At 38.4% G+C, this 57,671-nt stretch carries 52 protein-coding genes (1 of these 52 running past the window's edge); 25 read left to right on the top strand and 27 right to left on the bottom strand.

The features are described from left to right. Positions 1-54: the 3' end of an aminotransferase-like domain-containing protein gene (locus G6Q48_RS15455; protein WP_231068302.1), read on the top strand. It extends 1,356 nt beyond the left edge of the window; only the last 54 of its 1,410 coding nucleotides appear in the window; its start codon lies beyond the left edge, outside the window; its stop codon occupies positions 52-54. 54 nt (positions 55-108) lie between these two features. Here G6Q48_RS15455 and G6Q48_RS15450 read toward each other — a convergent pair whose 3' ends face one another. Then, positions 109-1,353: an MFS transporter gene (locus tag G6Q48_RS15450; RefSeq protein ID WP_166267425.1), complete on the bottom strand. Its 1,245-nt coding sequence runs from the start codon at positions 1,351-1,353 to the stop codon at positions 109-111. Between the two features lie 530 nt (positions 1,354-1,883). Here G6Q48_RS15450 and G6Q48_RS15445 point away from each other — a divergent pair. After that, the gene (locus tag G6Q48_RS15445; protein WP_166267423.1) at positions 1,884-3,035 is read left to right on the top strand and encodes an MFS transporter; all 1,152 of its coding nucleotides are present in this window, start codon (positions 1,884-1,886) and stop codon (positions 3,033-3,035) included. Between the two features lie 52 nt (positions 3,036-3,087). Here the strand turns inward: G6Q48_RS15445 and ydeE are convergent, their stop codons facing one another. Continuing rightward, positions 3,088-4,275 carry an efflux MFS transporter YdeE gene (gene ydeE / locus G6Q48_RS15440; RefSeq protein ID WP_166267421.1) on the bottom strand — a complete coding sequence of 396 codons (1,188 nt, stop codon included), beginning with the start codon at positions 4,273-4,275 and terminating at the stop codon, positions 3,088-3,090. A gap of 303 nt (positions 4,276-4,578) precedes the next feature. After that, complete coding sequence (locus G6Q48_RS15435) at positions 4,579-5,736, bottom strand: iron-containing alcohol dehydrogenase (RefSeq protein WP_102138540.1); 1,158 nt, start codon at positions 5,734-5,736, stop codon at positions 4,579-4,581. A gap of 242 nt (positions 5,737-5,978) precedes the next feature. On the opposite strand from G6Q48_RS15435, the gene G6Q48_RS22835 reads away from it, so the two are divergent. From G6Q48_RS22835 to G6Q48_RS15415, 4 genes are all read left to right on the top strand, one after another. Continuing rightward, positions 5,979-7,322, top strand: coding sequence for a C80 family cysteine peptidase (locus G6Q48_RS22835; RefSeq protein ID WP_166267419.1), 1,344 nt, complete (start codon positions 5,979-5,981; stop codon positions 7,320-7,322). 21 nt (positions 7,323-7,343) lie between these two features. Next, complete coding sequence (locus G6Q48_RS15425) at positions 7,344-12,443, top strand: calcium-binding protein (protein ID WP_166267417.1); 5,100 nt, start codon at positions 7,344-7,346, stop codon at positions 12,441-12,443. Positions 12,444-12,455: 12 nt separating this feature from the next. After that, entirely contained in the window at positions 12,456-13,292 is an 837-nt protein-coding gene (locus G6Q48_RS22830) for a hypothetical protein (protein ID WP_166267415.1), read from the top strand. A 195-nt stretch (positions 13,293-13,487) separates the two neighbouring features. Then, a complete protein-coding gene (locus tag G6Q48_RS15415; protein WP_102138542.1) occupies positions 13,488-14,372 on the top strand; it encodes a DUF362 domain-containing protein in 885 nt (294 codons plus the stop codon). A gap of 43 nt (positions 14,373-14,415) precedes the next feature. Here the strand turns inward: G6Q48_RS15415 and G6Q48_RS15410 are convergent, their stop codons facing one another. Further along, positions 14,416-15,294, bottom strand: coding sequence for an alpha/beta fold hydrolase (locus G6Q48_RS15410; protein ID WP_166267413.1), 879 nt, complete (start codon positions 15,292-15,294; stop codon positions 14,416-14,418). 242 nt (positions 15,295-15,536) lie between these two features. On the opposite strand from G6Q48_RS15410, the gene G6Q48_RS15405 reads away from it, so the two are divergent. After that, on the top strand, positions 15,537-16,073 hold the full coding sequence (locus G6Q48_RS15405; RefSeq protein ID WP_102138544.1) for a metallophosphoesterase family protein: 537 nt from the start codon (positions 15,537-15,539) through the stop codon (positions 16,071-16,073). Here the strand turns inward: G6Q48_RS15405 and G6Q48_RS15400 are convergent. The 3 genes from G6Q48_RS15400 to G6Q48_RS15390 all read right to left on the bottom strand — a co-directional run bounded on the left by G6Q48_RS15400 (position 16,070) and on the right by G6Q48_RS15390 (position 18,195). Then, complete coding sequence (locus G6Q48_RS15400) at positions 16,070-16,699, bottom strand: helix-turn-helix transcriptional regulator (RefSeq protein ID WP_102138545.1); 630 nt, start codon at positions 16,697-16,699, stop codon at positions 16,070-16,072. The two genes, G6Q48_RS15405 and G6Q48_RS15400, sit on opposite strands and share 4 nt — an antisense overlap. Before the next feature lie 98 nt (positions 16,700-16,797). Further along, positions 16,798-17,763: a threo-3-hydroxy-L-aspartate ammonia-lyase gene (locus tag G6Q48_RS15395; RefSeq protein ID WP_166267412.1), complete on the bottom strand. Its 966-nt coding sequence runs from the start codon at positions 17,761-17,763 to the stop codon at positions 16,798-16,800. A gap of 27 nt (positions 17,764-17,790) precedes the next feature. Continuing rightward, on the bottom strand, positions 17,791-18,195 hold the full coding sequence (locus G6Q48_RS15390) for a RidA family protein (RefSeq protein WP_102138721.1): 405 nt from the start codon (positions 18,193-18,195) through the stop codon (positions 17,791-17,793). A gap of 356 nt (positions 18,196-18,551) precedes the next feature. On the opposite strand from G6Q48_RS15390, the gene G6Q48_RS15385 reads away from it, so the two are divergent. The 5 genes from G6Q48_RS15385 to G6Q48_RS15365 all read left to right on the top strand — a co-directional run bounded on the left by G6Q48_RS15385 (position 18,552) and on the right by G6Q48_RS15365 (position 29,266). After that, positions 18,552-22,286 carry a DUF4132 domain-containing protein gene (locus G6Q48_RS15385; protein WP_166267410.1) on the top strand — a complete coding sequence of 1,245 codons (3,735 nt, stop codon included), beginning with the start codon at positions 18,552-18,554 and terminating at the stop codon, positions 22,284-22,286. 24 nt (positions 22,287-22,310) lie between these two features. Further along, positions 22,311-23,420 carry an ATP-binding protein gene (locus G6Q48_RS15380; protein WP_102138548.1) on the top strand — a complete coding sequence of 370 codons (1,110 nt, stop codon included), beginning with the start codon at positions 22,311-22,313 and terminating at the stop codon, positions 23,418-23,420. A gap of 106 nt (positions 23,421-23,526) precedes the next feature. Next, positions 23,527-26,073: a DUF5682 family protein gene (locus tag G6Q48_RS15375; RefSeq protein ID WP_166267408.1), complete on the top strand. Its 2,547-nt coding sequence runs from the start codon at positions 23,527-23,529 to the stop codon at positions 26,071-26,073. Next, complete coding sequence (locus G6Q48_RS15370; RefSeq protein WP_102138550.1) at positions 26,073-27,227, top strand: VWA domain-containing protein; 1,155 nt, start codon at positions 26,073-26,075, stop codon at positions 27,225-27,227. Before G6Q48_RS15375 ends, G6Q48_RS15370 begins: the two co-directional genes overlap by 1 nt. Then, the gene (locus G6Q48_RS15365) at positions 27,224-29,266 is read left to right on the top strand and encodes an SWIM zinc finger family protein (RefSeq protein WP_166267406.1); all 2,043 of its coding nucleotides are present in this window, start codon (positions 27,224-27,226) and stop codon (positions 29,264-29,266) included. Before G6Q48_RS15370 ends, G6Q48_RS15365 begins: the two co-directional genes overlap by 4 nt. Before the next feature lie 46 nt (positions 29,267-29,312). Here the strand turns inward: G6Q48_RS15365 and G6Q48_RS15360 are convergent, their stop codons facing one another. Then, positions 29,313-29,807: a MarR family winged helix-turn-helix transcriptional regulator gene (locus G6Q48_RS15360; RefSeq protein WP_166267404.1), complete on the bottom strand. Its 495-nt coding sequence runs from the start codon at positions 29,805-29,807 to the stop codon at positions 29,313-29,315. Positions 29,808-29,891: 84 nt separating this feature from the next. Between G6Q48_RS15360 and G6Q48_RS15355 the strand changes: the two genes are divergently transcribed. The 4 genes from G6Q48_RS15355 (at position 29,892) to G6Q48_RS15340 (ending at position 33,593) form a co-directional block, all read left to right on the top strand. Then, positions 29,892-30,764: an EamA family transporter gene (locus G6Q48_RS15355; RefSeq protein WP_166267402.1), complete on the top strand. Its 873-nt coding sequence runs from the start codon at positions 29,892-29,894 to the stop codon at positions 30,762-30,764. Positions 30,765-30,879: 115 nt separating this feature from the next. Further along, the gene (gene alkB / locus G6Q48_RS15350; protein ID WP_166267400.1) at positions 30,880-31,515 is read left to right on the top strand and encodes a DNA oxidative demethylase AlkB; all 636 of its coding nucleotides are present in this window, start codon (positions 30,880-30,882) and stop codon (positions 31,513-31,515) included. Between the two features lie 194 nt (positions 31,516-31,709). After that, the gene (locus tag G6Q48_RS15345) at positions 31,710-32,735 is read left to right on the top strand and encodes a threonine aldolase family protein (RefSeq protein ID WP_166267398.1); all 1,026 of its coding nucleotides are present in this window, start codon (positions 31,710-31,712) and stop codon (positions 32,733-32,735) included. A gap of 102 nt (positions 32,736-32,837) precedes the next feature. Then, positions 32,838-33,593 (top strand): DUF4184 family protein, encoded by a 756-nt coding sequence (locus G6Q48_RS15340; protein WP_102138556.1) that lies wholly within the window; start codon positions 32,838-32,840, stop codon positions 33,591-33,593. Here the strand turns inward: G6Q48_RS15340 and G6Q48_RS15335 are convergent. After that, entirely contained in the window at positions 33,590-34,177 is a 588-nt protein-coding gene (locus G6Q48_RS15335) for a TetR/AcrR family transcriptional regulator (protein ID WP_102138557.1), read from the bottom strand. The two genes, G6Q48_RS15340 and G6Q48_RS15335, sit on opposite strands and share 4 nt — an antisense overlap. Before the next feature lie 111 nt (positions 34,178-34,288). On the opposite strand from G6Q48_RS15335, the gene G6Q48_RS15330 reads away from it, so the two are divergent. The 4 genes from G6Q48_RS15330 to G6Q48_RS15315 all read left to right on the top strand — a co-directional run bounded on the left by G6Q48_RS15330 (position 34,289) and on the right by G6Q48_RS15315 (position 37,365). Then, positions 34,289-35,506: an MFS transporter gene (locus G6Q48_RS15330; protein ID WP_166267396.1), complete on the top strand. Its 1,218-nt coding sequence runs from the start codon at positions 34,289-34,291 to the stop codon at positions 35,504-35,506. Between the two features lie 64 nt (positions 35,507-35,570). Continuing rightward, positions 35,571-36,062, top strand: a complete 492-nt coding sequence (locus G6Q48_RS15325; RefSeq protein WP_166267394.1) for a GNAT family N-acetyltransferase — start codon at positions 35,571-35,573, stop codon at positions 36,060-36,062. A gap of 78 nt (positions 36,063-36,140) precedes the next feature. Next, positions 36,141-36,605 (top strand): YaiI/YqxD family protein, encoded by a 465-nt coding sequence (locus tag G6Q48_RS15320; RefSeq protein ID WP_102138560.1) that lies wholly within the window; start codon positions 36,141-36,143, stop codon positions 36,603-36,605. Positions 36,606-36,711: 106 nt separating this feature from the next. Beyond that, positions 36,712-37,365, top strand: coding sequence for a LysE family transporter (locus G6Q48_RS15315; protein ID WP_102138561.1), 654 nt, complete (start codon positions 36,712-36,714; stop codon positions 37,363-37,365). An 83-nt stretch (positions 37,366-37,448) separates the two neighbouring features. Here G6Q48_RS15315 and mnmH read toward each other — a convergent pair whose 3' ends face one another. After that, the gene (gene mnmH / locus G6Q48_RS15310) at positions 37,449-38,537 is read right to left on the bottom strand and encodes a tRNA 2-selenouridine(34) synthase MnmH (RefSeq protein WP_166267392.1); all 1,089 of its coding nucleotides are present in this window, start codon (positions 38,535-38,537) and stop codon (positions 37,449-37,451) included. Between the two features lie 156 nt (positions 38,538-38,693). Between mnmH and G6Q48_RS15305 the strand changes: the two genes are divergently transcribed. Both G6Q48_RS15305 and G6Q48_RS15300 read left to right on the top strand, forming a co-directional pair. Then, complete coding sequence (locus G6Q48_RS15305) at positions 38,694-38,957, top strand: DUF3811 domain-containing protein (protein WP_102138563.1); 264 nt, start codon at positions 38,694-38,696, stop codon at positions 38,955-38,957. A gap of 82 nt (positions 38,958-39,039) precedes the next feature. Beyond that, entirely contained in the window at positions 39,040-39,573 is a 534-nt protein-coding gene (locus G6Q48_RS15300; protein WP_102138564.1) for a beta/gamma crystallin-related protein, read from the top strand. Between the two features lie 24 nt (positions 39,574-39,597). Here the strand turns inward: G6Q48_RS15300 and G6Q48_RS15295 are convergent, their stop codons facing one another. The 10 genes from G6Q48_RS15295 to G6Q48_RS15250 all read right to left on the bottom strand — a co-directional run bounded on the left by G6Q48_RS15295 (position 39,598) and on the right by G6Q48_RS15250 (position 47,638). Further along, entirely contained in the window at positions 39,598-40,062 is a 465-nt protein-coding gene (locus tag G6Q48_RS15295) for a GntR family transcriptional regulator (protein WP_242685825.1), read from the bottom strand. A gap of 243 nt (positions 40,063-40,305) precedes the next feature. Beyond that, complete coding sequence (locus G6Q48_RS15285; protein ID WP_102138722.1) at positions 40,306-41,160, bottom strand: MrpH family fimbial adhesin; 855 nt, start codon at positions 41,158-41,160, stop codon at positions 40,306-40,308. A gap of 19 nt (positions 41,161-41,179) precedes the next feature. Next, complete coding sequence (locus G6Q48_RS15280) at positions 41,180-41,695, bottom strand: fimbrial protein (protein ID WP_166267390.1); 516 nt, start codon at positions 41,693-41,695, stop codon at positions 41,180-41,182. Further along, the gene (locus tag G6Q48_RS15275) at positions 41,692-42,195 is read right to left on the bottom strand and encodes a fimbrial protein (RefSeq protein ID WP_102138570.1); all 504 of its coding nucleotides are present in this window, start codon (positions 42,193-42,195) and stop codon (positions 41,692-41,694) included. Before G6Q48_RS15275 ends, G6Q48_RS15280 begins: the two co-directional genes overlap by 4 nt. Before the next feature lie 10 nt (positions 42,196-42,205). Further along, a complete protein-coding gene (locus G6Q48_RS15270) occupies positions 42,206-42,688 on the bottom strand; it encodes a fimbrial protein (protein WP_166267388.1) in 483 nt (160 codons plus the stop codon). Positions 42,689-42,715: 27 nt separating this feature from the next. Continuing rightward, positions 42,716-43,450: a fimbria/pilus periplasmic chaperone gene (locus G6Q48_RS15265; RefSeq protein WP_311136308.1), complete on the bottom strand. Its 735-nt coding sequence runs from the start codon at positions 43,448-43,450 to the stop codon at positions 42,716-42,718. A gap of 26 nt (positions 43,451-43,476) precedes the next feature. Further along, positions 43,477-45,537: a fimbria/pilus outer membrane usher protein gene (locus G6Q48_RS15260; RefSeq protein ID WP_242685824.1), complete on the bottom strand. Its 2,061-nt coding sequence runs from the start codon at positions 45,535-45,537 to the stop codon at positions 43,477-43,479. Between the two features lie 17 nt (positions 45,538-45,554). Then, a complete protein-coding gene (locus G6Q48_RS22270; RefSeq protein ID WP_242685823.1) occupies positions 45,555-46,007 on the bottom strand; it encodes a FimD/PapC N-terminal domain-containing protein in 453 nt (150 codons plus the stop codon). A gap of 73 nt (positions 46,008-46,080) precedes the next feature. Beyond that, complete coding sequence (locus G6Q48_RS15255; protein WP_102138572.1) at positions 46,081-46,647, bottom strand: fimbrial protein; 567 nt, start codon at positions 46,645-46,647, stop codon at positions 46,081-46,083. 712 nt (positions 46,648-47,359) lie between these two features. After that, positions 47,360-47,638: a VF530 family DNA-binding protein gene (locus G6Q48_RS15250; protein ID WP_102138573.1), complete on the bottom strand. Its 279-nt coding sequence runs from the start codon at positions 47,636-47,638 to the stop codon at positions 47,360-47,362. A 285-nt stretch (positions 47,639-47,923) separates the two neighbouring features. Here G6Q48_RS15250 and G6Q48_RS15245 point away from each other — a divergent pair, with 285 nt between their 5' ends. Then, positions 47,924-49,324 carry an ISNCY family transposase gene (locus G6Q48_RS15245; protein WP_166267386.1) on the top strand — a complete coding sequence of 467 codons (1,401 nt, stop codon included), beginning with the start codon at positions 47,924-47,926 and terminating at the stop codon, positions 49,322-49,324. Positions 49,325-49,398: 74 nt separating this feature from the next. On the opposite strand, the gene G6Q48_RS15240 is transcribed toward G6Q48_RS15245, so the two are convergent. Genes G6Q48_RS15240 through G6Q48_RS22260 form a run of 7 tightly spaced genes read right to left on the bottom strand, consistent with a single transcriptional unit; the run spans position 49,399 to position 54,078 of the window. After that, on the bottom strand, positions 49,399-50,013 hold the full coding sequence (locus tag G6Q48_RS15240; protein ID WP_166267384.1) for a hypothetical protein: 615 nt from the start codon (positions 50,011-50,013) through the stop codon (positions 49,399-49,401). 21 nt (positions 50,014-50,034) lie between these two features. Further along, complete coding sequence (locus tag G6Q48_RS15235) at positions 50,035-50,577, bottom strand: 3'-5' exonuclease (RefSeq protein WP_166267382.1); 543 nt, start codon at positions 50,575-50,577, stop codon at positions 50,035-50,037. Next, entirely contained in the window at positions 50,574-51,740 is a 1,167-nt protein-coding gene (locus tag G6Q48_RS15230; RefSeq protein ID WP_166267380.1) for a hypothetical protein, read from the bottom strand. The genes G6Q48_RS15235 and G6Q48_RS15230 overlap by 4 nt, the downstream gene beginning before the upstream one ends. A gap of 1 nt (position 51,741) precedes the next feature. Next, a complete protein-coding gene (locus tag G6Q48_RS15225) occupies positions 51,742-52,644 on the bottom strand; it encodes an AAA family ATPase (protein ID WP_207393044.1) in 903 nt (300 codons plus the stop codon). Further along, on the bottom strand, positions 52,641-53,132 hold the full coding sequence (locus tag G6Q48_RS15220) for an HORMA-1 domain-containing protein (protein WP_166267378.1): 492 nt from the start codon (positions 53,130-53,132) through the stop codon (positions 52,641-52,643). Before G6Q48_RS15220 ends, G6Q48_RS15225 begins: the two co-directional genes overlap by 4 nt. After that, positions 53,129-53,464, bottom strand: a complete 336-nt coding sequence (locus tag G6Q48_RS22825; protein ID WP_242685822.1) for a hypothetical protein — start codon at positions 53,462-53,464, stop codon at positions 53,129-53,131. The genes G6Q48_RS15220 and G6Q48_RS22825 overlap by 4 nt, the downstream gene beginning before the upstream one ends. A gap of 32 nt (positions 53,465-53,496) precedes the next feature. Further along, positions 53,497-54,078, bottom strand: coding sequence for a CBASS oligonucleotide cyclase (locus G6Q48_RS22260; protein WP_242685821.1), 582 nt, complete (start codon positions 54,076-54,078; stop codon positions 53,497-53,499). A 611-nt stretch (positions 54,079-54,689) separates the two neighbouring features. On the opposite strand from G6Q48_RS22260, the gene G6Q48_RS15210 reads away from it, so the two are divergent. Further along, positions 54,690-55,811 (top strand): ribosomal protein uL16 3-hydroxylase, encoded by a 1,122-nt coding sequence (locus G6Q48_RS15210; protein WP_102138585.1) that lies wholly within the window; start codon positions 54,690-54,692, stop codon positions 55,809-55,811. A 248-nt stretch (positions 55,812-56,059) separates the two neighbouring features. Then, positions 56,060-57,652 (top strand): DUF4139 domain-containing protein, encoded by a 1,593-nt coding sequence (locus G6Q48_RS15205; RefSeq protein WP_166267376.1) that lies wholly within the window; start codon positions 56,060-56,062, stop codon positions 57,650-57,652. Positions 57,653-57,671 lie beyond the last annotated feature (19 nt).

Below are 57,671 nucleotides of genomic sequence, written 5' to 3'. Positions count from 1 at the left end.
CGCAATGCAATTAAAATATTAGGGGAAGCATTAAAAGTCACAAGTTTAAAATAATATAAAGCCCCTTATTCTGTAAATATGTCTAATGAATAAGGGGGCTATCAGTTGTTAAATAGTCGTTTTTGGTTGGCTATTTTTAGAATAAAACAAGTAAACCAAATAAATAAGAGTGAAGCTAGCCGTGTACCCCGTAAAAATCATCCAGAAAGTTTTCCAATCCACCACGCCATTGACCGTATTTAATTCGATAACCCAACCACATAATACAGCACCTAAAAAAGTACCAAAACCGTTAACTAATGTGGTGAATACACCTTGAGCTGTCGATCTAAATTCGGGAGCAATTTCTTTTTCCAAAAATAGTGCGCCAGCGATATTAAAGAAATCAAATGCGCAGCCGTATACAACCATGGACAAAAATAAAGCGATGGTACCAATTACAGTGAAATCACCATAGGCAAATAAACCTAATCGTAAAATCCACGCAATCATACTCATGAATAAGATGGTTTCAATTTTGAACTTTTTGAGTAGCAGAGGTAAAAGCAAAATGAAGATGATTTCAGAAAATTGCGATATTGATAAAAAGATAGTGGGATATTCAGAAAAAATAGAGCCTCTAGCTTCGGGCATTAATGCCATATCTTGTAAGAAGGGGACGCCAAAGGTATTGGTAATTTGTAAGACAGATCCCAATAGCATGGCAAAAAATAAGAATACTGCTACTCTTCCTTTTTTAAATAGTAAAATAATATTTTGGCAACTAAAGCTGGATTTTTCTCCTTTTTTCTCAATTTTACAGCTCTGCGTTGAAATAAAGAATACAGAAAAAATACTGAGCACAACCGATGCAATTGCGCCGACATATAATTGATAAAAACTCATTTCCAATTTTAATAAGCTAATTGTCCACATAGCGACAATAAAGCCTACAGTACCGTAAACTCGTATTTTGGGGAAATAGACATCAGAATCGAGTTTCTTGGCACTCAACATTTCAAAAACAATGCTATTACAAACAGAAATAGTTGGCATATAAAACATTAGATGAACTAATGTCATAATAAATAGCAGGGTTATTGAATGACTATGAGCCATAGCGATTAAAAATACAGCAGAAATAATATGTGATGCAACGTAAACAAGCTTTCGGTTATTAATTTTATCTGCAATAAATCCGATGATAATTGGCGAACATAAAGCTGAAATGCCTAATGTACTAAAAATCAGACCAATTTCACCGCCTTTGAAGTGCAATGTATTGAAGAGATAAGACGCGAAAGTAACTAGCCATGATCCCCAGATAAAAAATTGTAGAAATGAAACAAATTTCAACCGAGTCGTGATATTCATGTTTATACACCTTCCGTTAGCTTAAACATGCTTTAATTTAATTATTAAATAAACTGTTCTTTTCAATTCATTTAATAACCAAGTATGGAAGCATCTATCTTGTTATTGTTTGTGCATTATAAAATAGCTAGTGAGAGTTTTTTTTGATATGGAGGCGGATAATCATCGATTAATAGCTGGAGTTAGCCTATTTATATAGGAGATATTACGTATTCAAACACATAGAAATAATAAAATTAGCTATTAATTCTCGTTTCTGTATTCAAAATATCTGAACAATAGATAATATTTATTTAACTTTTTCATAAGTTAGTTGAATTTAATTAACGTTTAAGGTTTAATGGCTGTCTCTTCACGTTTGTCTTCCAGTTTACTGTCTCAACTAATTATCTCAATATTTCCAGTCGTTAAACATCACTTGCTCCCTAGCAACTCATTACCAAAAAACTCCCTCATTTTCTTAAAAAAACGCTATAACCTCAATCATAGCAATGATTGGGAAATTTAATGTATGTCAAAACGAGAATATTATGATCTCCACTCATTACTTACTGCTTTTATCTGCAGTAGCGGTATACCTTGTTGGCACCGCAGAATTCATGTTGTCGGCTATTATATCGCCGTTAGCAATTGTGTTTCATGTTCAGCCCGAACAGATTACTTGGCTGATATCGGCTTATGCTTTGGCCTATACCTTGGCTGCTCCTATTATTGGTTTCTTATCAGATAGAATTGACAGGCGTAAAATTGTGCTCACGGCTCTCTTGTTATTATCGCTCGACAGTTTAGCTATCATTTTTGCGCCTAATTTATTGATTGCTCTAGTTTTAAGGGGGCTCGGTGGATTGGCTTCTGCCGCACTTGTTCCCGTTATCTTTGCCCTTGTTGCTGATGTAATTAGTGAAAGTCAACAGGCTATAGCAATGGGGAGTATTATGATGGGAATGACAGTCGGTATTATTACAGGGCCTATCATTGCAGGGGTATTAGTTCAATATTTTGCTTGGTATGCTCCATTTGTATATACCGCAATAGGATGCTTATTGGTATTTATCATAGCGTTATTTACGCTACCGCACTCTCAAAAAACGATCGGAAGAAAATTATCTTTTAAAGCGATTAAGCACGTAGGTATTGTCAGATTCATATTAGCTAAAAGCATATGGAATGGCGTGTCGGTTTGTATGTTTTTGCTTGCAGGTGAAATATTAAGGCAACGATCCTACTTAGAAAGTGTGGAGGTCGGTAGCTTAATGGGATTATTTGGAATTGGGCTATTATGTGGTAATGGCTTAGTTACAAAAATTGAAAAAATTAAAGCATCAAATAATACAAAACTCGTGGTTATTATTTTAATAATTATGGTTACGATTACTTTATTTCTCAGTGGGTGGCTTTCGTTAATTAGTCATGGATTATGCTTGGCTGTTTTAGGGGGGATGTTGGGCCTAGCATCACCGATAAGTACAGCAATGTTAGCAAGAAAAAGTGCAGAGAATAAAGGTTTTATCTTGTCTATATCCGAAAGTGTTAACAACTTAATTTTATTATCTGCATTACCAATCTTTTCTTTACTCTTTGCAAAAAATTATCTTAACGTTTCTATAATCATGATTATTGTATTATTGAGCTCGGCTATTGTTTTAGTTATTCCTTCGAGAGAAAGGGCAAAGAAACTATAGATAGGGTATTTTCTCCACTGAAAATAGTTTTCGATGGAGAAAATGCGAGGGGTCAGACAACTAATAATTGTTTTTTTCTTAGACGCATTCCATTTAACATGGATAGCCAGGCTAAAAATGTAATAAACATAAGAATAATGAAAATAAAATAGGGTGGAAGTTCAGTTAGTACAACTCCTGTTAACATCGGATTAAATGCACCACCAAGTAGCCCTAGAGATTGAGCCGAAAAATAACTGGCCTTCATTCCGTCAGGGGCAATACTATCAATTAACATATATTCTCCAGGGGCATAGATTAACTCACCTAGAGTGAAAATAAAGGCGCCAAGAGCCCAAAGGTATAAATTTTCATGAGAATACATAAAGGTTGCTAATCCTAAAATGAAAAATAGGCTACCTAATGTCATTAATTTTCTTAAATTATCTGGAGTGATCCGTTTGCCGACCGTATATTGCAAAGTTACAACGACAATTGCATTCACAGGTAAAATAACGCCAATAACCACTTGGGCAAAGTCGCTGTTAGCAACGGTAATGGCATACTGCGATATCCAAGTCGTAAAAGTACCGAAAACTAATGAGCCTAAGAAGGTGGATAAAATAAACCATGCTAGGACTTGATCTCTTAGCATAGCGACAGGGTTCCATTTACGGATCTGGCCTTCTTCTAAAGGTATTGGTTTTATGCTTTGCACAAACCTCTGTATAAAGAATATAGGGAAAGCGGCAGAAATTGCAGCTAAATAGAATGGTAAGTTAATGCTATACATTAATAACCAAGTACCAATAGGTGGCCCAACGGTCCAACCTATATTAATGAATGTATAATTTAAGGAAAATATTTTTGCTTTTAATGCAACGGTAAGAGTATCTGCAAAATAGGCTTTTAGTACCGTTGAGAACACGGAATAAGAGCAATTTATTAGCGAAAAGAAAATAATGACGAGAATTGCATTATTAACGATAGGTATTGCAACAAACCCACAAATAAAGGCGATAACTGCAGATAACATGCAGCGTTTTTTGTCAACGCGGTCAGCTAGCATACCAAAGCCCATGCTAAATAAAACACCGACCACCATAGCCATTGACATTGCGACACCGACAATATCAATAGCCATTTTATATTCGCGGGTTAAGTAAATAGCCATAAAGGGCAATGTTGCACCACGCCCAATAGTTAAGAGCAGTGACGATGCAAGTAATGCACTGTTTGATATATTAAATTTAGATAACATGGCTCACAACCTAACTTATTAATTGTTGTTATATATTTGTTTCAAACTATCTGTAAGCTATAAAATACCTAAATTTACAGTGGTGAGATATGGTGATTAATGCTCAAAATTGAAAACGATATTTTGCTGATGCTAATGTACCATTTTCAATTAAATATCTGGAAATATGAAATACAATCTAGCCAATGAAACGTTATGTGCTGTTGTAATTATCAATAAATTTAAATGAGTTATAAGAAAAAGGCGTCTTGATGATAAAATACGAAAAAGGTGCAACTTTGCACCTTTTCGAGAGAGGTAAAATTATAAAGCAGCCGTATATACGCGACGGCTAACCACTAGGTCAATATCTTGGTGCTCGCCTAATTTCACCATATCGTGTGCAGCCAAGCTGTTGATTAATGGTTCAATAACATCTTGAGTCAGCTGGTAGTCACTAAAACGTGTGCCTACTTGCATTTTTTCAAAGAATGCTCGAGTTAACTCGATAGATTTTAATGCTTTCTCTTGCTCTGAACCAGATGTAATTCCCCAGACTCGTTCAGCGTATTGTGCTAACTTAGCTTGTTTTTGTGGTAATCTTTCGGCCAACATAGATGGCAGAACAATAGCGAGTGTTTGTGCATGATCCAAACCATACAGCACAGTGATTTCGTGGCCTAACATATGTGTAGACCAGTCTTGTGGAACACCAACACCGATTAAACCATTTAAAGCCAACGTAGCCGTCCACATTAAATTGGCACGAATATCATAATCTTTTGGTGTCTCAAGAGCTTTAGGGCCAATTTCTATTAATGTTTTTAATAAACCTTCTGCAAATGCATCTTGAACGTAGGCATTCACTGGATAAGTTAAATATTGTTCAATAACATGAACGAAAGCGTCAACAACGCCATTACTGATTTGGCGAGTCGGTAAAGTATAGGTTTTTACTGGGTCAAGAATAGAGAATTGAGGAAATACATGGTCGCTCATAAAAGCAAGTTTAGAATGCAGTTCTTCACGAGTGATCACAGAACCTTTGTTCATTTCAGAACCTGTAGCAGGTAATGTTAATACTGTACCAAAAGGCAGCGCAGTTTTTATGGTCGCACCTCTGTTTGTGACCACTTCCCATTTATCGCCTGGATAATTTACCGCAGCAGCGACAAATTTAACGCCATCAATGACGGAACCGCCACCCACAGCTAGTAAAAAATCAAAGCCTTCTTTTTCAATTTTATCGACAGCTTTGATCAAGGTTTCATAGCGAGGATTAGCCTCAATCCCACCAAAATGGTCGAATGTTCGAGACCCTAAAGCTTGCTCAACTTCGCTTAAGGTTCCTGTTTTTCTTGCACTTTCACCGCCAAATAAAATAAGAACCTTAGCATTTTTAGGGACAACTCGGTCAAGTTCGCTGATTTTACCTTCACCAAAAATGATACGAGTGGGGTTATAAAATTCGAAATTGTTCATATATGGCCCTCGTAGAAAGTAGAAGTGAATCTAAATAATTACATGCATATAATTACAAGTAAACATAATACAACCTAAATGATTGCACATAATATCGATTTAATGGTTTATATTTCAATAGAGAAATTATCTTGATCATTGTTAATTGTAGTTAATCTTAATTGTTTTTTTTATATTTTACTGATGTGGCAATCTTGTTAAGTTGAAGGTGGGATTTAATTTGACATGGACAGAAAATTCAGATGATAAATATAAATGATAAGAAAATTAATTATAAAATAATTAATAAAGATTTGATATTTTTAACGGAACATATAGATGGTAGGCCATTAGTAGGGGAACAATCTTCTGAACTTAACAATATATCTAATTGGTTTAATCCTATAGATGAATTTACAAGGCTTAAAATTGCTCATCATTCAATGAGTAAGCCAACAAATGACTCTACACATGATTATCACGTTTTGATTCAAATAGGAGGTGATGACACTGCGGCTAAATCAACGGGTCGATTATTAGCGAAATTTCCTAATAATTCACTTGTAATACAGTTTGATATTGCAAATGAACAATGGAAGGTACTACATGGTGACTTAGAAACTAAAATTAAAGGGAAAATACGTTGGGCGGTTATTGGCCATGGGCAGTATAAAGGACGTAACCAGCAAAGTTATTTTGAAGGGTACCAAGCATACCAACTTATTGCAGGGCTGAAGTATCTTAAAAGTCATGTGTTAAAAGCATACCCACCGAGTAAGATTGTTTTAGCCGGCTGCCAATTAGGCCGTGGGGGTGTAAATGAAAATTTTGTTTTTAGGGCAAGTGTTGAACTAGCTAAACAGGGAATATATCTTCCAGTCGTGGGTTATAATAGACCTATCGGTGTCACTAGTGGCAGTAAAAAAATAACGTGGCCATATGATTTAACTGGGGAAACGCAATCTACTAAGAATTGGCGGTTAGAAATTAATTTTAACCAAACTGACCAACAAGCCTATATTAATGGCAAGCATGCTAGTTTATATTTTATCGATGAGTTAAGAAGTGGTGAGCTAGACGTTTGGCAGTTAATAAAAGATTACCACTCTACTGCAATGGATATTTTTAGGGATCCAAACAATGAGTATAAAATCGACATTGATTTGATTAAGAAAGTGGCTTTTAACCATGATGCATACGATATTTTTAAAAATAAATTAAACACGAAAGGCATTCTATTTAATAGTGATTTTAGACGTGAAATACTTCGTGAATATGAGAATGTTGGAATATTAGAAGCACCATTATGGTTAATGATCAATAAAGACAATGTGAATGTTAACTCGCAAAAAAATAACGATAATATCAAAATCATTATTCGAACAGGAAGGGGGATTGTAGGGAAAAAATATACGGAAGATCTACTGAAGGATTTCCCGAATAGCACACTGTTGTTTCAGTTAAATCCGAATACAATGGAGTTTTTCTTAGAGCATGGTGACATAGAGCAGTTACTCAAGGCACCCAAACAACAGTGGATGTTAATAGATAATCTTCATCCTGAACCTGGTTATGTACAAAACTATGCTAACTCGTTAAATGTATGAAGATTAAGATATGGTTTTAAAATGCCAGAAAGTATTTCACTGTATTTAACCGATAAAAAATCATTATTAACTAAAGATGAGAAAATAAGTTTTTTTGATGATTTAAATAGTAAACTAAAAACAAATGGAATATATTCAAAAGTCTTTTTAGAGAATAATTTTGAAACAAGACATAAAATAAGAGCATTACTTGAGGATATTAGCATAGGTAATTTGCTAATAGAAAACATTGATATAAGTAAAAACCTTTATTTAAAAGGACACTTTACATTCCAAGATGGGAGTATTGATAAAGATAAATTAAAAGTTGCAGCATATGACCCGATCATCAGCAAAAGAATTAACAAAATATGTGATGCTGAGAATGAAAACTATTTTTCCCAGATGTGGGATTCAATTTTTTCTGATGATGGCACTACTGGGATTAAGCAACAGGTTATTGAAGTAAAGGAAATTTTGGCATTTTTAAGTCACCAGCCTGAAAAAATAAATTACCTAAGTAAACAGTCTATAAGCCGTTTGTCTGAGTTATTCCCAAGTGGACAAGGTTATAATCATGCAAAAGTTTTGAAATTAGTTCAAGACCCAATAAAGTTAAAAGAATATAATCAACATATTGAAGACTTTTTAATTATCTATATAGATATTGAAATGCCATTTGCAGATAAAAAATCATTGAGAAAAGAGTTTGAATTAATTATTGATTTAAATGAAAAAATAAAATCCAATTATGCAGCACTCTCTCAGTTATCATTTAAAGACGGGTTCGACATTACACTCAACAAATTACCAGTTGAGATACATTATTTTGAAGGACTCTATTTTTTACATCTTTTAAAATATAGTAATTTAACTAATGAACAACGTTTACAATTTAATGATAAATTAGAGGTTTTAACGAAACTAACACGTAAAAAAGAATTGGGTAATATTACCAGTAATGAGCTGAAATTACTCAATCGGTTTGATGAAATATATCAATTTAATTCTGATTTATTAGGCGCTGTTTCTAATGAAATAAACGAGCAATCTCACATAGTCTTATTTGAAAATATAGGGAACAATCAAATCATCACGTTTCAAAGTGATGAAGAAATATATACAATTACAAGCTACTCGTACAATGATAAGTACTTTCTGACTTTATCCGATACGACAGGTGTCGAGCTGATTATTAGTCATTCAGAATTTAGCCAAGCAAAGCAACACTTATTTAATATTTTCAATGAATATATTAACCAAGAAATAATCAAAGAGGATGGTACAGCGTCCACAAGAGGAAGTATTGCAGGATTTAAACATGAAGTAGGCGAAGCCCTGTTTGGCGAAGTGAAATCTATAAATACAAAGAGTGAAGCATACCAAAGTATGCAGAAAAATATAATGAGTGAGCTAGATGTCGTTTTCAGGTTATCAGAAATATCAGTGACTGATAACTCGGAAATTATTTTTGGCGAGCAGGTCACCTCATTGAAAACGCTTAGAGATATTGGGGCTACGATAGATAACGAGCCATTAGATTTTAAACATACTAAGCTCGCAAACTGGGAGGATAATGTTAAATTTAATCCTGATAAATTAGTATTTCAGTTAGCCTTTTTAACTGGCAATGAAAAGGATATTAATTTAATTAAAATGCTAAATAAGAGCTTACAAGATGATCAAATAGCAAGACGAATTGATGGTAATTCAATGCTCCAACCAAGGGCCGTACTACAAGAACAATTCCAGATTATTCAGAAATTACAATTTGATGATTGGGCGAATATGGAGACAGCCATGGAAGATTTACGGCGTGTCGGTGCTAAATTACCAGTCTATGCCAGAATGGCTAATCATTTCGGACAAGGAATTGGTTCTACAGGAATATTTTTGACGATCAATTCTGTCTATCAGTTGATAGATGAATTAGATAATCCTAATTTATCAGAGAAAGAAAAGCGAGAAATACAGAGAAATCTTGATCTAGCCTGTGCAAATGCATTTTTTAATTATGGAGATATGGTCTTACAACCTATTTTACTTAAGCTAGCTTATAAACAAGCTGGCTCATTTAATGTGTCATCGAAAATTACGGCTCGTATTACAATTATATTTAACTTAATTGGAATGGGTCTAGATGTATATCAAGCTTGTGAAGCATTTGAACAGCTAGATAAAGTTACAAATGATAAAGATCGGCAAGATTTAATTGTGAATGGTTCATTGTCAATTGCCAACATCGCTGTGGGTGGTGTAACTATGATTGGTATAATCATTGGTTCATCTGCAATACCCGTTGTTGGTTTAATTGTTGCAGGTTCCTTATTAATTGGAGGGATGGTATATACAGGTATTCGCGCAGTAGAAAAAATTGAAGAGGAACTCGGTGAGTCTCTAGACTGGGATGAAAAAGCTAGAGAAGGTATTCGTGCCGCACTTGGTTTTCCCCTTTCAGACAATATATTAAATCGATTTAGTTATAAACAGCATTTAACTTACTTTAAAAATATAAATTGGCAACAAGATTTAGATACTTTTAAGTCATCATTTTTATATCAGGGGTTTGATGAACACTTGCAACTGGTTGGTAAACCGATCCTTGAGGAACATATAAAGTATTATATTTATTATAGAGATAATTCAAAAGCAATTGATAGTATAGAGTTTTCTGATTCGGATAATAGTGTATTTCTTCGTCATATTGATAGTGATGAAATCGGGCCTTACTATACTATCGAGCAAATTAATTTTATTCGGGAAAATTATTATTATGATCCTCAAGATAATCGCTGGGTAAAAAGCACTCAACCTCAAAGCATTAATGAACTGAATTTTAATTATCGTTTTAGGCTTGTGAATAAAAAGGCTCCTATCGATTATAAAGACATTGGTGAGGAGGTTGCCAACGATATTATTGTGCTTAACCCTGAATATGATAGTTCATTATTAAAAGAGTTCTTACATAAAAATAACTTGAGTACATCTTATAGATTAAAAAAAAGGCAGTCAGTTGCTACACAATTAAGTTCTTTATCGGCATCAGAATTACGGTTATTTCAAGCCAGAAATAATTACACCAATATTACTCACCCAGATATTAGTAGCAATATTGCAGTGAATAGGCTAGGGAATGAATTTTTAAATCAACCTATTGATACTGCAAGGGAATTTTTGAGTGAGGACCCTAGGGTTATTTATGAAGGTATGCAAAATATTGGTTATCGATATGAAAAAGAAGCAAAGCAAAAAAACATTAGTTTTAACCCAGGAAATGGGACAGATATTATCGTTGGGAAAAAAAATTCAAGGAATTTGTTTAACATCAATACAGGGCATAAATTTCTAGTCGGAGGAGAAATGGATGACATTACAAACTTGTCCTTGTTATTTAAGTATGATGTTCAAGAAAACAAAGATATTTATTTTGATGGTAACGGCGGCAGTAATGGCATAATTATTAAAGATATTCCATCTAAGTGTAAAATTGATATCAATTTGAGCAATGAGACATCAGAAGTAGCGTTAATAAATCATGGCGTTAAGCGGATACATCTACGTAATGTTCATGATGTGATGCTAATTGGGGATAGAACTACGAAAGCAGAACTATTAGGCAATAAAGAACCCAACACATTGGATGCTGGGGCAACAATTGCCTTTATTCAAGGTCTGGAGGGAGATGACCAGTTAATATTTGAATCTGGAATAGTTAATGGTGGCGAAGGGGATGATAGTTATTTTCTACGTCGTGTTGATTGGTACAATGAGCAAGATGAATTAAATAATAACTTATTAGAGCTATCTGCTGTAATTATTGAAAATACCCAAAGCCAAAGCAGAGTAAACTTAGGGTATACATTAAACGAAATCAAGGGGGTGTGTATCTCTGGTAATGACCTCATCTTAGCTATTGAAATGAAATTAGCGGAGTCAGAAACCAAAAAATTAATATTGAATGTTACTTTAAAAAACATGTATAAACGCCATAGTAATGGTAGAGAGATTGTTCATCGCTATCAATTACATACACGGGACGGGTTTGTATTAAATACTAAATTAAATGATTTAGACTCAAGTGCTTCACATATTATCAGTGAAAATATTTTCAACATTACTTATCAAAAGGGCGTTGCTACTACAATGAGTATTGATGAGAGTGAAAAAACGATTTCAGTTGATAATAAAATACACCATCAACCCCTATGGGGAGATTTTAAATTTCATGGGTTAGTAAGTAAGCTAGAATATGAGGGAAGCAGTAGTGGTGACTATCTATTAATGGTAAGTAGAAACAGCCATGTTATGATTACTAAAGGGAAAGATATTTATCAGGTTAGCCCAGATCAAATTTTTAAAGGTAAAATAACGTTTGATTTTTTAAATATTAAACCAGAAATGAAAGATGATTTTGATGTGCTAATTTTGTTACCTTATGAGAATGGGTTTAATATTAAGGCATTAGGGACATCAATATTTTTATATGATAAGTTCAGTAATGAGAAACTTGAAATTAATCTTATTAATTTATCATTTCCAATGAGTAAAGACATTTACATTAAAGATGGTCATGGAAGTCTATTTAAAATAAAAGTGGGGCAAGAGTTTCATGATGTAGAGGCCGTTGAATGTTTTGAGTTACCCATGGAAAGGGATGATTATATGAAAATCCCTAAGGGATATAATTCCCGCTATCCTATTTTAGATACAAACAATGGTGATGACCTTATTGAAGATAATAGCATGACTGGAAATATTATAAATTCAGGAGATGGTAATGATATTGTAATTGCCAATGGAGGGGCGAATGTTTTGTATGGGGGAAACGGTAATGATTATGTATATGGTGGTGAAAAGAGCGATCTGATTCTATCTGATTTAGGTAATGATAAACTTGATGGACAAGGAGGTGGGGATCATTATTTAATCGATGGAAGTAAAGGCTTCGGTAATACAGAGATAGTAGACCAAGTTGGATTTAATCGTATTCATTTATTTAACTTTAGAACAGAGTATAAGGTCATAAATCAACGAGAAGAGACTTACCATCTTTATACATCGGAATCTAATTTGCGGACAGTCAAAGTAAAAATCCCCCAAGATAATAAAAATAACAATAATCAAGTTTATCACCACCAGTGATTACCCTCACATATGCCAATCCATATTCATAATGATGGTATGGCTCATTTAGTTCGCTACCTTGCTGAACAGCGCCAATATAAAACAGAATTAGCGCCCGAGCAGATTTGGCACCCTATGGATGAATTTAAACATTTTTCTAACGAGCTAAGTTTTTCATCAATTATTGATACAGAGGCAAAGAATATACATATTAGTGAGAATGCACCATTTAGGCGTTTGTTTATTCGGACAAGTGGTTCAGAGCAAAAAATTTGGGATAGAAGTGGAGTTGGACGAGTATTTAAAGGGCAAGCAGTCACAGGAGCTATTTCAATACCAGATGGTATTGAGGGGAATAATGTTCTTTATGCGTCAACAAGTGATACCAATTTATATGGTGGTGAAGGCAATGATGTTTTCATCTCCAATGGTTCAAATGGGTTGTTGACAGATGCCAGTGGGAAAAATAGCTTTATTATTAATGGTGAAATTGTCGGTTGGAATTCGCTGTATAGCTTTGGCGGTGAAAACACGATTTACCTCATTAATTTTAATAAGGACGTCACTCGAGAAGAACCTGATCACAGGAGTAATGCAACTCGATATATTTATACTTCAGAGCAGGGACGCAGCGTGAAAATATTTCAGTATCCGAATACGATAGCGCCTACTGTTGTTCATGTGCAATCTTTAGAGGGGTTAGATGCGCATTCAACCCAACAAAAATTGGATCATCTAGTGGAGTCGTTAGCTGCATTGCGTTTACAAGATGAAGAAAACGGTATTGGTATGCAGGATATTGAACATTTACAGGTGGATTGGGCCCCTGTTAACCTTGTGGATAATTACATGAAAAAAGTAAGTTAGAGAGGCGAGGTAAACCACAAAACTTAAAAATATAGGGAGTTTTGTGGTTTTTAAGTCATTATTTAGCCCAAATCATCTTTATCTACAAAGTGTTGTACTAAAATAGTTTTAAAATTGATGCTAGAATTTAACGATTAAATGTAGCAAGTTATTTAAAATATATTATTTTTTGTTGTAACGGGAGAGTATATAGCAATGAGACGTTTTATTAGTTTAGAGCTGCCTCCTGAACCCATAATTAATGGCCAGTGCGTAAGGAAACGCCTGAAAAATAGCATCTGTGATAATTGTGCCACCAGTTGTCCCGTCGGTGCGGTATCGTTTAGCCATATGAATGCAGAAATTAATAATGAACTGTGTTTCCAATGCGGTAATTGTTTATTTGCTTGCCCTGTAGATGCTATTGAAAATATCAACCCTCATGAGCGTAGTTATCAAGGGGAGTTTCTGATAGTAAACCATGACGAGCCTATTGCGAATGCGGATGAACTGATTGTTTGGCACCGGCAATATGGTATTCGTGGGATGCAAATTGCTGAACCGTGGGTTGATAAATGGTTGCCAACGATAGCGGCATTAAACTTAAAACTCAAAGCGTTACAAGAACCTATTTGGCAATTGCGTATTGTTCAGCCGGAACAAGTTGATAGCGGCCGCCGTATGATGCTATTTCGTCAAAAATTAGATTCGAAACCTTTGGATAAGGGGCAGGTAAAAACTGGGCTTAATGCGAGAAAGCAATTTTACCCTGAAGATAGCTGGTTTAAAGTCGAGCTAGACACGGAAAAATGCATTCTTTGTGGTGCTTGTGCCAAAATGTGTGATGAACATGCGATAGAAATTGAAAATAACCAATTTTTGATAGATGAAAAACGCTGTACGGGTTGCATGAGCTGCCAAGTCGTTTGTTTTCCTAAATCTATTCATGTACAAACCTATACAGCTAAAAATAACGTGCCAAAAATTTTCCATTATTATGATGCGCAGTGCCATACTTGCCACTTACCCTTTTCTTCTTGGGAAGAAAATACCCATATTTGCCCAATTTGTGCACAGCATAAGAAACAAGGGTGGCTATAATGGTGACTAAGGCTCATTTTTAGAGCCTTATCATGCTAACCTATTAATTTAAATGATTAATTACCAGTTTTGCGATTAGTGGATTAATCATTGGTGGCGTTTCGTGGCCCATACCTTCAATAACTTCTAATTTTGCGTTAGGAATATTGTCAGCAATATCTTGCCCTGCGGCTAAAGGGAAGAGCGGGTCGATTGAACCATGAATAACCAACGTTGGTACGTTAATTTGCTGAATATAAGGACGCAGATCTCCGGTAACGGCAACCGCAACAATTTGGCGTTTAGTGCCTTCGGGTGAATGATTACGTGCGAGCGATTGCAGTATATATTCACGGTAATAACTTTCATCAAATGGGCCGAATGTTGAGCTGATCCGGCAATAAAATGCGAGTTGTCCTGATAAATATCCTTCTAAATCCTCTTTTGGGTTAGCACTTGGGCTCATCAACATTTGCATTACATCGGGAGCACTTTGTGGCAGCGCTGGGTTCCCTGTTGATGACATGATTGTGCAAAGAGAGAGTGTACGTTCAGGGAATTTCGCTGCTACTATTTGCGCTATCATTCCGCCCATAGAACGTCCAATAAAGTGAGCTTTATCAATAGATAATGTATCCAATAGATGGATAATATCCTCAGCCATCTCGAATAAAGTATAAGGAATAGTGAAAGGCTCACCTTTTTGCATTTTTTCAACCAATTCCCCTAAATTAATAGATGGAAACTCATTGATATGATGAGATAAACCCGCATCACGGTTATCTATACGTAAGAGATAAAAACCGGCATCTGCAATCTCCTGACAAAAATCGGAGGTCCAGCTAATGTTATGGCCACCTAAACCAGGAATAAGGACAATTGCAGGGTTATCTGGTGTTCCAAATGAGTCATAAAAAAGTGGAGCTGAATTAGTTTTGGTCATTTTTCTTCCGGGATCGTTATTAATGAATAGTGCTATTTATATGCCGTAGTTTCGTTGTAATTGCGAGCCATAAAAATTGGCAATGATTACCTTTGATATAATTGAAATATACCATGGCAACGCAATATAAGTCTGTTTTTCAGCCAATTCCGTAAAGCAATTAAAAATCATTGAGATATGATAAGTAGTAAGCAAATCGTTTGCTTGAGTAGAATAATTATTAATATATTTTTAGGTTTTATATGATTTACTTTATTTCAGATACCCATTTTTGTCATTCGAACATTATTAACCTATGTGATCGCCCATTTAAAAGCACCAGTCACATGAATGATACATTAATTCATAACTGGAATGCGTATGTTACTGATCATGATGAGATTTACATACTCGGTGATTTTTTATACAAGGGCAATGGTGCGGATGCCAATAAAATATTACGCCGTTTAGCAGGGAAAAAATATTTGATCCGCGGCAACCATGATAAATTTTTAGACGACCCCGAATTTGACCAATCGTTATTTGAATGGGTTAAAAGCTATCATGAGTTGGAATATCAAAAACAAAAATTAGTGTTATTCCATTACCCAATACTAGAATGGCAAGGTTTCTTCCGTGACGCGATTCACTTATATGGACATGTTCATAATTCAGGTAAAGACCCCGAGCAGTTTAAGCGTTTAGCGGTATTAGGGCCCCGGGCTATTAATGTTGGTGTGGATGTGAATAATTTTTTCCCTATTAGTATTAAACAGATATTAAAAAAGGCAAATAGTTAACTTTCTTTTTTTGCATACAAATAAACTGAAGCTCTTGATACGCCTAAGTGTTGTGCCACTGTTTCCATAGATTTTTTGATATCTAACAGGCCTTCATTGCGCAGCACTTCAATTAAGTTTTTTCTTTCGTCTGCTTTCAATGTCCGAGGTGTCGCTGCTAAGGTTGCTGCATATTGGTCGATACGCATGCGAATGGCTTCCGCACCATTAGGCTCAATATGCTCTTTTATTGGGCTATTTCCCACATCTATAAACTGCGACAGCATACTTTGCATGCCTCTAAACAACGTCATATCCAGATTTAAACACAATGCTGCGATATATTGCCCTGACTCATCTTTAATGCCAATCGACGTACTTTTTACAGGGCGCCCATCAGAAAATTGGTTGGTATAATTGGCGATGATGTTCGGAAAATCTGCAGATTCAATTCTTGCATGACCGAGTTCAGTAGTCGGTTCACCAACTTGGCGACCAGATAAGTTATTATGAATCGAAAGGATTGAGTGTTCTGGGTTTTTAAGGTCGTGTACAACGACTTCACAAAAAGGCGCAAATGTTTCACTAAGGCCTTTTGCAATAATTTCAACTTGAGCCAGTAATGAATTATCTTTTTGATCTGACATGTCATTTCCCTTCATCTATCAAGCGGTAATAGTTAATTTTAACCTATTTTCAGTGTTGCTAATAGATGAAGGGCGGTGAACATTATGAAACCCATTCTCTATAATACTAATTGTGCAAAGTGCTGAATATCGACATTGCCTCCACTGACAATGATCCCCACACGCTTACCTTGAAACAACTCTTTGTGGGCAAGGGCGGCAGCATAGGACAAGCAACCTGTTGGCTCCACGATAATTTTCATTCGTTCAGCATAAAACTTCATGCGGTCAATAAGTTGTTCATCAGTTACAGTGAAAATATCATCAACCTTATTTTTGATAACTGCAAAGGTGTAGTTACCTAGATGTTGGGTTTGCGCACCGTCTGCGATGGTTTTCGGCGTATCAATGTGCACAATTTCCCCTCGGCGAAATGATTGTTGTGCATCATTGCCCGCTAAAGGTTCAACCCCATAAATTTGGCAATTAGGGGATAACTCTCTGGTTGCAATGGCACACCCAGAAAGTAAGCCTCCGCCACCTAAGCATACAAACAGGGCATCTAATTCACCCACTTCTTCAATCAGCTCTTTTGCTGCTGTGCCTTGGCCAGCGATGATATCAGGGTGGTCATAAGGAGGAATAATCGTAAACCCTTGTTCCGTTGCGAGTTGTTGGCAAAGTACTTCTCTGTCTTCTTTGTAGCGATCAAAACGGATAACGGTAGCACCGTAACCTTGCGTAGCGGCAACTTTCACGGCAGGTGCATCATTAGGCATTAGAATGGTGGCTGGAATGTGCAGAAGTTGTGCTGCTAAAGCGATGCCTTGCGCATGGTTACCAGAAGAAAATGCAATAACACCGGCTTTTTTCTGCTCAGGGCTTAATAAACTTAACGCATTAAAGGCCCCACGAAATTTAAAAGCCCCCATGCGTTGGAAGTTTTCGCATTTAAAAAACAGCTCACCACCAAATTCTTTATTTGCGGTTGTTGAAGTAAGAACAGGGGTTTTATGCGCAAAACCCGCAATACGTTGTGCTGCTGCTTTCACATCTTGATAAGTCGGTAGTATTAATTCTGACATGATATAACCCCAATGAATAATAAGTCGTTAAACAGAAACTGCAATCGCTTCAATTTCTAAGGCTGCGCCAAAATGAAGTTCAGAAACGCCTGCAACAGCACGGGCTGGGCGGTGCTCTCCTATCCACTTAGCATATATCTGGTTGAATAACGGCCAGTTTTCCATATTTGCTATATAAACTCGGACTTGAACCAAATGCGTTTTATCGCAATTAACGGAACTTAAGCATGCTTGTAAATTAGCAAGTACAAGGGAGGCTTGTTCTTGGAATGACGCGTTCGTAATGGCATTACCGAGTTTATCAACGGGCAATTGCCCTGAGATAAAAACCAGTCCATTTGCAGTAACGCAGTGTGAATAATGCCCTTTTGGGGCAATGAGTGTTGGTGCATTGACACATTCAATATTCACACTCTCAATAAGTTGACTCATATCGACCTCTCGATAAAAAACCATTAACTGGATTTTTAGTCTAATCCTAGACTATCTGTTTAGTCAATGCTTTTTTAGAGAATAAATTTGGTGTAAATAGCAACAAATTGTTATTGGAGTGTCCATCAACATGGCAAAAAGAAAAATATAAATATAAGCGAGTTAATCAAATGATTTATTGGGGAAAAGGTAATTATTAAGCGTAAATTCATCACTATATTCCTATAGGCAGAATTTAAAGTGGCAAGGCGGACTAGGTGATATATCCTAATTGAAAATGATTAAGAATAATCAAATTGTGACGATATCATTTAAATGATAAGAAGTTGTTATATAAATACTTTTAGGGATATCAGATGGCAAAGTTCACATTTAATCTTCTTTCAATTTTTGGGAAAAAAGAATTACCCGTTGCAGAACAATATTTACAAGAAGCGCTTTTGCCTTTGTCAGTACTAGATGAAGCATTGCCTAAAACGGTTTTAGAGTATGTGTTAGATGGAAAATCGCCAGAAGTATTGGTTCAATTAAGCCAATTGGATAACGAAAAAGCCGTTATTTTACTCGATAAACCCGGTACCGTAGATTGGTGGTGGGGAGGAAATAGCTTTAACTCGAGTCAATATAATAAATTAATTCGCCAAGGGGCAAATGCAAGACATAAGTTATATTCAAAAGTGGGTGATGGGATTACTTCGTCGCAAATCGCTCGTTTTGCAAAAGTTTTAGCTGCAGCATGTCAAGATATTAATATCAAAGTATTAACGCCTGAATTACCGTCATGGGTGAGTTATTTAATGGGTGATGCCTTTGCAAAAACCTATGATAATTCGCGGGATACCAAGTTAGAACATCGAAAACATTGGCATTTTGACTTACTAACGGAAATTATCGAACAAGAGACAGATAAACCGGCTAACACCATTTTATATATCATTTCCGATCGGCACCATTTATCCGATTACCATTATGATAACTTAAGTCGGCTCTTTGCTATCCCTGGTTTCAAAGCGTATTTAACTGCAGAGCAAGCGTTTATTAAGCAGACATTAGTGAATCATTTATCTGCTGCTGGGCAAATTCAATTAATCAATACGTTGAAGAAAGACGTTGACCTTTATACGCTTTTTGCTGACGTATTAGTTTCTTTTGCCACCAGCTCGTTAAAAACAGTGCGTGCAGCTGCGGAACCTACAATGGCAATTTTACCTGCACAATCGGTCACGCAACATTTAACCCAAATTTTAACAGAAGGGACGCCCAAACAGCGTACTCAAGCCGCAGATTTATTTGCTCGAATAGGTGAACATCGAGAGATATTAGAAGCTGCATTAACAACAGAAACGAATAAAACCGTCCTGAAAAGTATTGAAAGTGCGATTTCGAGATTTTCAGTGATGGATACAGCTAGCCAGGTTGAAGAAGCCGAGTTACCTGAATTCGTTGAATTAGAAGATACACCGCTGCCTGAAAGTGCAAAAGATATTTTAGTTAATAATTTCAATGAAATGCTGCAAAAAGCAAAAGAAAATGCAGAAAATGAAATTGAAGAAAATAAACAACAGAAGCACAGCTACAATTGGGCACAACGCCATTACAAAGAATTCCAAAAGCTTAATGCACAAGCTTGTTGCAAAGTGATTGATAAACTAAATTCAGGTAAGGAAATTATTACTGACCATGAATATAGCGTGGTGAAATTTAAAGAACGTATTACTAACTTGCCTGAATTTACGTTATTCCATGCATTACGTCTGATCAGCCATAACCGCACAAATGAAGAGCATCTATCCCATTACCATCTTACTCGAGAAGTTCCACCAAGAATTCTTGGGCAAATTGAATTGCGCCAATTAGAAAAAACGTTAACACAATGCCATTTTAATAATGCAACACGGTTAATTGCAGACCTTTGCTTACGCTCATATGCCAATGGGTTAGCCATTTTTAATCAGCCAGCACAAGTTTGGCCGTTTTTTATTCAACACCCAGATTTTATTGCAGAAGCATTGGGTTTAATTCCTCAACAAGAAAAGCAACGTCATTACCAAGAATATGATGCGGCGAGTGGAATTGATGTACTTGCCATGCTGCCGACCATTCCCGCGCGATTCATTCCGCGTATTATGGAGTTGGCTCTTGGGGAAAATAAAACTCATCGTCTGAGTGCGCAGAAACTACTAGAGACATTACCGAATATTCACCTTAATGCGGCTGAGGGGTTAGATTCAGGTAAGCAAGAAATTCGTGTTACCGCAATTGAATGGTTGGCACGATTAAAAAGCCCTGATTCATTGAAACCACTTTATGCATTGTTAAAGAAAGAAAAACGCGAAGTGGTGCGGGCTGCCTTATTAACCGCTCTGGAACAATTTGGGGAAGATATTTCCGGTTACCTTGCGCCTAAAGTGTTATTAACAGAAGCGCAAAAAGGGCTAAAAGCGAAAGCGCCTGCCAGTATGGCGTGGTTTAACTTAGATACGTTGCCCGCATTAACTTGGCAAAATAATAAACCCGTAGAAGCCGATATTATTCGCTGGTGGGTGATCTTGGCCGTTAAATTAAAAATGCCAGCAGGTAATGGGTTATTGCAACGTTATATTGGCTTACTTTCAGTCGATAGCCAAAAGAAACTCGGCAGTTTTATTTTAAATAGTTTTATCGGGCAGGACATTGCTGGGCCGTCATTAGAAATGGCAATGGCGGAAGCAGAACGCGATGCGCCAAAGCGCTTAGCTAATTATCAAGATTGGGTGAAACGTTGGCCTGAATATTATAGCCAATATGAAAACTACACGTTAGAGCAGACGTTTAATGAGATAAAAAATGAAGTACTGCGCCGTTATTTAGGTTCCGCTATTAGTGATAAAGGGATGTTAGCACTGATTTGTGGTATTGAAGGGCACCTTGCCGTGACTACATTGCGTAATTATATGCGTGACCACTACCAACGGCGTGCACAAATTGAAGCTATGATTGATGCGGTGGCGACAAGCAATGACCCACTCATCATTCAATTATTATTGTCACTTTCTCGCCGTTATCGTACCGCGTCAGTTCAAGAAAAAGCGCGCGGATTGGTTGCTCAGATTGCCGAGCGTAATGGTTGGAGCGCAGATGAACTTGCGGATAGAACAATACCAACAGCGGGAATGGATGAAACCGGTATTTTGGCACTTGAATACGGTGACCGCACGTTTACTGCGAAACTGGATGCACAGCAAAAATTAGTTTTGTTTAATCCAGAAGGTAAAGAAATCAAAGCATTACCTGCTGCACGCAAAACAGACAATGAAGAGTTGGCTAAAGAGTCTAAAAAGTTATTCACTGCGAGTAAAAAAGAGCTCAAGCAAGTGATTGAACTACAAACCGCACGTTTGTATGAAGCGATGTGTGCAGAGCGCCTTTGGACAACCGCAGACTGGCAGGAATATATTCAAGCACACCCGGTGATGCGCGGCCTTATTGAAAAATTAGTCTGGATAGAAACGAAAGACAACAATATTCTGAATGTATTTCGTCCATCGGACGATGGCAGTTTATTAAATTTAGATGATGATGAAGTCACTCTATCTACTGATTCTTATATCAAATTAGCCCATGCGGCATTGGTCAGTGAAGATGAACGGAAAGCGTGGGTAGCACACTTTAAAGATTACAAAGTGAAATTTTTATTCTCGCAAATGGAGCATAAAATCCCTGATTTGGATCTGAAATTAACCGAAATTGAAGACCGCAAAGGGTGGCTAACCGATACCTACACCTTGCGTGGCGTCTTGACAAAAATGGGTTACCAGCGCGGGCAGGCGGAAGATGGTGGGAGCTTTACCCACTATGCAAAACATTTCGCCAGTTTAGGTTTTTATGTCTATATCGAATTTAGTGGCAGTTATGTGCCAGAGGAAAATATCCCAGCTGTTTTGTATTCATTAAGCTTTGAGAAATCACAACAAAGCTCATGGAACCGCAGCTATATCGAGTTAAAAGATATCCCGCCTATTTTGTTAGCTGAAAGCTATGCGGATTATTTAAAAGTTGCGGATGCGTGTGCAGGTTTTGATCCTGAGTGGGAAAAGAAAACACCTTGGTAAGCGGGTTTAACGTAGGATTTTGGAATGACTAAAAATAAAACAACACAAGGGAATGTTCTGCGTGAAAGCGCAGAAGTTCGTTTTGCCGATGAATTGGCACGTTTAACCGAAGCAGATAAACAGAACCCGAAACCACAAGGGTGGTTGCGATCGCCTCGTGCCGTTAGGCAATTTATCTTAGGTGATGGATCACTCAATATTTCTGCAAAATTTTTCGGTGATGATGCTTTAGTTGACCGCGCAATTGTGACGTTATTAGGCAAACAAGGACTAATGCTAGTGGGGGAACCCGGGACAGCGAAATCCATGTTATCGGAATTATTAGCTGCTGCAATTAGTGGTGACTCAGGTTTAACCATTCAAGGAACCGCAGGTACAACTGAAGATCATATTAAATATTCGTGGAACTATGCTTTGCTACTAGCAGAAGGCCCGACGGAAAAGGCTCTGGTGAGTTCACCGTTATACCAAGGCATGCAAGAAGGTAAAATCGTTCGTTTTGAAGAGATAACCCGATGCCCACCTGAAATTCAAGATGTGCTGGTCAGTTTAATGTCAGAAAAGCAAATGATGATCCCGGAAATGAAAGACAATGCACGGATCAGCGCGAAGCAAGGTTTTAATTTGATTGGTACAGCGAACTTGCGTGATCGCGGTGTTCATGAAATGTCATCAGCACTAAAACGCCGATTTAATTTTGAAACTGTGCGGCCAATCCAAGACCCCGCCTTTGAAATTGAACTGATTAATAAGCAATTAACCACAGAGTTAGCCGACCTCAACGGCCTAGTGACTATCCCTAGCAACGTTATTGAACTGTTAGTCACCACCTTTCAAGAGTTGCGTTCAGGGAATACCAAAGATGGGGGCAATATTAAAACCCCAGATGCGGTGATGTCGACAGCTGAGGCCGTGAATATTGCTTATGCATGTGCGCTTGAAGCCCATTACTTAGGCGATGGTACGCTCAATGCAGGGGCCGTTGCACGGCAGCTTATTGGTGTGGTGTTAAAAGATAACCCTGATGATATCAAACGGATGCGTTATTACATTGATAATGTCGCGAGAGAAAGGGCAAAACACAGCCAAGAGTGGAAAGCCTTTTTTGATGCATCAAGGGCATTTTGGCAATAAATTTTTTATCACAATGGCAGAGCCGTGAGGGCTCTGCTAATTCGTCTTCATGATAACTAAATCAGCAAAAGGCCATTTAAGGCGAATAACCCTTAGGGAAACAGCGGTGAGCTTGCTATCGATATCTTTACCAGAACGCATTGAAAAAGCATTACAAGATAGGCGACAACTTGAGTCAGTGGGTATTTATTTTGCGCCAATTCGTCATCATAGCCCTGCGTGTGCATACAGCACACTGTCTTTGATTGAGCACATAAAACCCGATTACGTTTTAATTGAAGGGCCTGATAGTTTTAATGGGCTACTGACCAGTTTGCTACATCATGATACTCAGCCACCTGTCGCTATTATGGCGCAAACAGAGTTAAAAACCACACAGGAGGATGATAAAAGTGACGCCGTCACTCGCTCTGCCTATTTTCCTTTTTGTGAATATTCCCCTGAATGGCAAGCTTTGCACATAGGCCAGCAATACCAAGCCCAATTACGTTTTATTGATTTACCATGGACAGCACAAGTTAATGAAGATGAAGCCAATGATCTGCAATCTCAAAGTTTGCAGAAAGAGCGCTACTTAGCACATAGCTTGTTTATTAGCCAGCTTGCGAAAAAAAGTGGTTGCCGTGACCATGATGAATTATGGGAACAGATTTTTGAATTACGAGCAATTGAACAGCTCGCAGATTGGCCAGCCTTTTTTATGGATAGTTTTATCTGGTGTGCTCTGGCACGACTTGATTATGAACCCCAAGTCCTTGAGTCAGAAGGTTCCATACAGCGTGAGCAATATATGCAGTCGCATATCCAAACCATTAAAGCCCAACATCCGGAAGCTAAAATTGTCGTGGTAACGGGGGGATTCCATACCCTTGCGCTACTTGAAGGGTTGGAAGAGGCGCGTAAACAGCAGTTTAAGCTTTCTGCGGCACAACAAAAAGCGTTTACCCAACAGCAAAAACTGGGCGAACAAGACAAGGCTTGGTTTATTCGCTATAGCTATGACAAACTCGATGCATTGAATGGCTATGCATCAGGGATGCCTTCCCCCGCATTTTACCAGCAGTCGTGGTTGTCATTATTAGAGCAACGCCAAGCCCAGATGGCAGGCGACAATCAACCTACACAAGCTTATCGAAATCGTTTAGGTGTTGCCTATCTGTCTAAAGTTGCGCATGTCTTACGTGAAAAGCAATTTGAAGCCGCTCCTGGCTTTCTATCGGTTAAATTGGCCGCAGAGCAAAGCATTCGTCTTGCCGCCTTTCGTGGGCATGCAGGTCCTGGGCGCTATGATCTGTTAGATGGGTTACAAAGTGTTTTTATCAAAGGTAGCTTAGATGAAAGCCAAATTGAGCTTTGGCAGGAAATAAAAACCTGTTTCTCTGGCTTTTTACTCGGGAAAATCCCCAAAGGGACAGCAACGCCTCCGCTGGTCACTGAAACTTATGAAATCGCAAAAAGTTTTCGTTTCAAACTTGATGACACCTTAAGTAAGGTGAGTCGCTTAGATGTCTATCGTAATCAACAACATCGTGCGCGTAGCCGATTCCTGCATTTATTAGCATTTCTCGATATCCATTTTGCTAAGCATCTATCTGGGCCAAACTTTTTTTCTGGTAACCAAATGGATTTATTGTTTGAAGAATGGCAATACGCGTGGACGCCCAATGTTGAAGGGGAATTAATTGCCTTATCAGAACAAGGAACGCAATTAAAAGCTATTGCCCTAAACCGTTTGTTTGAAATGGAGAAAAATCTAGAACAGCAAGGTGTTAGTCGTTCAAGCCAAAGTGCGGTCGGGTTACTCATGCAAGCAGCATTGATTGGGTTGCATCAACGGATGCCGGCATTATTTTCCTTGTTAGATGGTTATATTCAGCAGGATACAAAGTTTGCGTCATTGATTGCGTGTGGTCATAAACTTGTTCATCTGTGGCGGGGTCGCCAATTCTTTGATATTGACGATGGTTTTGCTATCGAAGCACGTTTAGATGCCTTGTTGCAACAAGCGTTTTATTGCTTTGCACAAATTACGCAGGGGGATGAACAGCAGCAAGAACCCCATTTTTCAGCCTTGCTTTCTTGCCGTGAATTAATCACCTTCATGCCTGAAATCAATAAAAACCATGATTATGCCTTTGATTTTTATAAAGAATTAGACCGCTGTCAAGGTCAGTTGAACCATGCGCCACTTTTAAAAGGTGCGGTGGATGCTTTGCGCTACCTCGGGGCAAAAATAGATGAATCCGTCCTAACAGAAGAAATTAAGCGTGCGTTCAGCACCGGTAGTGATCCTGAAATGGCCATTGGCTATTTTATTGGTGTGATGCGAACCGCACCCGAGTTAGTCTTACGCATACCATTACTCATTGGTATGTTAAATCAGTTACTTAGTGAATGGGATGAAGGGCGTTTTATTCAAGTATTACCCGATTTACGGTTTGCATTTAGCCAATTAACGCCTAAACAAAATGCACAAATGGCACAATATGTGGCACAAGACTTAGCGATTGAGGCAAAAGAACTCACACTGCACCAAACCGAGTTTAATGAGCAACAAATGATGCAAGTTATTCAACTCGAACAACAATTACAAAGCCAGCTCACTGAATTAGGGTTACAAAGTTGGTTTGCTCGCGCTCAGGAAGGTAAATAATGAGTCAAAAAAATGTCACATTAACCCCTGAACAACTTCTACTAGCTAAGCGCTGGCGTTTAATACTCGGGCAATATGCCGATAACGCACTTGGCCAAGCCACTTTCAGTGCTGAAGAGTTGAAAATAGAACGTTCTTTGGACTTTTTGTATCGAAGAGAATACCAACGTCGAGGCTTAAAGCAAGAAACTGGACGTCATGGTTCTTTAGATGCTTCCCAATTGACCGCGGTTAATTGGTTAAACCAAGCCCGTAAATTGTTTCCTAATAGTACCTTTGAGCGGATGCAATCTCAGGCTTTAGAACGTTATGAGATCAGTAGTTTGTTAAAGGACCCACAAGCGCTAAATGCCATGGAGCCGACAAAGTCCCTCGCAAAAGCGTTGTTAAGCCTACGCGGGAAGATGAATGAAGAAACCCGTGATGCCGTTAAAAATATTATACGCAAAGTCGTGGATGATATTCTAAGTCAAATACGTAACCAATTTCGCCACGCACTAACAGGGCGACGTAACCGCTTTCAACGTTCACTGGTCCCAAACAGCCGTAATTTTGATTGGCGAGGGACGATTGCCGCTAATTTGAAAAATTACGATAAACAAAATCAACGGTTAGTGATAAAAACACCTCATTTTAATTCTCGTCAACAACAACATTTACCGTGGGATGTGATCCTGTGTGTTGACCAAAGTGGCTCGATGGCGAGTTCTATTATGTATGCGGCCGTGTGCGCGAGTATCTTAGCGGCATTACCGACTGTACGCGTGTCTTTGGTCGTTTTTGATACTCAAGTTGTTGATTTAAGCCACCTTGCACAAGATCCTGTTGAAGTGTTAATGACCGTGCAATTGGGTGGCGGAACGGATATCGCTAAAGCGATGCAATATTGTGAAAGTTTGATACGTAACCCAAAACGCACGGTGATTAGCTTAATCAGCGATTTTGAAGAGGGTGGCGCGCTGAATCATTTGCTCAATTGCACACAACGTTTGCATAGCCAACAAGTGAAGTTGTTAGGTTTAGCCGCGTTGGATGATGAAGCACTTCCCGTTTATGATCCTGAAATTGCCCAAAAACTCGCTGATAGAGGGATGCATGTTGCTGCATTAACCCCGGAACATTTTGCTCAATGGTTAGCGGAGGTCATGCAATGAGTTGGAAAAACAGTTATTTACAGTATGACGACGATGCATTAGCCGTATTTGCGAATGTGGGGTTACTGAGACGTGCCCGCAAAGATGTTGAAAACCAAAAGGTTAACCCAACAGACTTAGACGCTGGCACATTCACGAGTGATGGCCAAAACGTTTCTTTAGATGCGCAAGGGATCCAAAAAGCCACTTGTGATTGCCCCGCAACAGAGTGTTGTAAACACATTTTGGCGGCAGTTTTGTGGGTACAGTCGAATGCAATCACAGAAATTGATCCAGCAGAGCCGATAGCCAGTGAAACGGTACTAAGCGAATTATTCGCACTGCAACCAGAGAGCTTAATCAAACAAGCAACTAAGCCTGAACTTCGTTTAGCGCTGAAATTTATAGCGCAATGGCAAGACGACAAACTGGTTTATGAAGCGCAATCCAACCAGTTAAAAATTAGTCTGCCAGAATATGATGAGCCAATTATTTATATGCGTAATAGTGGCTTACAGGGCATGATTTCATCTCTACCCGAAAAACAAAAAAATGCGGTTCATCTCGCTATTATTGCAAAATTGAAGCTTCAGCATGGCCAAGATTGGCATTGGCCAGAAGAGCTAACCGCAGGTCAAGTGCATCAACAGGGACTTAGCCAAGACGATAAAGTGGTGATGGGTTCCATCGAACAATTTATTCAGGATATGTTACGGCAAGGACTGTCACATATTAGCCAAAGCAGTGCTAGCCAGTTGCAATTACTGAATATGTCAGCACGAGCAGAAGGGCTGCCTCGCTTAGCTAATGATATGAGACGCCTTAGCCAACAAGTTAAGCGCTTAGCCGACAAACATTTTACGATGGATGAAGGGCAAGTTTTGCGGTTAATTGCCGAGATATCAGCTTATTTGTACCAATTATCAGTAGCAAATGAACATCAGCTTATTGAACTCAAAGGGTTACAAAGACGGCAGTATAGCGATCAATCCATAGAATTTGATTTATTGCCTATTGATGCAAACTGGTGGAAAACCGAGAGTGGTGCGATTGGGGCTACATTGAGTTTCTGGGATCGGCAAAATAAAAAAATCATTCAATGTACGCAAGGTCGTAGTAATAGCCTTGACCCAACGTTTAATCGACAAAATGTTTGGCAAACACTGGCGTTATGGAAACATACAGCCGAAAGTTTGATGAAAACCCCCTTTAAATTGCATTCACCGCGGTTATCAGAGGAAGGTAAATTATCAGCCACAGGCGAAAGCTATGCGGTTAGCACTAAAGAAAAGGGGGTAACAACCAATGATTACCTTAACATTAAAGCTGAATTTGGTTATACCGATTGGCAGCTGGCGGCTAATGAATTGCCAACACTCACACAAGACAATCGGTTTTCCCCGGTTTTATTGCATATTGATGACTATGAGCCGCTCTATTGGGATGAAACAGAACAATGTGTCTTATGGGCGGTGACTGACGCACAACAAAATCGGGCATTTTTACGGTTAAACTGGCAAGGGAGTGATGACCATAAAATTGAAGAATTGCGGTTTATTACGAAACAGCAATGGCCAATTTGTGCTGTGACGGTGCAGGTAAGTCATTCGCAAGAGGCGATCCAGTTGGTACCCAAAACGCTATGGTTAAAAAAGGAACACGGTATTGAGCTGTTCTACTTAGACTTTGAAAGTACACCACGTAAGAAACAACGTTCAGGCTTTTTTAATAAAATTATCGAATATATGGCGAAAAAGCAGCAAAAAAGCCAAGTTTTTGTGCCTGAATTAACGTTGGCTAGCCAGCTTGTTCGGCCAATACTTTCAGTATTGGAAACGCAAGCGTGCACAGGAAGGCAATGTTTATCCCAAACCCAACAAAATGAAATTGCGTACGTTATTAGAACGCTAGAGGATTTGGGGGCTCTTTGGTTGGCTAATCAATTCAAACCATTGATTGCCTCCAGTGACTTACAACCCGAAGTACTATTACAGTTAGTCTATTTATGTGACCGTTTTGAAAGGTTACAAATGCCATTGCCTTTTCAATTTAATCAATAACATAAGAGGGAGTAAGATCACTCCCTCATTATGCATCAACAGTGTGTTACTTCTCATTAGACTCAAATGACGCTAAGAATGTCCGCAGTAACTGATCTAATGCTTGTTGTTCTTGTTGCGATAATTTAGCAACGAGGCGGGCTTGGTTTTGTGTATGTGCTTCAATAAGTTGGTTGATTAGCGTTAAGCCTTCGGTTGTTAGTGAAACCAAAAAACCGCGGCCGTCATCAGGGTTGGCATGGCGGCTGACTAACCCCGCTTTTTCTAATTGGTCTATTCGGTTGGTCATTGTCCCCGATGTGACCATCAACGTTGACAGCATTTCCCCCGGGCTCAGCGTATAAGGGGCTCCTGCTCGGCGTAATGTCGCAAGCACATCGAAGCTTGAACGGTTAAGGCCAAATTGTGTGAAGACCTTTTCCATTTCACGAGTTAAGTGAAACGCGACGTTACCCAACCGGCCAATTAACCCCATTGGGCTAATATCGAGGTCAGGGCGTTCTCTTTCCCACTGTTGAGTGATTTTATCTATTCTATCCATAGGCAAATAATGGCGGTTATTTATCTTGACGTCAAGGCAAAATGCACATATCTTGACGTCAAGATAAACTGAAAGAGCAGAAATATGAATCGACTAACGGTTTTAGGGTTGACGGCATTAGCACCGATTGTGTGGGGAAGTACATACTTAGTGACAACAGAAATGTTACCCGCAGGGATACCATTAACATTGGCGGTATTGCGCGCTTTACCTGCAGGGTTGCTATTGATACTCGTGCTACGAAAACTACCCGAGGGTATTTGGTGGTTACGTGTGGTGGTATTAGGTGTTTTAAATTTTTCTTTATTTTGGTGGTTACTGTTTATTGCTGCGTATCGCTTACCTGGTGGTGTAGCTGCAACGGTTGGCGCCGTACAGCCATTAATTGTTTTATTTTTAAGTCGTTGGTTGTTAAATAGCCGTTTATCACCAGTTTCTATTATGGCATCAATTGCAGGGGTATTCGGGGTGGCGATATTGCTTTTAACACCGAATGCGGCTTTAGATCCGCTAGGCATTATTGCAGGGTTAGCTGGCGCATTTTCAATGGCGGCGGGAACGGTATTAAGCCGCCGCTGGCAGCCACCCGTCAGTGCTTTAACCTTCACTTCATGGCAATTAACTGCGGGAGGGTTAGTTTTATTACCCTTTGCCATTGTGTTTGAGCCAGCTTTGCCAGCGTTGAGTTCATTAAATTTAATTGGGTTGGGGTACTTAACGCTTATTGGTGGAGCATTAACTTATGCCTTATGGTTCCGTGGGCTTGCAATACTAGGCCCAAGTTCAGTTGCGTCTCTTGGGTTTTTAAGCCCTGTGAGTGCAGTAGTTTTGGGGTGGTTTTATCTCAACCAACAACTTAGCACCTTGCAATTTATTGGTATGATTGTCATTTTACTCAGCGTGTGGGCGAGCCAACGAGCGGAAACAAGAAAAGTGATTTTAGCTTATCAGCGTTAAAGTAAGCCCTAAAAGTTGTTCATTGAATGTAAGTTGTTAATGAATGCAATGAGCAACTTTTCCCTGTGTTAATATTCATTGGAGCATTCATGCGGTCTATAAATAAGTGGCTAATATGTTATTTCCTGATGAAGATAATACGGTGCAAATTGCACCTGAAGCTTTTTTACTCAAAGGGTTTTTACTGGGGCAAAGTGATGCACTATTGCAGTCATTAAGCAACGTTATTGCTGCTAACCCATTAAGGCACATGGCAACCCCAAATGGCTATCAAATGTCTGCAGCAATGACTAACTGTGGTGAGTGGGGCTGGGTAAGCGATGAGAAGGGATACCGCTATAGTAGGCGTGACCCTGTCACTAATGAACTATGGCAACCTATGCCTATTCCATTTGTTCAATTGGCAATTTCTGCAGCGAGCACCGCTGGCTTCGATCATTTTATCCCTGATGCCTGCTTAATTAACCGATATGCAGTTAGCGCTGCAATGTCATTGCACCAAGACAAAGACGAAGCCGATTTCACTCAGCCGATTGTCTCTTTTTCTTTAGGATTACCAGCCACCTTTGATTTTGGTGGGGCAACACGAGATGCGCCTAAAGTCGCTGTTTATTTAGAACATGGGGATGTTTTGGTCTGGGGAGGCCAGTCACGGCTGAATTATCATGGAGTACGTCGTATTAAACCAGGTGTACATCCGTTGTTAGGACCTTACCGCTATAACTTGACGTTTAGGCGTTCTCAACCTTAAATTCGCCTTTTACAATATTCCGATTTATCAATTAAATAGACCATGAATGACTTAATATTTCATCTCAGTAGATTAAATAATACTAATCGTTAAATTTAGTATTTATATAGAAAAAATATCATTGAATAATAAATTGGATACACCTATAAATGATGATTATAAATTAATATAACTAGGTATTGGTAGGTAAGTGAATGTATAGCTTTTTAAATGATTATAATGAGATAGCTCACCCTGCAGTTATGCAGATTTTAAATGATTTATCAGGAAAACGTTTCAAAGGTTATGGCACTGATGAGGTTTGTAGCAGGGTCGCAGCTCAAATTAGATTAAGAATTGGCCAACCTAGTGCAGATGTTCATTTCTTTAATGGCGGTACAATTACTAACCTGACAACGATTTCCCATGTATTACGACCTCACCAAGCGGTGATCACCGTGGAGAGTGGCCATATCGCAGTCCACGAAACGGGGGCAATTGAAGCGACAGGCCATAAAGTCATTACCATTGACTCACCATCAGGTAAATTAACCCCCGCACATATTACTAAAGTGTTATCTGAGCATGGTGATGAACATACTGTCCAGCCTAAGCTTGTTTATATCAGTAATTCAACCGAAATTGGCACTGTTTACCGTAAACAAGAGCTAGTTGCGCTACGCGAGATTTGTGACGCTCATAACTTACTGTTATTTATGGATGGTGCTCGCTTGTCTTCTGGTTTAATGTCGAAATATAGTGATTTAACCATTGAAGATGTCGCAAAATTGACCGACATTTTTTATATCGGTGGAACGAAAATAGGCGCATTAACTGGGGAGATCTTAGTAATTGTAAACCCTGCATTGCAATCAGATTTTCGTTTTAGTATTAAGCAAAAAGGTGGGTTACAAGCAAAAGGTTGGCTACTCGCTGCCCAGTTCGAGCCACTGTTTAATGATGATTTGTATTTTAAGTTGGGAAGCCACCTTAATGAGATGGCATCACAATTAGCTTCATTTTTTACCGAAAAGGGCTTCCAGTTTCTTGCGCCTGTAGAATCAAACCAAGTTTTTGTTATTTTTCCCAATGCATTGGCGAATAAATTATTAACGCACTACCAGTTAAGCTTAATTTGTAAGCCGACACCGGAAACCACCTGTATTCGCTTTTGTACCTCATGGTCAACAACTCAGCAAGATGTAGACAAATTAAAGCAGACTTTCCAAGCTTTACTTTAGGTAAGTATCATCCCAATAAATATTTCCGATATTTCGCCTATATTTATTGGGTTTTATTTATCATGATGGCGGGATATTGATGACGTTAATGAGCAATTTGCCATGCCTTGGACTTTTTCCCATCCTGCGGTTGTTTTTCCGATTAAACAAAGTCGATTTGGGCGCTTTTTAAGCTTGCCTGCTTTAATTTTAGGCAGCTTAAGCCCAGATCTATTTTATTCAATGATGTGGTACTCGGCAGCGACTACGGCTCATGACTTGATAGGCTGGTTATATACTGGCTTACCATTATGTTTACTCATCACTATTTTTGTACAAAAAAGTGCTTTTTTTCTCCACTATGCTGTGCCATTTCCCCTAAAAAGCAGAAGTGTAAGCTCACTTCGACAATTCTGTATTGTCGTGCTTTCTTTTTATATTGGTGCCGCAAGCCATATTATCTGGGATGCTTTTACTCATCAGTCGGGGGCTTTTGTTCGGCACGCCGAATTCTTGCAGATTGTCGTATTTAACATGACAGATAGCCAAGAAATTGCTATTTATAAATTACTGCAACACCTTGGCTCTTTATTGGGGGCGTTGTACTTGTTGATAAAATACAAGCAGTTCTACCGCCGGCAATCTGCAGTTCAGCAGCTACGGTATGCGAAAAAGTTAATGGTATTGCTCAAGATTGCCATTATTTCAGCGTGTGTTTCCTTACCATTTGCTTATAATTTAGCCATGAAAGGGGATGTGCTTAGTTTTAATCGCTTTGTATATTTAGAACTGACACTGCTAGTGCCTGTTTTTTTTACAGCAAGTATATTGTTTGCACTGATAAAATATCAGCGCCAGCGAAAGGCAATGCAGAGTTAGCCTTTCGTGAGTAATAGCCCTGATAACATGATATCGATGGCAGCGATACTTTTCTTTAATCGCTGTTGGCTATCACCTTGTGAAATCCAATAGGCCGCTTCAGCGAGACCTCCATTAATCAAAAAAGCCAATGCGTGGGTATCAATATCTTTAATAATGTCTTTTTTGGCGAGCTCATAGAGTAAACGTTCAATCTGTTCGGTACATTGCAAGTTTGATTTAGCTAAGAAATCGCCTAATACGGCTTTCGCGTCACGAAAAATAATTTGTTGATATTCGGGCTCTAATGCCATTTCTAAGTAAGCATGACAGCGCTGACAAAAACTGTTCCATAGGTCTTCAGTATGGTGAGTAATTGCTTGTAAACGTGCATTCATTTGTGAGTCGATTTGCTCAACAACGGCAGTAAATAAGCCTTGTTTGTCGCCAAAGTGGTGGTAAAGGGCACCACGTGTGAGATTGACACTTGCTGCAACTTCATCCATTGAAGTTTCTGCATAACCAAGCCGGCTAAAGTGCTCTCGCGCTGTAGTTAGCAAATTCGCACGTGTTTCTGCCATTTGCGCTTGTGTTCTTCTTGCCATAAAAACTCTCTTACATACAGGGCGTATAATTATTTACATTCAATGTGTATGATTATATCATAATTATACATACACAAGGTATGTATAATTAAATTTCATATTGGAGCTCATATGATAGGTCGCTATCAGCAGTTATTTCAGGCAAAAGAAAACCAACGCTTTGTGATAGCAGGGTTACTGGCGCGTTTATCGTTACCGATGATGGGGATCGGGATCATTACCTTGTTAGCACAGCTAAAAGGGAGTTACACCTTGGCAGGGCTTGTTTCTGCAACTTTTGTATTAACGTATGCGCTGCTATCTCCACAAATTTCCCGTTTAGTGGATAAATATGGCCAATTTCGCGTCTTGCCAGTGGTGACTGTTATCAGTGTGCTCGGTGTGTTTATTATCATCATAACAACGTGGTTATCGTTACCTGATATCGGTTTATTTATCGGTGCATTGCTAACGGGTGCAATGCCTAGTATGTCGGCGATGGTCAGGGCAAGGTGGACTGCGCTGTACAAAAATCAGCCTATATTACAAACGGCATATTCATTAGAAACTGTATTTGATGATGCCACTTTTATTGTTGGCCCTCCGTTGTCTGTCGGGATCACTGTCGCTTTATTTCCCCAAGCAGGCTTGCTGGTGGCAGCAGTTTTATTAGCCGTGGGAATGGCTTTGTTTATTTCACAACGCAGTACTGAACCTAAAGTCGTAGCATCTGATCATCTTGTAATACCGAATAAATCAATCATTTCAATGGTTGGGTTGCAGTTATTGATTGCATTGATGATTGCTTTAGGTGTGATTGTCGGCAGTGTGGATATTTTGAGTGTTACTTTGGCTCAATTACAACAGCAACCGGCGATGGCCAGTTTAGTGTTATCGGCCTATGCAGTCGGTTCATGTGCAATGGGGATTGTTTTTGGGGGGTTAACCTTTAACACGCCTTTGCCTCGCTTACTATTCCTCAGCGGCTTAATGACGTTTCTTTCTATTGTGCCGATGTGGTGGGTCGTCGGGGTTTATTCTCTATCTGTGGTGGTGTTCATTTCCGGGTTGTTCTTTGCCCCGACGATGATCATTGCAATGACATTAGTTGAGAAAATTGTTCCTCAAAATAAATTGACAGAAGGAATGACCTGGTTACTCGCTGGGTTAAATATTGGCGTTGCTATTGGCGCGATGTTAACGGGTAAAATGGTGGATACTTATGGCCCTTATGCCGGTTATGCTGTTGCGATATCTGGTGGTATTTTCGTTTTAATTTCAACATGGTTGAGTTACTTACGCGATAAAACCCAACAAAAAATAGCAGTTGAATGCGAAAATGGCCATTAAAAACAACGAAAAAATAAACCATGTAGTGATAAAATCATAAAAAATAATTTAATGAGGTAATCTAATGCATTCTCCTGTCTTTCGTGCCGCTACACTTGATGATGTCGACCGTTGTTATGCGATTGAAGTCGGATCCTATGAAGGGGATGAAGCCGCAACAAAAGAAAAGATAGCAACGCGGATCCAACAATATCCAGATGGTTTTTTATGTATGGAATTAGCAGGGGAAGTGATTGGCTTTATTAATTCAGGTTGTGCATGGGACGTTATGATGTCCGATGAAGAATTTAAAGAGCTTATTGGACATGACCCACAAGCTCCAAATGTCGTCATTATGTCAGTGGTAGTACATCCCAAATACCAAGGTAAAGGGTATTCATCTTTACTGATGAAAGTGTTTATCAATTCTATGAGAGAAATGAATAAAGAAACAATTCATCTAATGTGCAAAGAACGTCATATCGATCTGTATAAGCATTTTGGCTACCAATATGTTAAACCGTCAGAATCTGACCATGGCGGAATGACGTGGCATGAAATGGTGATGAAACTGTAAAATCTATTTTCTTAAGCCTGTGATTTTGTTATCTGGTATCATATTTCATTATATATAATCACTATTTGGGAAGTCATAATGATAATTTGGGTTGATGCGGATGCATGTCCAAAAGTAATTAAAGAAGTTTTATACCGTGCGGCAGATAGAGAAAAAGTGCAAATAACATTTGTTGCAAACCAGCGTTTAACGGTACCACCATCACCTTTTTTAAAAACTTTGCAGGTGCCCGCGGGCTTTGATGTCGCGGATAATGAAATTGTATTGCGAGCTCAAAAAGATGACTTAGTGATCACAGCCGATATCCCTTTAGCCGCAGAGGTTATGGAAAAAGGCGCGAATGCATTAAATCCTCGAGGGGAACGTTATAGCGAAGCGACTATTCGTGAGCGTCTTAATATTCGTGACTTTATGGATACGATGAGAGCCAGTGGCATCCAAACGGGAGGGCCCGCAAGTTTAAACCAGAAAGACAGGCAGCAATTTGCCAATGAGTTAGATAAGTGGCTGTTACAACGTAAAAAAGCATTAGCGTCATCATAGGTCGGCACATTTTCTGATTGAAGCTCAGAAAATGTGCATAGCAAAACAGAATTACACTCTATACCGTGTCTATAATGGGTAACCTTAAATTTTTTGAAGAAAAATGATGGACCCATTACACAGCATTATCATCACACTTTTCTTATTTATACTGACCTTTTTTAATCCTGGGGCAAATTTGTTTATTGTGGTACAAACCACATTGAGCTCAGGTAAAAAAGCGGGGTTAACTTGTGGTTATGGCGTGGTGTTAGGCAATGCCATTTATTCAGGGCTCGGCTTATTTGGTCTGGTCACATTAATGGCGGAATTCGGCTCATTATTTTCAATCATTAAGATCCTTGGTGGCTTATATTTACTTTATTATGCAGTAAGTGTGTTCACTAATAAAACGCAACTCAATCTGTCCACCGAAAATACCATGGAACGTTTTCCTTCAGGTGTCTATTTTAGGCGGGGCTTGATTTCTGATTTATCAAACCCACAAACGGTTTTATTTTTTATGAGTATTTTCTCGACGACTATTTCGCCTTCAACACCACTATGGGCCAAGTTAGTCATTTGGATGGGTATTGTTATTGCGTCATTAATTTGGCGAATTATTTTATGCCAAACATTTTCTTTAACTTCTGTGCGTAGAACTTATTCACGGGTTCATAAAGTTGTCGGTAAAGGCGTTGGGGTAATTTTAGGGGCATTGGCAACAAGGCTGATTTACCAAGGTGTCAGCGAACTGGTTATAAAAAAATCACCGTTCTAAATTGATTAATGATAGATCCATTAATCAATAAAATAGCCTCAAACCCAATAAAATGAAGCTATTCACAGTAGAAAAATGACTGATTATTGATGGGTTAACCAATGTTCAACTTCTTGATAATTACCGCGAAAGACGATGCGCTGCTGTTTTTTACTCAACTGATAGCGATACATTGGGTCGTAATACTCATTCAACAATGGGACTAACCACGAAAAATGTGTTCGGGTATCGCCAGTTATTTTCTGGTCCGCTAAAGCAAGCTCAAGTAAATGAGTCAATTCGATTGTACGTTGTGATCCTAAACGTTTACGAATGGCAGACAAACCATGGTGCAGGTAGTCGCTATATTCCTGCCAACCGCGTTCAAAACCAAAAGCCGCTAAAAAGTCTTGAGTCATACGGTCAAAGTATTCATATTTTAAACGCTCAAGACGTAGTTCAAAAGGGTCGTCAATAATAGCGATGGGCGCTTTTTCCATTTGTGTACGTAGTTCAAGAGGTAGGCTATTTGCCCCAATGGCACGCCCTTCATCCTCCAGTACCCAGCGTTGGCAATGTTGAGCTTTTTTCAATAAGCTGACCGCTAAATAATTTTCAAAAGTGGCCTGTGAATACTGCTGTTGTAACGTACGGCCAAACGAAGAACCCCGATGATGCGCAAGACCTTCTAAATCAATTCCGTTTGCTAAGTGATGAACTAGGGTGGTTTTACCATTACCTGTACAGCCGCCCACTAAAATGATAGGGCGTTGCACCAATTCATTGACAGCATCAATTGCTGTTTGTCGTAATGTCTTATAACCACCGTTGATGAGAGGATATTCAATATCCACCTCTTTTAACCACGATTGCACGATATGTGACCGCATTCCTCCACGCGCACAGCAAATATAGCCATGAGTATTTTTTTTACAGGCCTCTTTCCACGCAGTGACCCGAGCCATTTTAATGTCTCCACCGACAAGCTGGTGGCCTAGTTCAACGGCTTTCGCTGAACCTTGTTGTTTATAGCATGTACCGACTGCAGCGCGCTCATCATCATTCATCAAAGGCAGGTTAATGGCATTAGGCATTGACCCTTGCTGAAATTCGATAGGCGCTCTGACATCGATGAGTAGTGTGTCAGTGATTAAAATTTGGCGAATATTTTGCGAAGAAGTGGTTAATTCCATAATAACAGCGAGATTCTTTAAAGTTGCAATAGGATTACTATACTCTTAATCCCATTGCTTAGCATTAATGTTAGGTTTAAAAGGATGGTTAGTATTTTACTACTTAATGATGATATATTGTTGGTAGGTATTTTAATGTGAGTAAGGGGTAATACTATGAAGATGCTAACGATTCAAGAGATGACCGAAACTCAAAAAATCCAAGTACGTACTAGGCTCGCACAAGAAAGGAAAAAACTTGGCCGTGAATTAACAAATTCCGAGCAGAGCAAGGTAAGAAAACAAATTATTACCGAAATATCTCAAGAAGTCGAAAAACAAGCGAAAAAATTACGCGCAGAAAAGAAAAAAGATAAATTAGTTCCTAGTGATGCAAGTTACAGTTGGTCTTCTCAAAATCACAAAAGAGGGTATCGCTAATTTTTAATCAGAGTGTTCCGCTAGTGATTTGTATTAAGGAATTGTAATTTTATGCCATTCAAATCATTTAAAGACCTCAAAAATGAAAAAGATTGCGTTATTATTATTGTTATTCAGTAGCTTAACTGTCGCAAAATCCAATTATCATGGGAAACCATCCCGTAATGATTCTGTTGTTGTGCATGTTTGCGCTTTATCTCCTTTTTCTAATTTCTATGCAGAAGCTGCAATGTCTGAACAAACTGCGCGACACAAAACCTCTCGGCGTTGTGAATTAGGACAAGGGCAAGGCAGTATTTTCTGTAAAGCTCAAGATGCAAAATGCAGTACCAGCAAATTATCGTTTGGTGATCAATATATTGAAGAAAGTCTGATTGTCTACGCTAAATCGTGGCAAAAGGGCGATTATATTGAAGTATTTGATGATATTCCGTATCTTTCCCGCCACCATTTCGCAGATAAAATAGCTTCTTATACTATCCCTGATGGCTGGATGGTACGTTTTTACGAAGGCGATAATTATACTGGCAAATACCATACCGAAATGGGTGGTTCGCACAATACATTGGGCTATAGCCAAAAAACCCGCTCAATTAAAATTATTAAACGGCAATAACGTCAAAGGCCAGTGTGTCTGGCCTTATTGCTCTCTTTTTTTATCGACGGCCTGATTGAAATTAACTTTTTTATTTTGATTGCGGATATGCTCTTTAATTTCTTTTTCTAAAAGTGGTAAATCACCCGTACAAATTTTATCCAGCAACACATGGTGTTCTTGGGTAATTTCTTCCATTGGCTTAGTGAATGTTGATATGCCAATAATAATAGTGAGCTGTTTTGCTACATTTTCCCATAACGACGTTAATGTTTTATTGCCGCTTAGTTCACACAATGTACGGTGAAAATGGACATCACTGAGGGAGAAAAGATAGTTATCCTCGAGTGTCGCAGCTTTGGTCATTTGGTTAATACATTCGGTTAGTTCGTCAATGCATTGCTTATCTAAATGCTTTTTCTGAGAAATAAACCTTCTAATAGCATGTAATTCTAATAAGACCCGTACTTCGATAAGCTCATCAAGGCGTTCTTCCGAAACTGGAGCCATACGATGAGTTATATCGTATCTGGCTCATTTAATTACCGTGTTGGTTCAATAGAAAATAGAGTCAATAGTGGTGATGTTATTTATATTCCATCTAATGAAAAACACCAATGTGAATGTTTAGAGAGCGGGGAAATATTAGATATATTTGTCCCGATGAGAAAGGACTTTCTTATAGAGAATTAAAATTTTTTGCTGTATTATCAAGCGGCAACGTTCTGTTAGCCGCTTTTCTTCATTTATTGATTATGGTATTTCAACAGATAAAAGGAATATTCCTGAATATTCATTTGGTGGAATATCTTTTGTTTTAATTAATTGGCTAGAAACCTGAAACTGTTTTTGGCTAAATGCATCAACATGTAGCGTTGTTTCAGGAGAACCATCAATATTAATTTCTGATTCCAGGCCATCGGCAATAAATATAACATTATCGCCATCAAGCCCAGCTATCGCTGTAATTTTTACATCTGTTGTTTCTGTACAGCTCACTCGAAAATCAGTAGATACCTTATTACCATTTAGTGAGCTATTAGATAATGTGCCATGATCTAAATAATCAGGCCCTTCAATGTTACAGTTAATATTAGTTGGAGTTAATGGAGAGCACAAGATAATTGGATTGTTCGCTGTTTGTGCTATTTGCATCTTTTGTCGATATAAGATCCCTAAATTAAAACAGAAGCCTACTCCTGGCTTTCTTGGGTAAAACTGCCAACGGCCTTGTATTTTTCTATTCAATAAATTGCCTTTTTCTAGCGCTCTGGCAACCTCGCTAAAGGTGACGGGTTTTTCATCCCAGGAATTTCTTTCAGTCAATCTAACGGAATGGGTATCAAAACTGACAATGTGCGAGTTTCCTGCACCATAGCTACCATCAGCATAGGTTCCCCATGAACCGAGTTCAATGTCACAAGGGCAGGAACCAGAAGCCTGCATGGCCATTGGACGATTATCATGTTCTAGATCACCACGTAGAATATACCTAGCTTCGATCCATGCACCATAATCAGCAACGAACTCACCTTGAGCAGCAAATTCGGCATGAGCACCTTTTAAAGGTGAAACAAGCAGTAAAATAGCAAAAATAAATTTTTTCATAATATTCTTATAAAATGTGTTATTCATAATAAATATTAAAAGTTGTTGTAGCTGTGAAGTCACCAAGCTGAATACTTTTATTATTAATAGCGTCCTCTTCAGCTAAAATATAGGCTTTAAAGGCAATGATGGTGGGAAAACCATTTTTAGTATCTATTTGTAATGGATAATGTTCATTTAATTGTACTTCACCATGCTCATTCATTAATTTGATGCCATAGCCTGCACTTCCGTTATCGCTATCAATTGCTACAGCACCTTTGATATTAGAGTTTTCGATTCCAGTGAAAGCCATCGAGTAGGAGAAGTCAGGTAAATATTCACAATCAGAGAGAGTGATATCAAATGGTTGCATGACATCTTTTTTTTTGTAGAGATCTTTATCACTGATTTCATTAAAAGGTACAATTAAATCGGAGTCACTATTAATATTGCAGGGTATGGCATTCCTCAGTACACCTGAAAAATTAACTTGGTCGGCTGATACGATATTTGCCGTTAAAAAACACAGTAGGGTAAATACTTGTTTTTTCATTGGTATGCTACCGTTAGTGTGGCATTTGCAGTAAATGCTCCTGCGTGTACACGTGCTGAGCTTGAACTGCTCTTCACTAAGCTGGCTTTTAGGTCTGGCGTATCGTGATCTGAATGATAAGTATATGAAAAATCTGAATTTATCTTTAATGAATTAGAACCTTGATAAAGTTGTAATGCGATATCATCTTGCTCATTAATTGCTAATAGGTCTTTGTCAAAATCAGAGGGCGCCCCATCAAAGCTAAAAATGACATCAGTTCCAGACGAAATTCCATTGCATTCCCATTCAAAATCAATGTCTTGAATGTAGGTTTTCCCATCTTTTGTGGGCACGAGAGCTACAACTAAGTCATCCCCAAAATCAATATCAATAGGGCGGTTATTGTTGATAACACAAGGCACGCCCTCAATTAAACGCCCACTAAAATTAACGGGTACTGCCGATGCCGTATTTATTACGATGATAAATAACGGTAATAAAAAGTGTCTTGTTCTCATAATAAATATCCTAGTGGTATCCCACAGTAAGTGTCGCGGCCGTAGAAAACTCGCCACCAACAGGTCGAATTCCATTTGCTAATGCTAATTCAGCAGTTAAGGCAGGTAAGTTTGAGTCATTATCTATGTAATAACGACTTCCTATCACCATAGGTTTATTATCAATAAATAATTTGATATTAAGCCCAGGTGTATCTGCGACATCAAGGCTGTTTGCTGTTTCACCTTGAACACCATCAAAAATGAGATATAGTTCATCAAAATTAGAATCGCAATATAAGTCATAATCAATGACTTCTATGTACTTCTCAGAATCTATTTGAGATATGACAATATCATCACCAAAATCCACAAAAATTGCTTCATTATCGTTTAAAACACAACCACCGGATAACACATTCACTTTTACTGTTACAAATTTGCCATCAGCCCATGCATAGAGCGATATAAATAACAATAAACTGAAGCATAGAAACTTTGATATTTTAAACATTATGTTACCCATCTTTTGTAAAGAATATTACTTTATTTGTTGTGTTTGGCATTGGGTTGCTGAACAGTTATAGGGTAAATAGACTTGGCCACCATAGTCGTTGATATAATTAATAATAGGGGCTGTTCCGAGTTGTTCGGCACTAATTGATAATTTTTTCTCTGCAAAAGGTTCGACATCGGTTACTGTAAAACCCGCTAATTTTTCTGCCGATTGGCTCTTTTTAATGCTATTTAAAATAATAAAGTAGGGTGTTGGGTTTTTTGCATAAACACCATCACTTTTTTTAATCAAGATAAGCTTGTTTTGCCATGGAGAATTTCTCATTTCGGTTGAATCCATGACTAGTGAAGCAGGGCGATAAAATAATTTGACTCGTGTTTGAAGTGCAATTTGTAATACATTACTTTTTTTACTTGTTGGTGGAATTTCTCGTAAATTAAAGAAAAATAAACTTTCTCTATCCTGAGGTAATTTGCCTATATCAGGTAAAGATTCAATACGTAGTTGACTTGTTTGTCCTGCGTTTATACGTTGGATGGGTGGTAATATAGTGAAGTAAGATGTGAGTTTGTCACCTTTAGCATCCTGTAGCCACCCTTGGGCTAAATAAGGTAACTGAGGGTTTTTGTTACTTACAGTTAATGACACTGAGTTATTATTTCCATCAAAAATAATTCTGGTTCTGTCCATTGAAATAGCTGAATACGCCTGAGCTGCCATTAAACTACTTAATAAAAAAACGGATATTTTTTTCATCATGATTGATTACCTTCAATGAGTTTTTATTAATTACAGGATAATAATAATTTGTCATAAACATTGTGTTCTTCAATATTTTCTGGAAATTGAATTACACACTCAGAACCTTGCCATGAAACATTCATTGTCTCTCCAGCACGGATCCCTCCAATATATGCCTCACCTTGGTCACCAATAATACCAGTAACCTTTCCATCTTTATTCTTAATATCTGAGGCAAAAGGTGGATAGCTACCATCTTTTAGTCGTACTACAGTCATTAATTTTAAACCATATATGACATCAAAGTTGCGGTAACCAATTGCACCCTCTGTTAACGTCGATTGTGTTACTGATTCAGCAACTTCAACATTCTTAGGGAGTTGGTTAATATCGATAACTAAGTTACTTTTATAGTAGCTATTTAAATCAGGCACAATTGCTGTGCCAAAATAATTGGAACGTATATGGCTACCATTATATTTAATAGGAACGTCTTTAACACCGTTTGTATCAACAATAATACGGGTTCCGCCTAATGCAGTGATAGGGTGGAAACCAGATCCATAACTTGTTAATGTAATTCCACCTTGCAATGTCGATGAAACATTTATTGAACTATTACTAATATAGTTAAAACTTGAATTAAAATCAGTATTGTTCCCTTTATGGGAATAATATCCACTAAGTAAAGCACTATGCCTGTTGTTACCGACACTGAGAGAAGCGTTATTTTTTGTATCAATTCGGGTATTTGCGGTCAGTTTATTTGTATTGTCATTCTTTCCGTTATACGTTGAGTAGTTAATGTTTGTTCCACTGGAGAAAGGAACTGAAATACTCATGTATGCACCGTTATCACGGTAACTCTGCATTTTACTGCTAAAAATATTAATGGATAGGCCGACATTACTAAACATATCGGTATCTGAGTACTTTGAAAATGTTAGGTTATATCGATGACTATTTGGCCTATTCCAATAAGTCTGGTGGTTATAGCTTAAATTCATCGATGAACGCCAATCAGTAAAATTTTTACTCATTGAAGCGGTATACAAGTTTTTATTAAAGCCAGTGTAAATAAATTCGTGGTCATTATTATAATTAATGAAGTCTGCCATGGTCATAAACTCACGGTCAATGACTCTCTGTGTCGATAACATCAACTGGCTATTTTGTTCTTGAATGCTTTTATAATAATCGATTTTAATCGATTTCCCTTTATGTGTTGATTCAGAATTTATTGATGAAATAGATTGAGTTAAAGAGGTTGATACTGCACCAAATTGAGATAAGTCGCGACCAATACCAATAGAAAAAGCATTGTAGTCATGACTATTTATTGCTCCCCCAAAAAGAGACCAACCATTATTTACCCCCAAAGATATTTCACTCTGCGCAAATAGGTCGCCATCAACATGGTGCCTTAAATCTGTTGGTCTACCTGTACTTATTTTATAACGAATCGTTCCGGGGCGAGACAAAAAGGGGACATTTGTCGCTTCAACTTCGAATTCCGAGATGCGCCCATCACTTTCTTCAACTACTACTTGTAAGGTTCCTGAAATACCACTATTCAGGCTTTGAATTCTAAATGGCCCTGCGGGTACTAGACTTTCATAAATAATGCGCCCATCTTGGCTGATTTTAACAATCGCATTTGTTTCTGCAAAGCCAGTGACTTCTGGAGCATAAGAGCGTAGATTGGGTGGAAGCATATTGTCATCAGATCGCAGAGCTATACCTGTATATTTAAAGCTATCAAACAAATCGGACTGTAAATAATCTTCACCAACAATTAGTTTTGCTTTTAAGCCTCTTACTGCACGGTATGCATAAATATTATTCCACTTTAGCTCTTTTAAATCATCAGCTTTATTGGTTTGAATATGGTTATAGGTTCCTTGCCAGTGCCCACGAATTCGCCAACTATTTAAATTAGCGCCAATAACACCTAACCCTGAAAGATATATTGCATCGTTTGTATAGTTGTTGCCAAGGCTATGATTATATTGCGATGTCAAGCTGTAATCCGAAATAACGCCAGTGATACCATCTTCCCAGCGTGAGGCAGGCTCCCAATCAAATGTTGAATACTCTTGGTACATTTTGGGAATATTGATTGTTAATGAGTTATTTGATAGCTCAGGTTTGCAGTCATTCCCGATAAGCTCGCTATGGATAAGCAGGTTAGCTCATCGACTTTTTGCCATTCCAATGAACTTAATGCTGATTTATTGAGGTTGAATTTTTCAACAATATCAGGGGTTAAGCAAGCTTCTGATTTTTCACCATCTAAGCTTACAATATGGATTTTTTCTTCGGGCAAGTGTGTGTTATTGATATAAATTTTTAACGGATAAACGCCAGGAACAATATATAAATCACGAGAGAATACCGCTAAGTTGATGTTTTCTCTATCTTCGGCATTCAAAATATTAATGTTGAATTGAATATCATCTTCATCCGCAAATGAGATGAAACTGTGTAATATGATAAATGACAAAATTACTTTTTTCATAATAGCAGCGTAATTTTTTTCAAAAAGCACAGAAAATATCATGTTATTTTTCTTCATTCTAATGCCTTTATCTTATTAAGCTGAGGCAACGAGTTGTCATTACCTCAGCTTATTGCTATCGATAATTAAATTAATTATATGAAAGCACGAAATCTGTTACTGCTTGGAACTCGCCAGGTACAATTTCCACTGGACCTTGTTGACCCGTTGGAGTACCTAAACCTTTAACGTATGCCGCAAACTGCAATGTGTTCGTTTGCTCTTGTAATTTATGACTAGAATTAGTGGTTTCATTTAAAACGATAGGTGAGTTATTGCTATCTACTATTTGAATTCCTGCACCTGAAGCCGTTCCAGTAATTGCTAATAATGACTTTGGATCATTTGTTGCAGCGGCACCGCTAAAAGTGACATTAACGGATTGCTCAGTTTCTAACGTACAATCAATTAATTTAATATCAAACATTACTGGTGAAGATTGACCATCTGATTTGCCATTATTACTTAATACAGAATCAGCAACCTGGCCTAAATCTACTGTTTGGTCTAATGATGCTGGATCAATAGAGCAGGGGGCACTAATAATACTTCCGGTGAATGTAACTTTACCACTACCATGATTAATAGGAGCAGAAAAAGCACTAAAGCTTATTAAACTTGTCAATGCTATACTTATAACTGACTTTGTAAGTTTCATAGGTAATTCCTCTAGTAAATATAAAAAATGGATTTTAATAAAATATAGAATCATCTCTTTAATCAGGGAAAGAATAGAATTAATAACTATCATTTGGCTAATCGGTATGTATAAATAGTATACATACACCAATGCTAAGTAAAGGCAGTGTCTCCTATTAAAATTGTATTTTTTGATAGGTTATTATTCATTTCTTCTAAAAAATATCCAGTGTGAATTAAAATTATATTTTAAATCAAATTGTTAATTATTTTTATAAATGTTTTAAAATTTAAATTTTTTAATAGTGGAAAGTACTTACTTTCATTTTGTTACAGTTTCAATATGAAATTTATATTTATTACTGCAATTTTGAGTAATGCAATTGCTGGAAATGAAATCGATAAAGGTAATTGTGTTGAGTAGTAGTAATGATTAATACGCGAAGAATAGGTATTAAGTGTAGGTGATTTTTTTGAAGGGAATTAATTCATATTTCCGGTACAGCTTTCATTCCTAAATATAAGACATTTCTTAATGATAGAGAAATCGAAGCCTATGGTTATAACTTAATTTTCAATTAATTTGAAATTGTAATAAGTATTATTACCTAATTGCATGTGAGCATCATCATAAATAACCAAAAAAATTTATTAGTGAAGATCACCTTGATGAGGCGAGGTCACTAATATCCCGTTTGGAGTGAGACTCGTTGGTATAATTATCTTTGCTTTTAACGTCGCGAATTACACCATGGGTCATTAGAATATGCTCCCGTATTATCAATCGAGTTGTTTTCTATCATATCCAAATAGAGTAACTCAACTTCAGTTCTTGCCCATGGTGTGCGACGAAGAAACTTTAAGCTAGATTTAATACTTGGATCTTTGTTAAAACAGTTTATTTTTATAATGCGTCCAAGTTGGCTCCAACCGTATCTATCAACCAATGCATTAACTTGCATTTCTAGTGTAACCCCATGTAAAGGGTCTTTTGATTTATATTCACTCATTACGGCACATCCGAAGCATAGGCAGGTTATTATTAAGCGCATATAAATAAGCTGAATACCAATCTAAGTCAATAGGGTGTTAGCAATGACTGAACGAGCAAGGTCTATTTTTGCTCTGATATTCTATTTAACATAATATGCATTATGCGAACTTAAGTTGTAGAGGCTCAATGCTAATGTCTATTCCTGGCTCAATCTAAATGTCTGCACTATATTTATCTATGGGGTTAACCTTTCTTTTTTCGACGTGGGGAAAGAAAAAGGATATTTCCCGGAGAAATGGCCATGAGTGCAGAAAGCTCAGGACTATTCACGTTGAAAGAATTAAACCGCATTAAAGTTCTACAAGATGTCATTGATCGTAAAATGACTCCAGGTCGTGCGGCCGTGGTACTCGGCATTACACCACGCCATTGTAGCCGACTGATAAAACGCTACCGTGAGCATGGCCCTTTAGGTATGAATAACATTGCTCGAGGCAATCCGAGTAACCGTTTATTGCCAAAATCATTCACTGACCAAATTGTGGATATCGTTAAGAAAAACTACCATGATTTTGGCCCTACATTAGCGCGTGAAAAACTAGAAGAAATACATGGGCTGACTATTGGTAAAGAAACACTTCGTAGGCTGATGATCCGTACAGGTCTATGGATCCCGAGAAAAATGCGAGCCCCAAAAATTCACCAACCACGGTATCGACGCCCTTGTACCGGTGAATTGATCCAGATTGATGGCTGTGACCATGATTGGTTTGAAGGACGTGGTCCAAAATGCACAGCATTAGTCTATGTTGATGATGCGACGAGTAAAATCATGGAGCTCCTTTTTGTCCAGGCTGAATCCACATTTACATACTTTAATGCCACTCGGCGTTATATTGAAAGGCATGGAAAACCGTTGGCATTTTACAGCGATAAAGCTGGCATATTTAGAATTAATAACAAAAATGCTATAGGTGGCGATGGTCATACTCAGTTTGGTCGGGCTATGCATGAGTTAAGTATTCAAACTATTTGTGCAGAAACCAGTCAAGCAAAAGGCCGGGTTGAACGTGCGCATAGCACACTTCAAGATCGCTTGGTTAAAGAGTTTCGCCTTAAGAAAATCAGTTCAATCGAGTCTGCAAATGCATTCACTGATGAGTTTATGGCTGATTATAATCATCGCTTTGGCAAGCTTCCTCGTCATGAATATGATGTACATCGACCTCTAGAACAAGATGAGGATTTGGATACCATTCTTACAATCAGAGAGTACAGAAAAGTCTCTAAAAATCTTACTGTTCAATATGATAAGATTATTTATCTAATTGAAGATACTGAACATAGTCGGCAAGCTATTGGTAAATATATCGATGTGTATCACTATCCTGACGAAAGTAAAGAACTGCGATTGAACGGCATCCCCCTTCCCTTTATCACATATGACCGGCTATCTGATGTTGACCAAGGTGCTATTGTGGACAATAAACGGCTTGGTCGAACTCTCGAACTCATTAAAACAGTTGTCGATGATAAGAGAGATAACCGGCGCTCACAATCTGTGCCAGCTGGAAATGGGCCGTCACGACGCAAAGAAAAAGCGCAAGGCAAAAAATCCCAGCGCTCTATCGATCAAAATGATATGTTAGAAGCCCTCGTTAAACTTCAAGGGCGTTCAAAGGAGATCTTTGGTAAAAAATAAATTTCACAACTAGATGAATACACTCAATATGTTTTGATTAATTGCTGGTGAATACATAATTATTTTACAGAGGATTACTTTTTTAGTGAAAGAAATGTATATACAATGAAGAAATATGATATTCCCAATGTTAAACTTGTGTCTATAGCGAGGATAAAATAATCTTGAGAATGCCAATCATTTACAAGACGCATTCCGAGAAAAGAGAATAATAGTACACCTAAAATGAGGACGTAACTCAGGCCTGTAATAAAAGAAGAACATGTGCGATTCTTATTATAGAAATCCCCTTCCCGTGTAAAACTTACGCTGCCAATCGGTAGATTTAATGCTGATCTTATATCAGTTTCAAGATCACTTAAGTATTTATAATTACGTCTTATAAAACAGGTTTTATGGTAAAGGTTTATTGTAAGATAAAAAACTACTATTATGAATATACTTTGTATAACACCATAGGGAAAGCTTTCTCTGAGTTCCTTAATCCGAACGTCACTCGCAATTCCGCATAATTTCGCAATAATATCAACAAGTAAGGGTTGTGCTTCAGAAACGTTGAAGGTTAATAGTGTTGAAAAACCGACAACAGCTAGCAAAATAAGCAGAGACCGATTTCTACTTTCCCATACTGAAAACGTTAGATCATAAGTTTTATGATAATGCTCAACCAGCAGTTCTTGGTTCTGCATGACAACCTCAATCTTTTTAAGTTATTTTAATTTTATAATCGCTCTGAACAAATTAGCCTGAAATATTGCATCCTTAAGAGCGTTATGATTAGCTGTCATCGGTACATTAAGTACTTTCGTCATATGAGATGATCTACTTTCGGACCATGACGTTGTCAATCGGCCCATAAACAATGCTTTAATATCAAGTGCGCTAAAGCCAAATGGATTTTCTCCAAGGTAAAAGTGAAAATAATAGTTAATAAACGACCAGTCAAAGGGGGCATTTAGGCCAACAAAGATAGGTATATCATCTGGCGACGTCACCTGGTTTATCCACTGTTTAAAAGCCAGCATTGCCTCCTCTGGTGGAAGCCCTCTGTCCTCCAGTTCTTCCAGGGTAAGTCCAGTTATTTCGAGTGCAGCAGGAATAAATTCGGGTGTTGTTGGTTTGAGTTCGCATGAGAAGCTCACATCCGTATCAGATACCAGACATGCTCCAATACTGAGCAAACTATATTTCCCTGGTACCGGGCCAGAGGCTTCTATATCAACAGAGATGAAAATTTCTTTTTTTATTGTCATGGCATTAATGTCTCCATTGAGACTATTGTAGAGCGGGATTTAATTGAATTCCAGTGTGCAAGGAATTCACGCTTTTTGTCTTCAATCATACCTTCATCTTTCCACATGTGGGCTGATACAGTCTGAATATCAAACGGCAACGGAGTCCCTTCCTTGGCTAGTATCATTGTGGTATGCCCTCTTCCTAATGCATATCCCAGTTCAAGGAAGCAGTTCGGTCTTGAACCCGTAAGATCTGCAATCACCACCCGGCTTCTGTGAAGGCGTTCAAAGACTTCTTGGTTAACGTTTGCATGCTCATAACCTTGGCTACCATCAACAATGACCATACGATACCCCAATTCATTCTCCATAACGGGTTTAATCACGCAATCAAAGTAGTTCTTCACCGCTGTGTGATCTTCATGTGTCCGATTCATTAAACAAACAAAAAATGCAGTTGGTGGCGTAAGGCTCTTTAGAAGTTGTATGACGGTCTCAGCACGTTCTTGAGAGCTTTTACGGTTAGGAAAATCTAGCAAATTAATCCAGTCATGAGACGAGCGGTCGTCTTCTGTTTTAAAGAGCCTCTCTGAATGCGAGCTTGCCAAAGCATACTCAAAAATTTTACGGGAGCCTGTGTTATTTGCCCCAATATTGAAATTGAGAGGGATAACTGGTTTACCAGCATCATGATAAAGATTTGATAGAAACAACACTCCCTCACTCCCACCGATGGTAATTAGCACATCACCTGATCGGGACTGTATCTCCATCCTTTTACTGGCCATGTTCCAGTGGGCTGCACTTTCAATTCTGACGTGTGAGGTCCCCCGATATTCATCCCATTGTTCAATGTATTCTTCGGGAATTTGATCTTCATTTTTATGGTGTTTGACAGCTATAATAAGCGGGCCAATGGCCCCTGAAGGCCGATGATGAAGATTTTTTATAACTTCACTCCAGACTAACCAATCAAAACATATAGGTTTGTTGTCACTGGAGCGAAATTTTTCGGCATCAACAGGAATAACAAAATTTGCCCCCTGACGGACTAACTCTCGAACGAGGTGGGTAATAAACGCCCGGGCTTTGTCCACCTCTTCACTAGATGCAAGCTCTATTTGCTCCGGAATGCTGCCCGTAATATGAATTCGCCTTCCAGACAAAAAGTGACCAGGCATGTTACCGATCCTCCATAACAGGTGATGGTTTTAGTGAGAGGGCTGTCTGAAGGATAATCTCGTACGATAAAGGCTTATCCGGAAAAGCTTTTGCCAGTGCAGCCGGATATAATCGTGTACGAATGTCGGAAAATGTCCATCCGGGTTTTCCTTCATTCGGACCTGTAGCCTTAACTAGAACACCCTTTTGCTGAGGTGATAAACTTAAACCTTGTAAATCCATATCAAATAGCGCCAGTCGCTCCGCATCGCTTGGACGAGAAAACTCTTCTACAACAGCGGCACGGCGGATAAGGGCTGCGTCAAGTACGGATAAGCGGTTAGTACACAGGAAAACGACTATACGCCCCTGATATTTTCTAAGATCGTCAATACATTGAATAAGGGTGTTCACCGCAACCTTATCTTCATGATGGCTATGCTCTTGTGTTCGTGATGAAGCAAGTGAATCACCTTCATCAATTATCAGTATGCCACGGCGATTTTTCCCCGCAGACTTTATCACTTCTGCAAATGCCTGGTTTATGAGAGTGCCCATCTCACCGACTTTGCCACTTCCCCGAACTCTGTTACTGATTTTAAAGAGAATGGAATCTTCCGCTCTAGAATCTTTGGCAAGCATATTTGCTATACATTCAGCTGTTGCAGTTTTTCCAGTACCCACATCTCCATGAAAGATAACGAGCGGGTATTGGTCTGATACAAGGCTACAGATGGGTAAATTATTCTGATGAAACTTCATACCCCAGGCTTCCAGTTTCCCCAGATTCAGTAATAGACGTAACTGGTTGTGGATTTTTTCATATCGAGTTTCAAAACCGAGCAATGTATTTTGTCTAGAAAGTAGATTATCGTCTGGTAACGGTATCTCGCTATCAAAAATTTTATTATTTTGAGTCATCATGAAAAATCTTTCCTTTCTATGCCATATCCATTACTTTCGTAGTCTCGCCCCTTTGTTGAACTAAGTGAAGAGTGAGATGTATCTGCCGAGGTAGGAGTCCAACCGATCTTAAGTTTAGGTCTTAGCTTCTCCCTCGCTGTTTTATCGTAGGCACTTGTATAAGATATGACGATCCTTAAGAAAGGTGCTGGTACTGTCGGCCAAAGTACCCCTCCGGGTCTGCTAGCCTGTAGCTCCCCGGCTTCTGAATTTACAACATAGCGGGTTGCTCGGATTTCTTTTCCATCACTCAACAGAGTCAAATCTACATGTTTAAGGTACCCGTTACAGGCTAATAACTCTACATCGTGCGCCCATTTTTTGACTTGCTCAATATCCACTGCTTTTGTACTTTCTGCAATCATAATAAAGTCGGCAGTTACTCGTCGCATCACGTTTTGTACATCCGCTACTGAGTATGATTCGGTAGACGAAAATGACTGACTCATGCTTCATTCCTTACTTTTAAACGGGGTCCAAAGAGTTCTTTCCAAATAGCTAGATCATCCTCAACTGAAGCATGATGAGCAACTTCCCAGGCTTCGGCTGCCGCATTTACAATCTCCACCCTTTCAGCTTCAGTCAGGCGGCTAGCAACATTATTGGTTACGCAAACTGGATCAATAATTACAACGGGATCTGGAAAGTCAGGAATATCATTCCCATTTTCAGGGAAATAAATTTTCTCTTTCAACCCTGACTGGGCAATATAAAGGAGAAATTTTCGGAAGCGGCTTTCGATACTTCCTTCTTTTCCATCTTTATCAAGTAAGTAGGCCATGATAAGTTCAATAGCAAATGATTTCAGGTGTGTCAGACCAGCATGATTTCGCCATTTTTTGCCAGTCGGACTAGTGTTCTAAAGTCATTGTCTGTATTTTTTCGATCACGAATAAATTGTATTTGGCATGGAGCACAAGTATGAAGTTTTGTTCCTTCATGAATATCAAACTGCCACCCATATCCGACTTTGTCAGTATCTTCAATCACAGGAACAACATCAACATTCAGCCCTGATTTTATAAAAGTCACAGTAGCTGCTTTACGCTGAAGCTGGAAGTCTTCAACAGATTTATTAGGATAAAGTTTAACTAGAGCATTGAAGATTTTTTCGCTGAGGCTAGAGAGAGTCTCTTGATTAGCATCCTTATCTGAGATATAAAAAACGATATCTACGTCAACGGGATCTTCATGTGTCTTACGTAAAATAGTAAATTTTGCAAAGGAACCAGCCTTTACAACCCGAGTTATTTTTATCTCATTCTGATCTTTGACAGATTTTTTTAGTTCAGTTATCAGGCGATCAACCTGGGCATGGTATTCAGTTCGTTTCTCAGAGGGAAGTCTTAGTATATTACTATCATAATAGCGAAGCTCCGTATTACTTAGCGGCATATTTTATCCTTAGTTGGCGTTAATCAAAATAAAACTGATGACCATGCTTTTTAAAAGGCTATAGGCAATATAGTGTCGATTTGTTTGTTTTCAAGGTAAGCAACGCAAAAATTACTGAGAACATAAACTCAGTCACCCGTTCAATGTCCCTATAAAATAAAGTATTCAGTTTGAAACTATTGAAATACATACTTTATCATTATTAATGAACAGACCTTATTGTTTCGAAGGAATTTACTGAATTTAGGCACATGGGTAGATATGTGCCATGTCCGCACACAGTGCAAAACAATATTTTCAAAATTTGGTCATTCCTAATGAGCCAGCGACTAGACATTCCTATCGAGCCTTGACATAAGTGTGAAATGAAGAAAACCAGCGTTCTGGCTGGTTAATCGTGTTGGTTCTTTTTGGGTTCTAAACTCAGTTTGATTTCATAAATCTTTCGTTTTTCAATGAATTCTATGAGCCATAAGATAGCCAATGAATTCTGGTAATATGCTACAGGTATTCCCACAAAAGTTATTGACCGACGTTTGATACCAAACAAGAACATGACGGTGTATTGCTTCTATAATTACAGGCTAATTTACTCATATAGATGTGGTCACATGGCTTACAAACTGAATCTTAACTGGCCTGAATTTTTAGAAAAATACTGGCAGAAAAAACCCGTTGTATTGAAAAATGCATTTCCTGATTTTGTCGACCCTATCACACCGGATGAACTGGCTGGCTTGGCCATGGAGTCGGAAGTTGACAGCCGCCTAGTCAGCTTTATTGATAATAAATGGGAAGCGAGTCACGGCCCGTTTGAAGATTTCAGCGAACTAGGCGAAAAAGGATGGTCACTATTGGTGCAAGCGGTCAACCATTGGCATATACCAGCGGCCGAACTAGTGAAACCGTTTCGTGTACTGCCCGAGTGGCGTCTTGATGATTTGATGATCTCCTATTCAGTGCCTGAAGGTGGTGTTGGGCCTCATATTGATAACTATGATGTTTTTATCATACAAGGTATGGGACGCCGCCGCTGGCGTGTGGGCGATGCCCTACCGATGCGTCAGTTCTGCTCACATCCGGCATTATTACATGTCGACCCATTTGAACCGATTATTGACGTGGAAATGGCACCAGGAGATATTCTGTATATTCCGCCGGGATTCCCTCACGATGGTTTCACTTTCGAAGATACCATGAACTATTCTGTCGGCTTTCGCGGGCCGACTGGTCGTGATCTGCTGAGCAGTTTTGCAGACTATGCGCTGGAACAGGATTTGGGTGGCATAAATTATGGCGATCCTGACCTCACGGTGACTGAAAATACAGGTACCATGGAACCTCATGAGGTTGAACGTCTACGAGCCATGATGATTGAAATGATCAACAAGCCGGATGATTTTGAACAGTGGTTAGGCCGTTTTGCAACGACTCTACGTCATGAGCTGGATATTGCACCCTCAGATCCGCCATATCAACCGGAAGAAGTGCTAAGTGTGTTAAATGACGGTCAAAAACTGATCCGACTGAGCGGCTTGCGAGTGATGCGTATCAATGAGCACTTTTTTGTGAATTCGGAAGGCTGGATTACCACAGAAACAAAGGGTGCAGATGCATTGTGCCAGCTTACGGAAGTCGGCATCAATGAACTCGGTGAAGCACTGGAGAGCCCTGCTTTTATCGCGCAATTAACCGAATTTATCAATCAAGGATATTGGTATTTCGAAGAATAAGTCGCACCTGCCCAACAAGATAAAACACCTGCTAATGGGTGTTTTGTCTCGGCCCACCTAGAAAAATATCTCTTTCAGATTTCAGAAATTTCTACAGGTAAAAAGAAAGAAAAACCCATTAACCAAGTTTATCCCTTCGGTCCTTGTGCTTTTGCCAGTTTTTAGGTTTTATCTGTTATCTAATAAAAGTCAAATAGGCTAGTTTTAGTCATTATCTTACTTAGTGGTACTAATGTTCGGAGTTAAAAATGACAGTTTCTACTCGGCTAGTCAGCGGCTTATTATTCGCAACACTTTTGGCTTCTCAACACGTGCGTGCTGATGCTGAAACTAAACTAAATAAAGATGTTAAGCTAAATCACGCAACCGTATTTTTACGTGGTGCTGAATTAGATAACACCGTGACACTGTCACTTAATAAGGGGGCGAACTCGGTCATCCTCACCAATATCGCAAGTAATATTGACCCGCGTACGCTATCGATTGATCTTGAACAGGATGATGTGGTTATTCGCTCCGTTAATATCCAAAATATAGCAACAGAAGCTAATTATCCAATGGCTATTGCTGAACTTTTGGATCAGAAAAAACAATTAAGCCAGCAGATAGAGACATTGAATATTGCAATTAAAGTCGGTGAAGAACAATTAAATTTATTGAAAGATCACCGCTTTTTTGGGGAAAATACAGCGAAAACCCTAGAAGAATCAGCCCAGAAATTAAATTTTATTCGTCAGCAGATGTCTAATATTTTACAAGAGCAACAAAAAAACCAGTTGGAATTAGTTGAACTACAAGAAAAAGCTACGTTATTGCAGGCAAAAATTGATGAAAAAATGCCCTCTTCAATTGGTGAACAGACCCAAATTGTCTTGTCTATCGATGCGCAAAAACCGGTGACAGCAGAGTTGCAAATTTCTTATTTAACACCTGATGCGGCTTGGTCTCCAAGTTACGATATCCGCAGCCTGAATTCGCAATCCCCTATTGTTTTAACGTACAAAGCGGACATAGTGCAAAATACAGGCATTGATTGGGATAAAGTTAATTTAACACTTTCAACGATTAACCCGTCTAAAAATATCACGCCTTCTGTCTTACAGCCTTGGCGCTTGTCCGTTTATGATAATAACGCTCAAATAGCACGCCAGGCTCGAATGAAAATGCCAGCAGCGCCAATAGCAATGTATGAAGAAAGCAGTGTCAGTGAGAAAAAAACAATAAATTCAGGTGTTTCAGATTTTGTAACTACATCTAACAATGGTGTCAATTTAAATTACCAAATTGCCCTGCCTTACTCCCTGAAAAGCACGATCAAACCGAATTCGCTCACCATTAAACAACAAAATATTGATGTAAAATACAAGTATACTGCCACGCCAAAATTGACTGAAGAAGTATTCTTACAAGCGAATATTGAAGATTGGCAATCACTTAACTTATTGAATGGAAATGCTAATGTATATTATGGAAATACGTATGTAGGCAATTTTATAGTCAATGCCAATCAATTGGTTGACACATTGAGCGTTCCTTTTGGTGTTGATAAGAGTATTCAAGTCTCTCGTGAATCAAATGAAAAGATGAAGAAAAAACCGAGTTTTATGGGGTCGACTATTCAACAAACAGAAAGTTACTTGGTCAAAGTAAAAAACATGCATACGAAACCCATTGAATTGACTGTTTATGACCAAATTCCAGTGAGTGAGGACAGCGATATAAAAGTGTCTGCAATAGAGGATAAAAATGCGGTTACCAATAGGGGTTGTGTGCCCATTTCATCGAAAAGTCCAAAGTTTGCTTGTAGCCCTTTGATATCAAGGACTACAGCCGATATATAGTTTAATAATATTAATAGAC

The sequence above is a fragment of the Providencia sp. M-27 genome, assembly GCF_011077905.1.
Lineage (GTDB): Bacteria > Pseudomonadota > Gammaproteobacteria > Enterobacterales > Enterobacteriaceae > Providencia > Providencia huaxiensis.
The sequence above is the reverse complement of the archived record's forward strand: the minus strand, read 5'-3'. Positions and strand labels throughout refer to the sequence as shown.

Excerpts from the sequence above, each read along its gene's own strand:
- G6Q48_RS15450 (WP_166267425.1), bottom strand. The coding sequence starts at position 1,353 with ATGAATATCACGACTCGGTTGAAATTTGTTTCATTTCTACAATTTTTT.
- G6Q48_RS15445 (WP_166267423.1), top strand. The coding sequence starts at position 1,884 with ATGATCTCCACTCATTACTTACTGCTTTTATCTGCAGTAGCGGTATAC.
- ydeE (WP_166267421.1), bottom strand. The coding sequence starts at position 4,275 with ATGTTATCTAAATTTAATATATCAAACAGTGCATTACTTGCATCGTCA.
- G6Q48_RS15435 (WP_102138540.1), bottom strand. The coding sequence starts at position 5,736 with ATGAACAATTTCGAATTTTATAACCCCACTCGTATCATTTTTGGTGAA.
- G6Q48_RS22835 (WP_166267419.1), top strand. The coding sequence starts at position 5,979 with ATGATAAATATAAATGATAAGAAAATTAATTATAAAATAATTAATAAA.
- G6Q48_RS15425 (WP_166267417.1), top strand. The coding sequence starts at position 7,344 with ATGCCAGAAAGTATTTCACTGTATTTAACCGATAAAAAATCATTATTA.
- G6Q48_RS22830 (WP_166267415.1), top strand. The coding sequence starts at position 12,456 with ATGCCAATCCATATTCATAATGATGGTATGGCTCATTTAGTTCGCTAC.
- G6Q48_RS15415 (WP_102138542.1), top strand. The coding sequence starts at position 13,488 with ATGAGACGTTTTATTAGTTTAGAGCTGCCTCCTGAACCCATAATTAAT.
- G6Q48_RS15410 (WP_166267413.1), bottom strand. The coding sequence starts at position 15,294 with ATGACCAAAACTAATTCAGCTCCACTTTTTTATGACTCATTTGGAACA.
- G6Q48_RS15405 (WP_102138544.1), top strand. The coding sequence starts at position 15,537 with ATGATTTACTTTATTTCAGATACCCATTTTTGTCATTCGAACATTATT.
- G6Q48_RS15400 (WP_102138545.1), bottom strand. The coding sequence starts at position 16,699 with ATGTCAGATCAAAAAGATAATTCATTACTGGCTCAAGTTGAAATTATT.
- G6Q48_RS15395 (WP_166267412.1), bottom strand. The coding sequence starts at position 17,763 with ATGTCAGAATTAATACTACCGACTTATCAAGATGTGAAAGCAGCAGCA.
- G6Q48_RS15390 (WP_102138721.1), bottom strand. The coding sequence starts at position 18,195 with ATGAGTCAACTTATTGAGAGTGTGAATATTGAATGTGTCAATGCACCA.
- G6Q48_RS15385 (WP_166267410.1), top strand. The coding sequence starts at position 18,552 with ATGGCAAAGTTCACATTTAATCTTCTTTCAATTTTTGGGAAAAAAGAA.
- G6Q48_RS15380 (WP_102138548.1), top strand. The coding sequence starts at position 22,311 with ATGACTAAAAATAAAACAACACAAGGGAATGTTCTGCGTGAAAGCGCA.
- G6Q48_RS15370 (WP_102138550.1), top strand. The coding sequence starts at position 26,073 with ATGAGTCAAAAAAATGTCACATTAACCCCTGAACAACTTCTACTAGCT.
- G6Q48_RS15365 (WP_166267406.1), top strand. The coding sequence starts at position 27,224 with ATGAGTTGGAAAAACAGTTATTTACAGTATGACGACGATGCATTAGCC.
- G6Q48_RS15360 (WP_166267404.1), bottom strand. The coding sequence starts at position 29,807 with ATGGATAGAATAGATAAAATCACTCAACAGTGGGAAAGAGAACGCCCT.
- G6Q48_RS15355 (WP_166267402.1), top strand. The coding sequence starts at position 29,892 with ATGAATCGACTAACGGTTTTAGGGTTGACGGCATTAGCACCGATTGTG.
- alkB (WP_166267400.1), top strand. The coding sequence starts at position 30,880 with ATGTTATTTCCTGATGAAGATAATACGGTGCAAATTGCACCTGAAGCT.
- G6Q48_RS15345 (WP_166267398.1), top strand. The coding sequence starts at position 31,710 with ATGTATAGCTTTTTAAATGATTATAATGAGATAGCTCACCCTGCAGTT.
- G6Q48_RS15340 (WP_102138556.1), top strand. The coding sequence starts at position 32,838 with ATGCCTTGGACTTTTTCCCATCCTGCGGTTGTTTTTCCGATTAAACAA.
- G6Q48_RS15335 (WP_102138557.1), bottom strand. The coding sequence starts at position 34,177 with ATGGCAAGAAGAACACAAGCGCAAATGGCAGAAACACGTGCGAATTTG.
- G6Q48_RS15330 (WP_166267396.1), top strand. The coding sequence starts at position 34,289 with ATGATAGGTCGCTATCAGCAGTTATTTCAGGCAAAAGAAAACCAACGC.
- G6Q48_RS15325 (WP_166267394.1), top strand. The coding sequence starts at position 35,571 with ATGCATTCTCCTGTCTTTCGTGCCGCTACACTTGATGATGTCGACCGT.
- G6Q48_RS15320 (WP_102138560.1), top strand. The coding sequence starts at position 36,141 with ATGATAATTTGGGTTGATGCGGATGCATGTCCAAAAGTAATTAAAGAA.
- G6Q48_RS15315 (WP_102138561.1), top strand. The coding sequence starts at position 36,712 with ATGGACCCATTACACAGCATTATCATCACACTTTTCTTATTTATACTG.
- mnmH (WP_166267392.1), bottom strand. The coding sequence starts at position 38,537 with ATGGAATTAACCACTTCTTCGCAAAATATTCGCCAAATTTTAATCACT.
- G6Q48_RS15305 (WP_102138563.1), top strand. The coding sequence starts at position 38,694 with ATGAAGATGCTAACGATTCAAGAGATGACCGAAACTCAAAAAATCCAA.
- G6Q48_RS15300 (WP_102138564.1), top strand. The coding sequence starts at position 39,040 with ATGAAAAAGATTGCGTTATTATTATTGTTATTCAGTAGCTTAACTGTC.
- G6Q48_RS15295 (WP_242685825.1), bottom strand. The coding sequence starts at position 40,062 with ATGGCTCCAGTTTCGGAAGAACGCCTTGATGAGCTTATCGAAGTACGG.
- G6Q48_RS15285 (WP_102138722.1), bottom strand. The coding sequence starts at position 41,160 with ATGAAAAAATTTATTTTTGCTATTTTACTGCTTGTTTCACCTTTAAAA.
- G6Q48_RS15280 (WP_166267390.1), bottom strand. The coding sequence starts at position 41,695 with ATGAAAAAACAAGTATTTACCCTACTGTGTTTTTTAACGGCAAATATC.
- G6Q48_RS15275 (WP_102138570.1), bottom strand. The coding sequence starts at position 42,195 with ATGAGAACAAGACACTTTTTATTACCGTTATTTATCATCGTAATAAAT.
- G6Q48_RS15270 (WP_166267388.1), bottom strand. The coding sequence starts at position 42,688 with ATGTTTAAAATATCAAAGTTTCTATGCTTCAGTTTATTGTTATTTATA.
- G6Q48_RS15265 (WP_311136308.1), bottom strand. The coding sequence starts at position 43,450 with ATGATGAAAAAAATATCCGTTTTTTTATTAAGTAGTTTAATGGCAGCT.
- G6Q48_RS15260 (WP_242685824.1), bottom strand. The coding sequence starts at position 45,537 with ATGTACCAAGAGTATTCAACATTTGATTGGGAGCCTGCCTCACGCTGG.
- G6Q48_RS22270 (WP_242685823.1), bottom strand. The coding sequence starts at position 46,007 with ATGAAGAAAAATAACATGATATTTTCTGTGCTTTTTGAAAAAAATTAC.
- G6Q48_RS15255 (WP_102138572.1), bottom strand. The coding sequence starts at position 46,647 with ATGAAACTTACAAAGTCAGTTATAAGTATAGCATTGACAAGTTTAATA.
- G6Q48_RS15250 (WP_102138573.1), bottom strand. The coding sequence starts at position 47,638 with ATGAGTGAATATAAATCAAAAGACCCTTTACATGGGGTTACACTAGAA.
- G6Q48_RS15245 (WP_166267386.1), top strand. The coding sequence starts at position 47,924 with ATGAGTGCAGAAAGCTCAGGACTATTCACGTTGAAAGAATTAAACCGC.
- G6Q48_RS15240 (WP_166267384.1), bottom strand. The coding sequence starts at position 50,013 with ATGCAGAACCAAGAACTGCTGGTTGAGCATTATCATAAAACTTATGAT.
- G6Q48_RS15235 (WP_166267382.1), bottom strand. The coding sequence starts at position 50,577 with ATGACAATAAAAAAAGAAATTTTCATCTCTGTTGATATAGAAGCCTCT.
- G6Q48_RS15230 (WP_166267380.1), bottom strand. The coding sequence starts at position 51,740 with ATGCCTGGTCACTTTTTGTCTGGAAGGCGAATTCATATTACGGGCAGC.
- G6Q48_RS15225 (WP_207393044.1), bottom strand. The coding sequence starts at position 52,644 with ATGATGACTCAAAATAATAAAATTTTTGATAGCGAGATACCGTTACCA.
- G6Q48_RS15220 (WP_166267378.1), bottom strand. The coding sequence starts at position 53,132 with ATGAGTCAGTCATTTTCGTCTACCGAATCATACTCAGTAGCGGATGTA.
- G6Q48_RS22825 (WP_242685822.1), bottom strand. The coding sequence starts at position 53,464 with ATGGCCTACTTACTTGATAAAGATGGAAAAGAAGGAAGTATCGAAAGC.
- G6Q48_RS22260 (WP_242685821.1), bottom strand. The coding sequence starts at position 54,078 with ATGCCGCTAAGTAATACGGAGCTTCGCTATTATGATAGTAATATACTA.
- G6Q48_RS15210 (WP_102138585.1), top strand. The coding sequence starts at position 54,690 with ATGGCTTACAAACTGAATCTTAACTGGCCTGAATTTTTAGAAAAATAC.
- G6Q48_RS15205 (WP_166267376.1), top strand. The coding sequence starts at position 56,060 with ATGACAGTTTCTACTCGGCTAGTCAGCGGCTTATTATTCGCAACACTT.